Source organism: Serratia sp. CY82433 (assembly GCF_052166535.1).
Classification (GTDB): Bacteria; Pseudomonadota; Gammaproteobacteria; order Enterobacterales; family Enterobacteriaceae; genus Serratia; species Serratia sarumanii.
Genome location: NZ_JBJNOR010000001.1, coordinates 2,083,972 through 2,141,642, shown reverse-complemented (window position 1 = coordinate 2,141,642; position 57,671 = coordinate 2,083,972). Strand labels below are relative to the sequence as shown.

At 58.9% G+C, this 57,671-nt stretch carries 47 protein-coding genes (2 of these 47 only partly in view); 37 read left to right on the top strand and 10 right to left on the bottom strand.

All coding sequences use genetic code 11. The annotated features are described in order from the left end of the window. From ACJ8PI_RS10385 to fliD, 4 genes are all read right to left on the bottom strand, one after another. Window positions 1-581, bottom strand: partial view of a helix-turn-helix transcriptional regulator gene (locus tag ACJ8PI_RS10385; RefSeq protein WP_033653647.1) — the 5' portion only. 280 nt of this gene lie to the left of the window's left edge; 581 of the gene's 861 nt are visible here — the first part of the coding sequence; its start codon is at window positions 579-581; the stop codon falls past the left edge of the window. A 308-nt stretch (window positions 582-889) separates the two neighbouring features. After that, entirely contained in the window at window positions 890-1,258 is a 369-nt protein-coding gene (gene fliT / locus ACJ8PI_RS10380; protein WP_004934765.1) for a flagella biosynthesis regulatory protein FliT, read from the bottom strand. Continuing rightward, window positions 1,258-1,668: a flagellar export chaperone FliS gene (gene fliS / locus ACJ8PI_RS10375; RefSeq protein WP_033634970.1), complete on the bottom strand. Its 411-nt coding sequence runs from the start codon at window positions 1,666-1,668 to the stop codon at window positions 1,258-1,260. Before fliS ends, fliT begins: the two co-directional genes overlap by 1 nt. 33 nt (window positions 1,669-1,701) lie before the next feature. Continuing rightward, window positions 1,702-3,117 carry a flagellar filament capping protein FliD gene (fliD, locus tag ACJ8PI_RS10370; protein ID WP_033634969.1) on the bottom strand — a complete coding sequence of 472 codons (1,416 nt, stop codon included), beginning with the start codon at window positions 3,115-3,117 and terminating at the stop codon, window positions 1,702-1,704. Window positions 3,118-3,398: 281 nt separating this feature from the next. Between fliD and ACJ8PI_RS10365 the strand changes: the two genes are divergently transcribed. From ACJ8PI_RS10365 to tcyN, 7 genes are all read left to right on the top strand, one after another. Further along, window positions 3,399-4,640 (top strand): FliC/FljB family flagellin, encoded by a 1,242-nt coding sequence (locus tag ACJ8PI_RS10365; protein ID WP_164134348.1) that lies wholly within the window; start codon window positions 3,399-3,401, stop codon window positions 4,638-4,640. Window positions 4,641-4,822: 182 nt separating this feature from the next. Beyond that, entirely contained in the window at window positions 4,823-5,545 is a 723-nt protein-coding gene (locus tag ACJ8PI_RS10360; protein ID WP_004934752.1) for an RNA polymerase sigma factor FliA, read from the top strand. Window positions 5,546-5,600: 55 nt separating this feature from the next. Beyond that, a complete protein-coding gene (gene fliZ / locus ACJ8PI_RS10355; protein WP_033647756.1) occupies window positions 5,601-6,110 on the top strand; it encodes a flagella biosynthesis regulatory protein FliZ in 510 nt (169 codons plus the stop codon). A 123-nt stretch (window positions 6,111-6,233) separates the two neighbouring features. Beyond that, entirely contained in the window at window positions 6,234-7,226 is a 993-nt protein-coding gene (locus tag ACJ8PI_RS10350; protein ID WP_025303239.1) for a D-cysteine desulfhydrase, read from the top strand. 115 nt (window positions 7,227-7,341) lie between these two features. Further along, complete coding sequence (gene tcyJ, locus ACJ8PI_RS10345; RefSeq protein WP_060438552.1) at window positions 7,342-8,142, top strand: cystine ABC transporter substrate-binding protein; 801 nt, start codon at window positions 7,342-7,344, stop codon at window positions 8,140-8,142. After that, window positions 8,142-8,804, top strand: coding sequence for a cystine ABC transporter permease (gene tcyL / locus ACJ8PI_RS10340; RefSeq protein ID WP_033634963.1), 663 nt, complete (start codon window positions 8,142-8,144; stop codon window positions 8,802-8,804). The genes tcyJ and tcyL overlap by 1 nt, the downstream gene beginning before the upstream one ends. Before the next feature lie 3 nt (window positions 8,805-8,807). Next, the gene (gene tcyN, locus ACJ8PI_RS10335; protein WP_033647754.1) at window positions 8,808-9,560 is read left to right on the top strand and encodes an L-cystine ABC transporter ATP-binding protein TcyN; all 753 of its coding nucleotides are present in this window, start codon (window positions 8,808-8,810) and stop codon (window positions 9,558-9,560) included. Window positions 9,561-9,876: 316 nt separating this feature from the next. Here the strand turns inward: tcyN and putA are convergent, their stop codons facing one another. Beyond that, entirely contained in the window at window positions 9,877-13,848 is a 3,972-nt protein-coding gene (gene putA / locus ACJ8PI_RS10330; RefSeq protein WP_060418943.1) for a trifunctional transcriptional regulator/proline dehydrogenase/L-glutamate gamma-semialdehyde dehydrogenase, read from the bottom strand. Window positions 13,849-14,419: 571 nt separating this feature from the next. On the opposite strand from putA, the gene putP reads away from it, so the two are divergent. The 6 genes from putP to lpxO all read left to right on the top strand — a co-directional run bounded on the left by putP (window position 14,420) and on the right by lpxO (window position 22,100). Then, window positions 14,420-15,904: a sodium/proline symporter PutP gene (gene putP, locus ACJ8PI_RS10325; protein WP_033647752.1), complete on the top strand. Its 1,485-nt coding sequence runs from the start codon at window positions 14,420-14,422 to the stop codon at window positions 15,902-15,904. A 237-nt stretch (window positions 15,905-16,141) separates the two neighbouring features. Next, the gene (gene efeU / locus ACJ8PI_RS10320) at window positions 16,142-16,987 is read left to right on the top strand and encodes an iron uptake transporter permease EfeU (protein WP_033647751.1); all 846 of its coding nucleotides are present in this window, start codon (window positions 16,142-16,144) and stop codon (window positions 16,985-16,987) included. A gap of 20 nt (window positions 16,988-17,007) precedes the next feature. Beyond that, window positions 17,008-18,144 carry an iron uptake system protein EfeO gene (gene efeO / locus ACJ8PI_RS10315; RefSeq protein WP_041035588.1) on the top strand — a complete coding sequence of 379 codons (1,137 nt, stop codon included), beginning with the start codon at window positions 17,008-17,010 and terminating at the stop codon, window positions 18,142-18,144. Between the two features lie 11 nt (window positions 18,145-18,155). Beyond that, window positions 18,156-19,454, top strand: coding sequence for an iron uptake transporter deferrochelatase/peroxidase subunit (gene efeB / locus ACJ8PI_RS10310; RefSeq protein ID WP_164134349.1), 1,299 nt, complete (start codon window positions 18,156-18,158; stop codon window positions 19,452-19,454). Window positions 19,455-20,173: 719 nt separating this feature from the next. After that, the gene (gene phoH, locus ACJ8PI_RS10305; protein WP_015378226.1) at window positions 20,174-20,962 is read left to right on the top strand and encodes a phosphate starvation-inducible protein PhoH; all 789 of its coding nucleotides are present in this window, start codon (window positions 20,174-20,176) and stop codon (window positions 20,960-20,962) included. Window positions 20,963-21,197: 235 nt separating this feature from the next. Continuing rightward, entirely contained in the window at window positions 21,198-22,100 is a 903-nt protein-coding gene (gene lpxO, locus ACJ8PI_RS10300; protein WP_033634956.1) for a lipid A hydroxylase LpxO, read from the top strand. A gap of 37 nt (window positions 22,101-22,137) precedes the next feature. Here lpxO and chaA read toward each other — a convergent pair whose 3' ends face one another. Both chaA and ACJ8PI_RS10290 read right to left on the bottom strand, forming a co-directional pair. Then, entirely contained in the window at window positions 22,138-23,241 is a 1,104-nt protein-coding gene (chaA, locus tag ACJ8PI_RS10295) for a sodium-potassium/proton antiporter ChaA (RefSeq protein WP_033647747.1), read from the bottom strand. A gap of 294 nt (window positions 23,242-23,535) precedes the next feature. Beyond that, window positions 23,536-24,354, bottom strand: a complete 819-nt coding sequence (locus tag ACJ8PI_RS10290; protein WP_033634954.1) for a siderophore-interacting protein — start codon at window positions 24,352-24,354, stop codon at window positions 23,536-23,538. 130 nt (window positions 24,355-24,484) lie between these two features. Between ACJ8PI_RS10290 and chaB the strand changes: the two genes are divergently transcribed. The 9 genes from chaB (at window position 24,485) to ACJ8PI_RS10245 (ending at window position 33,788) form a co-directional block, all read left to right on the top strand. Then, on the top strand, window positions 24,485-24,712 hold the full coding sequence (gene chaB / locus ACJ8PI_RS10285) for a putative cation transport regulator ChaB (protein WP_033647745.1): 228 nt from the start codon (window positions 24,485-24,487) through the stop codon (window positions 24,710-24,712). Between the two features lie 252 nt (window positions 24,713-24,964). Next, entirely contained in the window at window positions 24,965-25,660 is a 696-nt protein-coding gene (locus tag ACJ8PI_RS10280) for a gamma-glutamylcyclotransferase (RefSeq protein WP_033647744.1), read from the top strand. Between the two features lie 302 nt (window positions 25,661-25,962). Further along, the gene (gene cbl / locus ACJ8PI_RS10275) at window positions 25,963-26,916 is read left to right on the top strand and encodes an HTH-type transcriptional regulator Cbl (protein ID WP_033634950.1); all 954 of its coding nucleotides are present in this window, start codon (window positions 25,963-25,965) and stop codon (window positions 26,914-26,916) included. Window positions 26,917-27,091: 175 nt separating this feature from the next. Then, the gene (locus ACJ8PI_RS10270; protein ID WP_033653659.1) at window positions 27,092-28,660 is read left to right on the top strand and encodes an ABC transporter substrate-binding protein; all 1,569 of its coding nucleotides are present in this window, start codon (window positions 27,092-27,094) and stop codon (window positions 28,658-28,660) included. Continuing rightward, the gene (locus tag ACJ8PI_RS10265) at window positions 28,660-29,715 is read left to right on the top strand and encodes an ABC transporter permease (protein WP_033647742.1); all 1,056 of its coding nucleotides are present in this window, start codon (window positions 28,660-28,662) and stop codon (window positions 29,713-29,715) included. Before ACJ8PI_RS10270 ends, ACJ8PI_RS10265 begins: the two co-directional genes overlap by 1 nt. Further along, window positions 29,712-30,581 (top strand): ABC transporter permease, encoded by an 870-nt coding sequence (locus tag ACJ8PI_RS10260; RefSeq protein ID WP_033647740.1) that lies wholly within the window; start codon window positions 29,712-29,714, stop codon window positions 30,579-30,581. The genes ACJ8PI_RS10265 and ACJ8PI_RS10260 overlap by 4 nt, the downstream gene beginning before the upstream one ends. Next, entirely contained in the window at window positions 30,571-31,413 is an 843-nt protein-coding gene (locus ACJ8PI_RS10255) for an ABC transporter ATP-binding protein (protein ID WP_164134350.1), read from the top strand. Before ACJ8PI_RS10260 ends, ACJ8PI_RS10255 begins: the two co-directional genes overlap by 11 nt. Next, window positions 31,410-32,081: an ABC transporter ATP-binding protein gene (locus ACJ8PI_RS10250; RefSeq protein ID WP_164134351.1), complete on the top strand. Its 672-nt coding sequence runs from the start codon at window positions 31,410-31,412 to the stop codon at window positions 32,079-32,081. The genes ACJ8PI_RS10255 and ACJ8PI_RS10250 overlap by 4 nt, the downstream gene beginning before the upstream one ends. Before the next feature lie 132 nt (window positions 32,082-32,213). Further along, window positions 32,214-33,788 (top strand): ABC transporter substrate-binding protein, encoded by a 1,575-nt coding sequence (locus tag ACJ8PI_RS10245; RefSeq protein ID WP_164134352.1) that lies wholly within the window; start codon window positions 32,214-32,216, stop codon window positions 33,786-33,788. Between the two features lie 311 nt (window positions 33,789-34,099). Here the strand turns inward: ACJ8PI_RS10245 and ACJ8PI_RS10240 are convergent, their stop codons facing one another. Continuing rightward, the gene (locus ACJ8PI_RS10240; RefSeq protein ID WP_164134353.1) at window positions 34,100-34,858 is read right to left on the bottom strand and encodes a prepilin peptidase; all 759 of its coding nucleotides are present in this window, start codon (window positions 34,856-34,858) and stop codon (window positions 34,100-34,102) included. Window positions 34,859-35,287: 429 nt separating this feature from the next. Between ACJ8PI_RS10240 and ACJ8PI_RS10235 the strand changes: the two genes are divergently transcribed. Continuing rightward, on the top strand, window positions 35,288-36,799 hold the full coding sequence (locus ACJ8PI_RS10235) for a YchO/YchP family invasin (protein ID WP_080377032.1): 1,512 nt from the start codon (window positions 35,288-35,290) through the stop codon (window positions 36,797-36,799). Here ACJ8PI_RS10235 and narL read toward each other — a convergent pair. Together narL and narX are read right to left on the bottom strand one after the other, a co-directional pair. Next, window positions 36,796-37,446: a two-component system response regulator NarL gene (gene narL / locus ACJ8PI_RS10230; protein WP_016927346.1), complete on the bottom strand. Its 651-nt coding sequence runs from the start codon at window positions 37,444-37,446 to the stop codon at window positions 36,796-36,798. The two genes, ACJ8PI_RS10235 and narL, sit on opposite strands and share 4 nt — an antisense overlap. Window positions 37,447-37,456: 10 nt before the next feature. Next, window positions 37,457-39,241 (bottom strand): nitrate/nitrite two-component system sensor histidine kinase NarX, encoded by a 1,785-nt coding sequence (narX, locus tag ACJ8PI_RS10225; RefSeq protein WP_033647735.1) that lies wholly within the window; start codon window positions 39,239-39,241, stop codon window positions 37,457-37,459. A gap of 351 nt (window positions 39,242-39,592) precedes the next feature. On the opposite strand from narX, the gene ACJ8PI_RS10220 reads away from it, so the two are divergent. From ACJ8PI_RS10220 to ACJ8PI_RS10155, 14 genes are all read left to right on the top strand, one after another. Next, entirely contained in the window at window positions 39,593-40,987 is a 1,395-nt protein-coding gene (locus ACJ8PI_RS10220; RefSeq protein WP_033653665.1) for a NarK family nitrate/nitrite MFS transporter, read from the top strand. A 771-nt stretch (window positions 40,988-41,758) separates the two neighbouring features. Next, on the top strand, window positions 41,759-42,658 hold the full coding sequence (locus tag ACJ8PI_RS10215) for a winged helix-turn-helix domain-containing protein (RefSeq protein WP_039565575.1): 900 nt from the start codon (window positions 41,759-41,761) through the stop codon (window positions 42,656-42,658). 180 nt (window positions 42,659-42,838) lie between these two features. Beyond that, on the top strand, window positions 42,839-43,801 hold the full coding sequence (locus ACJ8PI_RS10210; protein ID WP_033634936.1) for an NAD-dependent epimerase/dehydratase family protein: 963 nt from the start codon (window positions 42,839-42,841) through the stop codon (window positions 43,799-43,801). Between the two features lie 174 nt (window positions 43,802-43,975). Further along, on the top strand, window positions 43,976-45,025 hold the full coding sequence (gene wecA, locus ACJ8PI_RS10205) for a UDP-N-acetylglucosamine--undecaprenyl-phosphate N-acetylglucosaminephosphotransferase (protein WP_033647732.1): 1,050 nt from the start codon (window positions 43,976-43,978) through the stop codon (window positions 45,023-45,025). A 45-nt stretch (window positions 45,026-45,070) separates the two neighbouring features. Continuing rightward, window positions 45,071-46,204, top strand: coding sequence for a polysaccharide export protein (locus tag ACJ8PI_RS10200; protein ID WP_164134354.1), 1,134 nt, complete (start codon window positions 45,071-45,073; stop codon window positions 46,202-46,204). Between the two features lie 27 nt (window positions 46,205-46,231). Beyond that, on the top strand, window positions 46,232-48,412 hold the full coding sequence (locus ACJ8PI_RS10195) for a polysaccharide biosynthesis tyrosine autokinase (protein WP_164134355.1): 2,181 nt from the start codon (window positions 46,232-46,234) through the stop codon (window positions 48,410-48,412). Window positions 48,413-48,416: 4 nt separating this feature from the next. Next, window positions 48,417-49,715: a flippase gene (locus ACJ8PI_RS10190; RefSeq protein ID WP_164134356.1), complete on the top strand. Its 1,299-nt coding sequence runs from the start codon at window positions 48,417-48,419 to the stop codon at window positions 49,713-49,715. Further along, window positions 49,696-50,544, top strand: a complete 849-nt coding sequence (locus tag ACJ8PI_RS10185; protein WP_033647726.1) for an ATP-grasp fold amidoligase family protein — start codon at window positions 49,696-49,698, stop codon at window positions 50,542-50,544. The genes ACJ8PI_RS10190 and ACJ8PI_RS10185 overlap by 20 nt, the downstream gene beginning before the upstream one ends. 6 nt (window positions 50,545-50,550) lie before the next feature. Continuing rightward, complete coding sequence (locus tag ACJ8PI_RS10180) at window positions 50,551-51,705, top strand: hypothetical protein (RefSeq protein ID WP_033647724.1); 1,155 nt, start codon at window positions 50,551-50,553, stop codon at window positions 51,703-51,705. A 3-nt stretch (window positions 51,706-51,708) separates the two neighbouring features. Continuing rightward, complete coding sequence (locus tag ACJ8PI_RS10175) at window positions 51,709-52,614, top strand: glycosyltransferase family 2 protein (RefSeq protein ID WP_033647723.1); 906 nt, start codon at window positions 51,709-51,711, stop codon at window positions 52,612-52,614. A 1-nt stretch (window position 52,615) separates the two neighbouring features. Next, window positions 52,616-53,671: a glycosyltransferase family 4 protein gene (locus ACJ8PI_RS10170; RefSeq protein ID WP_049234807.1), complete on the top strand. Its 1,056-nt coding sequence runs from the start codon at window positions 52,616-52,618 to the stop codon at window positions 53,669-53,671. A 7-nt stretch (window positions 53,672-53,678) separates the two neighbouring features. Beyond that, window positions 53,679-54,422, top strand: a complete 744-nt coding sequence (locus tag ACJ8PI_RS10165; protein ID WP_033634927.1) for a glycosyltransferase family 2 protein — start codon at window positions 53,679-53,681, stop codon at window positions 54,420-54,422. 11 nt (window positions 54,423-54,433) lie between these two features. Further along, window positions 54,434-56,293, top strand: coding sequence for a carbohydrate-binding protein CenC (locus tag ACJ8PI_RS10160; RefSeq protein ID WP_053091962.1), 1,860 nt, complete (start codon window positions 54,434-54,436; stop codon window positions 56,291-56,293). Window positions 56,294-56,585: 292 nt separating this feature from the next. After that, window positions 56,586-57,671, top strand: the beginning of a protein-coding gene (locus ACJ8PI_RS10155; RefSeq protein WP_047571568.1) for a nitrate reductase subunit alpha. Its footprint extends 2,676 nt past the window's final position; 1,086 of the gene's 3,762 nt are visible here — the first part of the coding sequence; it begins with the start codon at window positions 56,586-56,588; the stop codon falls past the right edge of the window.

The window sequence follows — 57,671 nt, the reverse complement described above, 5'->3', positions numbered from 1 at the left end:
GACAGGCTTTCCGCCACTTTCGCCGCCGTCCAAATGCTGTGCGGGTCGGTCGCCAGGCAGCGGCGCACGCGCTGCGTCAGGTCTTTGGCTTCGTTGTGGATGAAGCGAATGCCAAATTGGGCCAGCCACAGCAGAATTTCCAGCATCTTGTGCCGCACGATGATGGTGGGAAAGCGCTGCCGGAGCGCCAGCGCCAGGCTGGTGGTCTCGAAACTGTGCTTCAGGGCGCAGGGCAGGCTGCGCAGCGCCAGGACGGCATCAAACGGCATCGGCGCCGGCGCGTCCTCGGCCGGAGGCTGAACGGTGAGCAGCAGTGGGTCGCAGGTCAGCAACTGGCAACTGAAAACGCCTTCTTCGGATGGGCCGTTAATAATATCCACCGTTTGCCCCCCGTCGATTATCAACAGCTCGCCGGCATGAGCCACCACCTCGCGTTGTTGCCAGCGTACGCGCTTATGGCCCTGTTGTATCAGATACAGATGTGGTTGCTCAAAATAGACTGAAGGGAATAGTAATTCAGTATGCTGAATGATGTGCGCTGAGGCGCCAATTCCTGGACAGAGATTAATTGTACGTTCCATCGATATTCATTTCGCAGCCATTATCTGAGAATATCTTTACGCTTTGATCCGCGTTGGAGCAACATTTTTCCATAGGCCGTGAAACACAGCGGCGTGTTTTATCTATCAAAAATCAATTTCCTGCTGAACAGAAAACGTCCGTGTCGGGATAATGTTTATCCATTAAAGTGAGAGCCAGGCTCGAAGCGCGCATTTTACCAATTACCCATAAACTGAATAATTCAAATGCCATAGATTAATATCCTAACGTAACCCGAGAGTAATAGCGCATAGTGCTATTTAATCCATTTTCGTCAGTATTGTCGATCTTATCGGACCTGTGGCTCCCCCAGCAACAGCGCACGGTCATGAAACTGGCCGTAGGTATTGTTGACCACGTTCTGGCGCGTGGACTGTTCGATCAGCATTTTCAGCTCATCCATGCGCTGCTGTAACAGACGTTTGAGCTCGGTTTCGTTGTCGAGGATCTGTTGCAGCTTATTGCGCAGCATCTCCTGCAACGCCATGGAAGGGCCGGCTTGCCCGGTAAAGGCGGCGGTTTTTTCCACCGCCGTCACGTAAGCGAATTCGAGCTCGACGAGCTCCTCCCAGCGCCCGGTTTGCGCCAGCGCGATCATCTGGCTGCTCAGGCTGTAAATTTGTTGATAAGCGGCTAACAGCTGCTGTTGACGTTCCATTACACGGCGTCCTGCGAAGGTTGGTAGTTGGGGCCGATCTGGCGCCAGGCATCGGCGATGTTTTCCAGCAGTTTGACCACTTCGGCGATCGCCGCTTCGTCGTTGTTCAGGTTGGCCTGCATCAGGCGCCGCTTCATATAGTCGTACAACGCCGCCAGGTTTTCGGCGATTTCGCCGCCCTGTTGCGGATCCAGGCCGCCTTTCAGGCCGTTGTCGATGATGTTGATGGCTTTGGACAGCGCCATACCTTTGCCGGCGATATCGCCCTGGTTCATCAGGATGCGTGCGCGAAGCAGGGCGCTGAGCGCCCCGTCGAACAACATCACGATTAACTGGTGCGGGCTGGCGCTCATGGCGCCGCTTTCCAGACTGACCTGTGCATAGGCCTGAGTGCCGCTTCTGTTATACATGTTGTTTCTTTTACCTGTTACCTGGTTAAGGGATCACTTTGTCGAGAATTGCTGTTGTAAATAGTTACCCGTGCTGCTCAATTTGGACATCATGGTATCCAACTGAACGAACTGCTGCTTATAGCGGTCGATGGTGTTCTGAATGCTGGCCGTGACCGTGGTGATCTGAATGTTCAGGCGATCGAGGTTGGTGTTGATGCTCTTGGTCGAGTTCTCGATGATGCCGCCGGATTTGACGTAGTTCTGGATCTCGTTGTGGATTTCGGTGGCCATGCCGGTGTCTTTACCGTTGCCGGCGAAGAAGTTGGCAACCTGATCCGGTTTTTCGTCGATGGCTTTGTTCAGCTTGGTGCTGTCGATTTCCAGCTTACCGGTTTTGACGTTGGTGGTGATGCCGAGGTTGCCCAGGCCTTTCAACTCCGGGTTGTCCTGTGCTGAACTGAGGGCGCTCTTGATCGAAGACTGGATGCCGCGCAGGGTGTTGTCGCCCAGCAGCGCGCCGTTTTTGGCATTCTGCGCTTCACCGCTTTTGACCGGCGTGTATTTGGTCAGCGAATTGAAGGTGTCCAGCAGCGAGTTGTAGTTATCTACCCACTCTTTAATCTTGTCGGCGCTGCCGCTCTTGTCGATGCCGATCACCAGGTTTTGCGGTTCGCCGGGCTTGGTGGTGGTTTTCAGATCGAGCGTTACGCCCTGCAGAGCATCGGCGATCGAGTTGGTGCTGCGCTTGATTTTCGTGCCGTTGACGACGATTTCCGCATCCTGGCCGGGCACGGTTTGCTTCATCGCGGTGCTGCCATCTTTAGGCGGATTTTTAGGATCGTAGTTGAGGATGGCGCCGAGCTTGTCGTCGTTATTGACCTGCACCGAAATGGTGTTTTTTTCGCCTGGCGTGGTGGAGCTTAATGCCAGTTGATAGTCATTGTCGCCGACGCGCATGATGCTGGCGGTGACGCCGGATTTCGATTTATTGATGGCGTCGCGCATCTCGACCAGTGAGGTCTGATCGTCGCCGAGCGGGATCTTGGTCTCTTTCGGCGGGTTGCCTGCCGTAATAGAGATGGAACGATCGCTGCTGCCCGGCGTGCCCAGTTTGGCCTGCTGGTCGGCAATCGGCGTCTGAGTGGTCAGCGTTTGCGGCTGCGCGAGCTTCAACACCTCGATCGAGTAGTTGCCCGGCACCGATTTGTCGGTGGTGGTCACGGTAAACTGATCGTGCTTGGTGGCGGTAGTGTTGTTGAAGAACTCTGGCTTGGCCAGGTCTTTGCTCAGATTGTCAAACTTCTCCAGCGAGCTTTTCAGCGTACCGTAAGCGGTCAACTGGGCGTTATAGCTGGTCTGCTGGGTGGTGTACGGCGTCAGACGCTGTTGTTCCGCTTTGGTCAGCTTGTCCAGCAAACCGTTAAGGTCGAGTCCTGAGCCGATGCCTAATGAACTGATCGATGCCATTCGTGCTTCTCCTTGATAATGACTTTATTCGCTTTACGCGTTATCGGCCCAGCGGTGAAAAAGTTTACTGAAAAAAACAAAAAAACGATGGCGCAATAGAAGAGGGAAAAACCGCGTTATTTCTGCCATTGCCGGCGGCGCAAAAAATTTTAAAAAATTGCTAAAGGTTGTTAGGGGAGGGCCGATACCTGAGGGGACGGTGGTTGACGCCGTGGGCAAACAAGCCCGAACCTTTTAACTGTGTTGCGAAGAACGCAACTGACTCGTAAGGAAAGCAAACAATGGCACAAGTAATCAACACTAACAGCCTGTCGCTGATGGCGCAGAACAACCTGAACAAATCTCAGTCTTCTCTGGGCACTGCGATTGAGCGTCTGTCTTCCGGTCTGCGTATCAACAGCGCGAAAGACGATGCTGCGGGTCAGGCTATCTCCAACCGTTTCACTGCAAACATCAAAGGCCTGACTCAGGCTTCTCGCAACGCCAACGACGGTATCTCCCTGGCGCAGACCACTGAAGGCGCACTGAACGAAGTTAACGACAACTTGCAGAACATCCGTCGTCTGACCGTACAGTCTCAGAACGGTTCCAACTCTGCCAGCGACCTGCAGTCCATTCAGGACGAGATCTCTCAGCGTCTGTCTGAAATCAACCGCATCTCCGAGCAGACCGATTTCAACGGCGTGAAAGTGCTGAGCTCAGATCAGAAACTGACCATCCAGGTTGGCGCGAACGACGGCGAAACCATCGATATCGAACTGAAAGACATCAACGCTAAAACGCTGGGTCTGGAAAAGTTCAGCGTGGCTGATGGCATTGATACGACTAAAGTTGGTGCAAAAGCGACTAACGTACAAACAGGCAAAGATCTCACCATCACCAACACCACGAACAAACAAGCAAATGGTGCTGCGCCAGCCAGCTTCCTGAAGGACAATGCTACCGGTGATATCTATGCTGTTGGTACCGATGGTAAGAACTATAAAGCAACCATCGACAAAACCTCTGGTGACATCACTGCAATTGCTGCTGCTGAAACCACTGGTCTGACCGATACCAGCGCGACAACAACTGTGAAGGAAGAAGTTGCTGCAAGCGGCCCAGATGCGGCTAACCTGCACTCTTACGACAACGGTAAATCTTACGTGATCCAGGAAGGTACCGGTGCCGATGCCAAATATTTCAAGGCGACCGTAGACGCTACCGGTAAAGTGACCAAGGGCGCTGAGCAGTCCACCGAGCCAAAAACTGCCGACCCGCTGGCGACCCTGGACAAAGCGCTGTCTCAGGTTGACTCCCTGCGTTCTTCCCTGGGTGCGGTACAGAACCGTTTCGATTCTGTTATCAACAACCTGAACAGCACCGTTAACAACCTGTCCGCTTCTCAGTCCCGTATTCAGGATGCCGACTACGCGACCGAAGTGTCCAACATGAGCCGCGCCAACATCCTGCAACAGGCTGGCACCTCTGTTCTGGCACAGGCTAACCAGTCTACTCAGAACGTTCTGTCCCTGCTGCGTTAATCGTCTCTCCCGATTAACTGTCGCAAAGAAACCCCGCCTCGGCGGGGTTTTTTTATGCTCGCGCACCGCACGGTTATTACATGGCGCAAATAAAGCCCGTTTTGTGCGACTGTTCAGCCGATTGGCATTCCGCCCCCTACGCATAATAGCGCTGACTCTCTTATCCGCAGGTTTAAGACATAGTGAGCGATCTGTATACCGCCGAAGGCGTGATGGACAAAAATTCTCTCTGGCTGCGCTACGTGCCGTTAGTGCGCCACGAGGCGTTGCGCCTGCAGGTCAGGTTGCCCGCCAGCGTGGAGCTTGACGACCTGCTGCAGGCCGGGGGAATCGGGCTACTGAACGCCGTTGAGCGTTATGACGCCCTACAGGGAACCGCCTTTACCACCTATGCGGTGCAGCGCATTCGCGGCGCGATGCTCGACGAGCTGCGCAGCCGCGACTGGGTGCCGCGCAGCGTGCGGCGCCATGCGCGCGAGGTCGCGCAGGTGATGCGGCAGCTGGAACAGCGTTACGGCCGCCCGGCGAGCGAGACGGAAGTGGCGCAGACGCTGAATATCTCGCTGGATGAGTACCGTCAAATTCTGTTGGACACCAATAACAGCCAGCTTTTCTCCTACGACGAATGGCGCGAGGAGCATGGCGAGAACGCGGAACCGATGCTGGAAGGGCATGAAGAGGCCAACCCGCTGCATCACCTGTTGGAAGGCAGCCTGCGCCAGCGAGTGATCGACGCCATCGAGGCGTTGCCGGAGCGCGAAAAAATGGTGCTGACGCTGTATTACCAGGAAGAGTTGAATCTCAAGGAGATCGGCGCCGTGCTGGACGTCGGGGAATCCCGCGTCAGCCAACTGCACAGTCAGGCGATCAAGCGCCTGCGCGCGCGGCTGGCGAACGATACCTGACGGCGGCCCGCCGCCCCTCAACTCGATGACTCATGCGACAATCGGACTGCCCCTTATGCCAGGAATACTGTTGAAGAAACGGCCGCTTAGCCGTTACCTGAAAGATTACAAGCACAGCCAGACGCATTGCTCCCAGTGCGGTAAGCTGTTGGACCGCATGGCGCTGGTGTTTCGCGGCAAAATCATCAATAAAGAAGCCATCGCGCGCATGGATCAGCCGATCGACGATGCGGTCTGGCAAAACGTGCAGCATGAGCTGACCGCACTGTGCCGTTTTTGCAGCGAGATTTCCTGCAACAGCCACCCGAGCTATTTCGACATCATGGCGTTCAAGCAATATCTGTTCGAACAGACCGAGATGAGCCACAGCACCATTCGCGAGTACGTGGTGCGGCTGCGCCGGCTGGATGAAATGCTGGTGGCGCGCAATTACCCGGCGGACAAATTCGCCAACTGCGCCAGCCATCAGCGCATCATTGACGATCTGCCTAGCGCGGCGCACAACAACTACCGCATTGCGCTGCGCAAATACGATCAGTATCTCGCCTGGCAGCGCAGCTACTGAGACTTTCCCCGGCCGCTGGCCGGGATCTGCGGCTCCCCCCGTGATAAAGGATGATTATTCAGTTCACATCTGCTAAATCTATCGGTTATCAGATGTCGATATTCGATTCCCTGGGGGGAAGTAGTGAACCTGCAACAACAACTGGCGCAATTTCCGCGTCTGGATCTGGTTGGCACCGCCACACCGCTGGAAAAACTGTCCCGTCTCTCCGATTACCTCGGCCGTGAAATTTACCTCAAACGTGACGATGTCACCCCTATGGCGATGGGCGGCAACAAGCTGAGAAAGCTGGAGTTTTTGGCCGCAGATGCGCTGCGTCAAGGCGCTGATACGCTGGTCACCGCCGGCGCCATTCAATCCAACCACGTGCGCCAGACGGCGGCGGTGGCGGCGAAACTGGGCCTGCACTGCGTCGCGCTGCTGGAAAATCCCATCGATACCCGTGCGGAAAACTACCTGACCAACGGCAACCGCCTGTTGCTCGGCCTGTTCAACGCCGAGGTGGTGATGTGCGAAGCGCTGCACGATCCGCAGCAGCAGTTGGCGGAACTGGCGACGCGCCTCGAGGCGCAGGGCTTCAGGCCTTACGTGGTGCCGGTGGGCGGCTCCAATGCCCTGGGCGCGTTGGGATACGTGCAGTGCGCATTGGAAATCGCCGAACAGAGCCAACGCAGCAACGTGGCGTTCAGTTCGGTGGTGGTGGCGTCCGGCAGCGCCGGCACCCATGCCGGGCTGGCGGTGGGGCTGCAACAGCTGCTGCCCGAAACCGAGTTGATCGGCGTGACGGTCTCGCGCACCGTGATCGATCAGCTGCCGAAGGTGGAGCAGATCCAGAAAGCCTTGGCCTGTTCGCTAAATATCGACGAACTGGCGCCGATCGCGCTGTGGGACGATTACTTCGCGCCGCAGTACGGCATGCCGAATGAAGAGGGCATGGCGGCGGTGCAGCTGCTGGCGCAGCAAGAAGGCGTGTTGCTGGATCCGGTATACACCGGCAAAGCGATGGCCGGTTTGATCGACGGCATCGCCCAGCGGCGTTTCCGCGACGAAGGGCCTATCCTGTTCGTTCACACCGGCGGTGCGCCGGCGCTGTTCGCCTACCATCCGCAGGTGTAAATACCGCTTGTTATTCCATTTTGAACTATATTTATAAGGTTATATTCCTTTATGCGGGCGGTCGCACTGTTAAAGTGCTGATATCAAAAAAGATAAATAACACACAGGGGTGTTTATGATGTTTGCGAAAGTTCGTCGTCAATGGCTGTTGGGCGTGGTGGGCGTCGCGTTGGCCGCCGGTTTGGCAACTCAAGCCTACGCCGCCGACAATCTGCTGCAGCAGGTGAAACAGCGCGGCACGCTGATCGTCGGTCTGGAAGGCACCTATCCGCCGTTCAGCTTCCAGGGTGAAGACGGCAAATTGACCGGTTTCGAAGTGGATTTCGCCAACGCGCTGGCGGAACATTTGGGCGTGAAGGCCAAGCTGAACCCGACCAAGTGGGACGGCATGCTGGCTTCGCTGGAATCAAAACGCATCGATGTGGTGATCAACCAGGTGACCATCTCTGATGAGCGCAAGAAGAAATATGATTTCTCCACCCCTTACACCGTTTCCGGTATTCAGGCGCTGGTGAAAAAAGGCAACGAAGGCACCGTCACCAAGCCGGAAGACCTGAAAGGCAAGAAGGTCGGCGTTGGCCTGGGCACCAACTATGAGCAATGGCTGCGCGCGAACGTGCAGGGTGTGGACGTGCGTACCTACGACGACGACCCGACCAAGTATCAGGATTTGCGCGTCGGCCGCATCAACGCCATTCTGGTGGATCGCCTGGCGGCGCTGGATCTGGTGAAGAAAACCGGCGATACGCTGGCGGTAGCCGGCCCGGCGTTCTCCCGCCAGGAGTCCGGCGTGGCGCTGCGCAAGAATAACCCGGAGCTGTTGGCCGCGATTGACCAGGCGATCGCCGAGATGCAAAAAGATGGCACGCTGGCGAAGATCTCCGAGAAATGGTTTGGCGCGGACGTAACTAAATAATGCACGAAAGTATTCAACTGGCGCTGGATTCAGCGCCATTTTTATTGAAGGGCGCAATACTGACGCTGCAGCTGAGTCTGGGCGGTATGGCGTTCGGCCTGTTGCTTGGTTTTCTGCTGGCGCTGATGCGCCTTTCGCCGCTTTGGCCGCTGGCGTGGCTGTCGCGCATTTACGTATCGCTGTTCCGCGGCACGCCGTTGATCGCCCAGCTGTTTATGATCTATTACGGTCTGCCGCAGTTCGGCATCGAGTTCGATCCTTTCCCGGCGGCGCTGATTGGCCTGTCGCTCAATACCGCCGCCTACACCTCGGAAACGCTGCGCGCGGCGATTTCGTCGATCGACAAAGGGCAGTGGGAAGCCGCCGCCAGCATCGGCATGACCCGTTGGCAAACCCTGCGCCGGGTGATCCTGCCGCAGGCGGCGCGCACCGCCTTGCCGCCGCTGGGCAACAGCTTCATCGGCCTGGTGAAAGACACCTCGCTGGCCGCCACCATTCAGGTGCCGGAGCTGTTCCGCCAGGCGCAGCTGATCACCTCGCGCACGCTGGAAGTGTTCACCATGTACCTGGCGGCATCGCTGATTTACTGGGTGATGGCGACCCTGCTTTCCGCACTGCAAAACCGCCTGGAAGCCCACGTTAATCGCCAGGATCAGGAGTAGCGCATGAGTGCCATTGAAGTTAAGCAATTGACCAAGCAGTTCAAGGGTCAGACGGTGCTGCATGGGATCGATCTGGCGGTGGACGCCGGCGAAGTGGTGGCGATCATCGGCCCGAGCGGTTCGGGGAAAACCACCTTGTTGCGCTGCATCAACCTGCTGGAGGAGCCGGATTCCGGCACCATTCGCGTCGGCGACATCCTGATCGACGGCAGCAAGCCGTTGAGCAAACAGAAAAATCAGGTGCGCGCGCTGCGTCAGCAGGTCGGTTTCGTGTTCCAGAGCTTCAACCTGTTCCCGCATCGTTCGGTGCTGGAAAACATCATCGAAGGGCCGGTGGTCGTCAAGGGCGAGGCGAAAGCCAGCGCGGAACAGCGCGCCCGCGCGTTGCTGGCCAAGGTGGGGCTGAGCGGCAAGGAGCAGGCTTATCCGCGGCGGCTGTCCGGCGGCCAACAGCAGCGAGTGGCTATTGCGCGCGCGCTGGCGATGCAGCCGGAGGTGATTTTGTTCGATGAGCCGACGTCGGCGCTCGATCCCGAGCTGGTAGGGGAAGTGCTCAATACCATGCGCTCACTGGCGGAAGAGAAACGCACCATGGTGATCGTTACCCATGAGATGAGTTTCGCCCGCGACGTGGCCGACCGGGTTATCTTTATGGATCACGGCCGCATCGTCGAACAAGGCCCGGCCAAAGCGCTGTTCGCCAACCCGCAGCACCAGCGCACTCAGCAATTCCTCGACAAGTTCCGGAATCAATAAGGCGGCGGGGGAGCTTCCCCCGCCCGCATTTACTCCGCTTTCAACAATTCGTTTCGCGCTGCGTCTGCCGTATCCCGGATGTTGCCGAACCCGAGAGTCAATGCGAATCGTAGCGGTCTGCTGTGGCTTTCAAGCAAACTAATCCGTTCTAAGCTCCCCCTATTGTTATCGCCCATGAGGCGACACATCCTCATGCAAGGATAACAAGACGCTAACGTCTGGCCGGGCTGCGGGTAATAAAAAACCCTGCACGAGTGCAGGGTTTGCGTAGCGGTGAGCCAATCAGGCGGCAATGTATGGCCGCCTTGACGATGCGTTAACCGATGGTCATCAGGCTGGCGTTACCGCCGGCGGCGGCGGTGTTGACGCTCAGCGAACGTTCGATCAGCAGGCGCTCCAACAGGATGTTGGTTTCACCGTGGGCGAAGCCTTGCACCGAGACGATGGCGCCGCCGCGCTGCGCGATCTGCTCGCACAGGGTGCGCAGCTGGTCGGCATCGCCGTGGTAGATGGCGGCGTCGAACTCGACCTTGTCCTGCTGCCAGTCTTTGCTGAAGGCGATGCGTGCCTGCACATCGTTCGGCAGGCGGCGGAACAGATTGCGCTGCAGTTCCGCTTCCGGCCACAGCGCGCTGCTGCCGACCGCCAGCACGGCGGCCAACTGGATCAGTGCGTCGGCTTCGTTATCCGCCAGGCACAGCACGCGTTCACGCGGCAGCAGGGCATAGGTATTGCGCTCGCCGGTCGGGCCCGGCAGCGGGCGTACGGTGCCGCCCTGGCCCAGTTCCGCATAGCGCTGCGCCAGTGCCGCCAGTTCGCCTTGTTGGCTGGTGACCGCCCATTTCTCCAGCGATTGCAGCGCGCCCAGCAGCTGCGGCCGCGCGGTGGCTTCCATCGGGCGCTCTTCGTCCTGACGGTGCAGCGTACGTTGCAGCGCGTCGTCCGGGCGGTTGGCCAGCAGACGGTACAGGTACAGCGGGCCGCCGGCTTTCGGGCCGGTGCCCGACAGACCTTCGCCGCCGAACGGCTGCACCCCGACCACCGCGCCAACCATGTTACGGTTGACGTACAGGTTGCCGACCTTGGCGCGTTCGGTCACCCGGGCGATGGTTTCATCGATACGGGTGTGAATGCCCAGCGTCAGGCCATAACCGGCGGCGTTGATCTGATCGACCAGCGCGTCCAGATTGTTGCGCTGGAAGCGCACCACGTGCAGCACCGGGCCGAAGATCTCTTTTTGCAGCTCGTCGAAGCTGTCGAGTTCGATCAGCGTCGGCTTGATGAAGGTGCCGCGCGCCCACTCTTTCTCATCCTGCGCGCTGCCTTTGGCGGCCTGGTACACCTTGCGGCCTTTGGCGCGCATCGCCTGGATGTGGCGTTCGATGCCGGTTTTGGCGTCGGCGTCGATCACTGGGCCCACGTCGGTGGACAGGCGCTCCGGATTGCCCATGCGGCATTCGGCCATCGCGCCGCGCAGCATTTGCAGCGTGTGCTCGGCCACGTCTTCCTGAATGCACAGGATACGCAGCGCGGAGCAGCGCTGGCCGGCGCTGTCGAAGGCGGAGGCCACCACGTCGGTCACCACCTGTTCGGTCAGGGCGGAAGAGTCGACGATCATGGCGTTCAGGCCACCGGTTTCGGCGATCAGCGGCGTCGGGCGGCCCTGCGGATCCAGACGACCGGCGATGCTGCGCTGCAGAATACCGGCGACGTCGGTGGAGCCGGTAAACATCACGCCGCGTACGCGGGCGTCGTTGACCAGCGTTGAGCCGACGGTTTCACCCTGGCCTGGCAGCAGCTGCAGCACGCCTTGCGGAATGCCGGCTTCCAGCAGAATACGCACCGCCTGCGCGGCCACCAGCGGCGTTTGCTCGGCCGGTTTGGCCAGCACGCTGTTGCCGGCCGCCAGCGCGGCGGCGATTTGGCCGGTGAAGATCGCCAGCGGGAAGTTCCACGGGCTGATGCAGACCACCGGGCCCAGCGGGCGGTGGCTGTCGTTGGCGAAATCGTCGCGCACCTGGCCGGCGTAGTAGTGCAGGAAGTCGACCGCTTCGCGCACTTCGGCGATGGCGTTGTTGAAGGTTTTACCCGCTTCGCGCACCAGAATGCCCAGCAGGCTTTGCAGCTGGCTTTCCATCAGCTCGGCGGCGCGTTCGAGGATCGCGGCGCGCTCCGTCGGCGGCGTAGCGAACCAGATTGGGCCGGCGGCCGCGGCGGCGTCGAGCGCGCGGCTGACTTCGCCTTCGGTGGCTTCACGCACGTAGCCGACCACATCGCCCGGTTCGGCCGGGTTGATCACCGGCTGCTCGACGCCCTGATCCAATTCGGCGTCGATGATAGGCTCCGCGCGCCACGGATGGCTGGCGCTGGTGAGCAGGGCGCTGGAGAGCGAAGCCAGACGCTGTTCGTTGGACAGATCCAGGCCGCTGGAGTTGGTGCGCTTCTCGCCGTACAGCTCGCGCGGCAGCGGAATGCGCGGGTGCGGCAGGCCAATCTGGCCTTCGCTGGCCGCCAGCGCTTCCACGGCGCTGACCGGATCGGCCACCAGCTCGTCGAGCGGCAGGGTGGCGTCGGCGATGCGGTTGACGAACGAGGTGTTGGCGCCGTTTTCCAGCAGGCGGCGCACCAGGTAAGCCAGCAGCGTTTCATGGGTGCCGACCGGCGCATAGATGCGGCAAGGGCGGTTCAGTTTGCCGTCGGCCACTTTACCCACCACCTGTTCGTACAGCGGTTCACCCATGCCGTGCAGGCACTGGAACTCATACTGGCCAGGGTAGTAGTTGTTGCCGGCCAGGTGATAGATGGCGCTCAGGGTATGGGCGTTGTGGGTGGCGAACTGCGGATAAATCAGGTTCGGCACCGACAGCAGCTTGCGGGCGCAGGCCAGGTAGGAAACGTCGGTATAGACCTTGCGGGTGTAGACCGGGTAGCCTTCCAGGCCGTCCATTTGGGCGCGTTTGATTTCGCTGTCCCAGTAGGCGCCCTTCACCAGACGGATCATCAGGCGACGGCGGCTGCGTTGCGCCATGTCGATCACCGCGTCGATGGCGAACGGACAACGTTTTTGGTAGGCCTGAATCACGAAGCCGATGCCGTTCCAGCCGGCCAGTTGCGGTTCGAAGCACAGCTTCTCCAGCAGATCGAGCGAGATCTCCAGGCGGTCGGCCTCTTCGGCGTCGATGTTGATGCCGATATCGTACTGGCGTGCCTGCAGGGTCAGCGACAGCAGGCGCGGGTAGAGCTCTTCCATGACGCGTTCGTACTGCGCGCGGCTGTAGCGCGGGTGCAGGGCGGACAGCTTGATGGAGATGCCGGGGCCTTCATAGATGCCGCGGCCGTTGGAGGCTTTGCCGATGGCGTGGATCGCCTGCTGGTAGGAAACCAGGTAGGCCTGGGCGTCGGCCTCGGTCAGGGCGGCTTCGCCCAGCATGTCGTAGGAGTAGCGGAAGCCTTTATCTTCGAGCTTGCGCGCGTTGGCCAGCGCTTCGGCGATGGTTTCGCCGGTCACGAACTGTTCGCCCATCAGGCGCATCGCCATGTCCACGCCTTTGCGGATCAGCGGTTCGCCGCTCTTGCCGATAATGCGGTTCAGCGAACGGGACAGATTGGCTTCGTTATGCGTGGACACCAGTTTGCCGGTGAACAGCAGGCCCCAGGTAGCGGCGTTGACGAACAGCGACGGGCTGCGCCCGAGGTGCGAGTGCCAGTTGCCGTTGCTGATCTTGTCGCGGATCAGGGCATCGCGGGTCGGTTTGTCCGGAATGCGCAGCAGCGCTTCCGCCAGGCACATCAGCGCCACGCCTTCCTGCGAGGAGAGGGAGAACTCTTGCAGCAGGCCTTGCACCATGCCGGCGCGGCCGTTTGCACTTTTTTGGTTACGCAACTTCTCGGCGATGCCATAGGCCATTTTGTGAGTGGCCTGTGCAAGATCGGCGGGTAATCGCGCCTGTTCGAGCAACATCGGCACCGCTTCGGTCTCCGGGCGACGATAGGCGGCGGTGATGGCGGCGCGGGTGACCGACTGCGGCAGAATTTGTTCGGCGAAATCGAGGAATGGCTGGTGTGACTCTTCCTGCGCTTGCGGCATAATGTCGTCCGCTTCAGGCTGGCCCGCAGCGGCCAGCGCTGGAATTTCAGGAATATCGGTACCGCTCTCGAGACGCTCGAGGTAATTAAAGATGGCCTGCTTGATGAGCCAGTGCGGCGTGCGATCGATGCGCTGCGCGGCGCTCTTGATCCGGTCGCGTGTTGCCTCGTCGAGTTTCACGCCCATTGTGGTAGTGCCCATGCCAATCCAACTCCTGTGTTTAGAACCTATCCCATCAGGCTAGACAAACAGCAGGCCGGAAAGCCTGTTGGGATAGGTTCGTGAGATGTGTGGGGTTAAGAATGCAGACAATATCCTGCATGTTGCAACTTTGTGCAACCTTGTTAAATCAGGCTGATGAGCGAAGTGTGAGTTTCATCGATTTTTTAACATCGGCAGTTGGCATGAATGTTGCGTTATTGAGCGAACGCGGCGGGGTTTATGCGGCCGCAGGCGTTTTACCTTGCGGTATATAAGGGTAATGACCGGGTGCAACTCATTTTACTTGTCGTGAGTGCAACCTTTGAGCCCGGTAAATGTGACGCAGGGTAAACTTTGTGTAACTTTGTTGTTAAATATCTTGTTGGTTGATGAAAGGCTCATCTAGGATAGCCGACGGTCAACAATTACGGGCAGAAACTATTTTACCTGCACTCGCTCGCAGGCTGCGCCACGTTCCGGCGCGGCGGCCAGTGAAATGCATTGCGCGTGGGTTTACCGGCGCCGGCGTGGCCGGAGCGAAACGCGAATAATAATGAAAGTGGAGAATTAAATGACAATGAGCACACCTATGCTGGTGACCTTCCTGGTGTACATTTTCGGGATGGTGCTGATCGGCCTGCTTGCCTACCGGGCAACCAACAACTTTGATGACTATATTCTCGGCGGCCGCAGTTTGGGCAGCGTGGTGACCGCGCTGTCCGCCGGCGCTTCCGACATGAGCGGCTGGCTGCTGATGGGCCTGCCGGGCGCCATCTTCCTCTCCGGCATCTCCGAAAGCTGGATCGCCATCGGCCTGACCATCGGCGCTTACCTGAACTGGAAGCTGGTGGCAGGAAGGCTGCGCGTGCATACCGAAGCCAACAACAACGCCCTGACGCTGCCGGACTATTTCACCAGCCGCTTTGAAGACAACAGCAAGCTGCTGCGGGTGATCTCGGCCATCGTCATCCTGGTGTTCTTCACCATTTACTGCGCCTCCGGCATCGTGGCCGGCGCGCGCCTGTTCGAAAGCACCTTCGGCATGAGCTACGAAACCGCCCTGTGGGCCGGCGCCGCGGCGACCATCCTGTATACCTTTATCGGCGGTTTCCTGGCGGTGAGCTGGACTGACACCGTGCAGGCCAGCCTGATGATTTTCGCGCTGATCCTGACGCCGGTGATCGTGATCTTCGCCGTCGGCGGCATCGATACCTCGATGCTGGTGATCCAGGCGCAGAACCCGGCCAACCTCGACATGCTGAAGGGGCTGAACTTCGTCGCCATCCTGTCGCTGCTGGGTTGGGGCCTGGGCTACTTCGGCCAGCCGCACATCCTGGCGCGTTTCATGGCGGCGGATTCTCACCGCACCATCCGCAGCGCGCGCCGCATCAGCATGACCTGGATGATCCTGTGCCTCGCCGGCACCATCGCCGTCGGTTTCTTCGGCATCGCTTACTTCGCCAATAACCCGGATCAAGCCGGCAACGTGTCGCAGAACGGCGAACGCGTGTTCATCGAGCTGGCGATGCTGCTGTTCAACCCATGGGTGGCGGGCGTGCTGCTGTCGGCGATCCTGGCTGCGGTCATGAGTACGCTGAGCTGCCAGCTGCTGGTGTGCTCCAGCGCGATCACCGAAGACCTGTATAAGGCGTTCCTGCGCAAAGGCGCCAGCCAGCGTGAGCTGGTGTGGGTCGGCCGCGTGATGGTGCTGGTGGTGGCGTTGATCGCCATCGCGCTGGCGGCCAACCCGGAGAACCGCGTGCTGGGCCTGGTGAGCTACGCCTGGGCAGGTTTCGGCGCCGCCTTCGGCCCGGTCGTGCTGATCTCGGTGCTGTGGTCGCGCATGACCCGCAACGGCGCGCTGGCCGGCATGCTGGTCGGCGCGGTGACGGTTATCGTCTGGAAACAGTACGAATGGCTGGGCCTGTATGAAATCATCCCGGGCTTTATTCTGGGCTGCCTCGCTATCGTGGTAGTGAGCCTGATGGGCCGCCGGCCATCCGCCACCATGACCGAGCGTTTCGATCAGGCGGAAGCCGAGTATAAAACGGTGTAACGCCGTTCGATGTCAGTCAGCAAGGGGCGCGTAACGCGCCCTTTTTTTCGCCTGCCGATCGCCGTCATCCAACACCTGGTGACATTTGATTAGAAAAAATCACGCTGGCGCCTCTTGTATTTCTTCTTGGCAGAATGATAATCACTCTCGTTGCATTTTACGTTTCTTTACAGAGTTGCGCAGCGCATGTCGAGCCAGCTTTCTCTGCCGCCGCGGTCTTTTCAGGGGTGATTATTTATGTTCGTTCCCTTTCTTATCATGTTCCGTGAAGGGCTGGAGGCCGCGCTGATCGTCAGCCTGATCGCCAGCTACCTGAAACGCACGCAGCGCAGCCAATGGCTGGGCGCGGTGTGGGTCGGCGTGATTGTCGCCGCGGCGCTGTGTCTGGCGCTCGGCATCTTCATCAATGAAACCACCGGCGAGTTCCCGCAGAAGCAGCAGGAGCTGTTCGAAGGCATCGTCGCGGTGGTGGCGGTGGTGATCCTCACCTATATGGTGTTCTGGATGCGCAAAGTGTCCAAGTCGGTCAAGGTGCATCTGGAAGGGGCGATCGATCAGGCGCTCAGCGCCGGTAAAGGGCAGGGTTGGGCGCTGGTGGCGATGGTGTTCTTCGCCGTGGCGCGCGAAGGGCTGGAGTCGGTGTTCTTCCTGCTGGCGGCGTTCCAGCAAGACGTGGGCGCCGCGGCGCCGATCGGCGCGGTGCTCGGCCTGGCGGCCGCCATCGTGCTGGGCATGATGATTTACTGGGGCGGGGTGAAGCTGCACCTGGCCAAATTCTTCAAATGGACCAGCCTGTTCATTTTGTTCGTCGCCGCCGGGCTGGCCGCGGGGGCGATCCGCGCCTTCCATGAGGCCGGTCTGTGGAACCACTTCCAGGACATCGCCTTCGATTTCAGCAGCACCCTGTCGACCCATTCGCTGTTCGGCACCCTGCTGGAAGGCATTCTCGGTTATCAGGAAGCGCCGACGGTCAGCGAAGTGGCGGTCTACTTCCTGTATCTGATCCCGGCGCTGATTTTCTTTTTCCTGCCGCAGCGCGCGGAGCCGGCAGCGGCCCCGGCGCAACGTAAAATCAATCATTAATGTTTAATAGGGAATCTCGTATGTCTACTCCGTTATTTCGCCGCAAGGCGTTGCACGCAGCATTACTGGCTATCCCGGCGTTTGCGCTGAGCATCGATGCGCTGGCGGCGGACGTGCCGCAGGTCAAGGTCACGGTCAACGACAAGCAGTGCGAACCGATGCAACTGACCGTGTCGGCCGGCAAGACGCAGTTTGTGGTGCATAACACCAGCCAGAAAAACGTCGAATGGGAAATCCTGAAAGGGGTGATGGTGGTAGAAGAGCGCGAGAACATCGCGCCGGGCTTCACCCAGAAAATGACCGCCACGCTGGAAGCGGGCGAATATGATATGACCTGCGGGCTGCTGAGCAATCCAAAAGGCAAACTGACCGTCACTGCGGCGGCCAACGGCGCCACCGACGGCAAGCCGAGCGCGCTGGATCTGGTTGGCCCGATCGCCGAATACAAAGTCTACGTCACCAAAGAAGTCGATGGGCTGGTGAAACAGACCAAGCTGTTCACCGACGCGGTGAAGGCCGGCAACGTGGAGCAAGCGCGCAAGCTGTATGCGCCGACCCGTCAGCACTATGAGCGCATCGAGCCGATCGCCGAGCTGTTCTCCGATCTGGACGGCAGCATCGACGCCCGTGAAGACGACTACGAGAAGAAATCGGCGGACCCTAACTTCACCGGTTTCCACCGTCTGGAGAAGGCGCTGTTTGCCGACAACTCGACCAAAGACATGGATAAATACGCCGATCGGCTGTATCAGGACACCGTTGAGCTGCAAAAACGCGTGGGTGAACTGACCTTCCCGCCGAGCAAGGTGGTGGGCGGCGCAGCCGGGCTGATCGAAGAAGTGGCGGCCAGCAAGATCAGCGGTGAAGAAGACCGCTATAGCCGCACCGACCTGTGGGATTTCCAGGCCAACGTCGACGGCGCGCAGAAGATCGTCAACCTGCTGCGTCCGCTGCTGGTCAAGGCCAACAAGCCGCTGCTGGACAAGATTGACGCCAACTTCAAAACCGTGGACACCATTTTGGCGAAGTACAAAACCAAAGAGGGCTATGAGTCCTACGAGAAGCTGAGCGAAGCCGATCGCAACGCGTTGAAAGGGCCGATCACCACGCTGGCGGAAGACCTTTCTCAACTGCGCGGCGTGTTGGGCCTGGACTGAGGCATAGGATTATGAGCAACAAGGCAGGCCTGAACAACGGGCCGCATCCGCAATCGCAGGGGGCGGCCTCGCCTTCGCGGCGCCGTTTGCTGCAAGGGCTGGGGCTGGGCGCACTGGCGCTGGGCGGCAGCCGCCTGGCGCAGGCGGCGGGCAACGCGGCGGAGCCGTTGGCGACGCCGCAGGATGAGCGTTGGCAGAAACAGCCGTTTTATGGTTGCCATCAGGCTGGGGTGCTGACGCCGCAACAGGCGGCGATGATGCTGGTAGCGTTCGACGTGCTGGCGACCAGCAAAGCGGATCTGGAGCGTCTGTTCCGGCTGCTGACCGATCGCATCGCGTTCCTGACCCACGGCGGCAAGGCGCCGGAAGTGGATGCCAAGCTGCCGCCGCTCGATTCGGGCATCATGGGGCCGGAGATTTACCCGGACAACCTGACCATCACCGTTTCGGTCGGCGCATCGCTGTTCGACGAACGCTTTGGCCTGCAGGCGCAAAAACCGCTGCGGTTGCAGAAGATGACGCGCTTCCCCAACGATGCGCTGGACGCCGCGCTGTGCCACGGCGACCTGCTGCTGCAGATCTGCGCCAACACCAATGAAACCGCTCTCCACGCGCTGCGCGATATCATCAAGCATTCGCCGGATCTGCTCAGCGTGCGCTGGAAGCGGGAAGGGTTCATCTCGGCGCATGCGGCGCGCAGCAAAGGCAAAGAAACGCCGATTAACCTGCTGGGCTTCAAAGACGGCACCGCCAACCCGAAAACCGACGACAAACCGCTGATGGATAAGGTGGTGTGGGTTGGCGACGGCGCCGGCGAGCCGGCGTGGACGGCGGGCGGCAGCTACCAGGCGGCGCGCATTATTCGCTTCCGCGTCGAGTTTTGGGATCGCACGCCGCTGCAGGAGCAGGAAACCATCTTTGGCCGCGAAAAGCACAGCGGCGCGCCGCTCGGTATGAAGCATGAACATGACGAGCCGAACTACGCGAACGATCCCGACGGCAAGGTGATACCGATGGACGCGCACATTCGGTTGGCGAACCCCCGCACGCCGGAAAGCCAAAGCAACCTGATGCTGCGGCGCGGCTACAGCTATTCCCTTGGCGTTTCCAATGCCGGGCAGCTGGAAATGGGGCTGCTGTTCGTCTGCTATCAGGCCGATCTGGAAAAAGGATTCCTGACGGTGCAAAAAAGGCTCAACGGCGAAGCGCTGGAGGAATACATCAAGCCGATCGGCGGCGGGTATTTCTTCGTATTGCCGGGCGTTAAAGAGGGCGGCGACTATCTGGCCAGCGGCTTGCTCAAGGCCTGAGGGCGCAATGACGAGGCGCGAACTTCCGCCTCGTTTTACTTTGTATTGCCTATTGCGCGGGACATTGCGCGACGAAGTTCAATTCGATGCTTTGCCTGCGGATTAAAAAAATCTGCACGGCTCACTGGCTTTGGATTGCGCAAAATTTAATCGAGAAACCAAAGTGTCATTTGTGGTTTTTAATTGCAATTCATTGATATTGTTGATGTAAAAATTTTTCTGGAATGACGTGTAGAGCGTGATATAGTGTTTTAGCGCTGACTGAAAACAAAAGATATTAAATTTTTTTACATTTTAGTAACGCGACGAGATTGAATGTCATTATACTGTAATCATCTGGCGGTAGTTTTCACACGGTGCACAGCTTGAAGCTGTAAATATCACTGCGGGGATCGCTAATGGTAAAGTCCTTGGTTGGGCTGGAAAGAAAAAATAACACATCTCACCTGATTTCTCGTTGTAACGAGGGTTATCTCTCCGACTCTCTTTTACCGGCAACTCCGCACTCTTATCGCTACCGAATTTCATCACTTTTTACTCCACGTTTATTGATGCAGTCCGCGTTGTCCCGTGAAGACACGGCGCTTAAGCGTTGCCGTCAATTCACCTTGTCCCTTGGCTCTTATTGGCTCGGAGGAGGCCAAAACCTAATACGTGTGTGAAACATAATCGCGCGGCCAGGCCGTTGCGGTAGGTGAAACAAACTGTAAGGTGCCACTATGGGTAGACAGAAAGCAGTGATCAAAGCACGTCGTGAAGCGAAACGCGTTATTCGTCGTGACGCTCGTAGTCATCGCCAGCTGGAAGAAGAGTCTGTGACCTCGCTGGTGCAAATGGGGGGAGTCGAGTCTATCGGCATGGCGCGAGACAAGCGCGATAGCTCACCCATCGAGGCTAGAACCGAAGCTCAGGGTCATTACTTATCAGCCATAGAGAATAAGCAGCTGATCTTCGCCACCGGCGAAGCCGGCTGTGGCAAAACATTCATCAGCGCCGCCAAGGCGGCGGAGGCGCTGATTCATAAAGAGGTGGATCGGATTATCGTTACCCGTCCTGTTTTGCAGGCGGATGAAGACCTCGGTTTCTTGCCGGGGGATATCTCCGAGAAGTTCGCCCCTTATTTCCGCCCGGTGTATGACATTCTGGTACGTCGTTTAGGATCTTCCTTTATGCAGTACTGCCTGCGCCCGGAAATCGGCAAGGTAGAGATTGCGCCGTTCGCTTATATGCGCGGGCGCACCTTCGAAAATGCGGTCGTTATCCTGGATGAAGCCCAGAACGTGACCGCCAGCCAAATGAAAATGTTCCTGACCCGCCTGGGAGAAAACGTGACGGTTATCGTTAACGGCGACGTGACCCAGTGCGACTTGCCGCGCGGCGTGAAATCCGGCCTCAGCGATGCTCTGGAGCGCTTTGAAGAGGACGAGATGATCGGCGTTATCCGCTTTGAAAAACAGGACTGCGTGCGTTCCGCTTTGTGCCAGCGCACGCTCAACGCTTACAGTTAACCTATCCGCTAATGGAAAGGCCGCTTCGGCGGCCTTTTTTATCGCCCCTCATTTATCATTTCGTTTAACCTTTGTGTAAATTATTGTGGTTTTTTGTATAGATTTTCGTTGAGTTAGCGTCAATGATTAGTGAGTGCCAGATTGGCGCGCAATTTGCCTGTGCTGCCAAAAGGACATTATCTGGGGTGTGCGCCGCGCGGCGCATAGCGTGTAGGTTCCTTGATGCGATTCAAACATGAAATACATCGTTCTGATTTTGCTTATTTTATGCGTCGTCTATGTGCATTACCGCGGACGGGTGCGCTACAACGTGTGGCGGCAGCTGTCTGACCATTCCACCTTTACCGCACCATTGAACGTCTTCATGTATCTGTTTTCCCGCGTGCCGACCACGCCGTACCTGAAGCCGGAGCAGTTTCCTGAGCTGGCGGTGTTGAGAGATAACTGGGAAACCATCCGCGACGAAGGACAGAAGCTGATGGAGATCCAGCAGATCAAGGCGTCCGATCAATTCAACGACGCCGGTTTCAACTCGTTTTTCAAGACCGGTTGGAAGCGCTTTTATCTGAAATGGTATGAAGACAGCCATCCTTCGGCCATGACCCTGTGCCCGCAGACCACGGAACTGCTGCGCAGCCTGCCTTCGGTCAAGGCGGCGATGTTCGCCGAACTGCCGGACGGCAGCCGTTTGCCGCGCCACCGCGACCCTTACGCCGGTTCGCTGCGTTATCACCTGGGGCTGATTACCCCCAACGATGACCGCTGCTTCATTGAGGTGGACGGCGAGCGCTACAGCTGGCGCGACGGGGAAGGCGTGATGTTCGATGAAACCTATCTGCACTACGCGGAAAACCAGAGCGGGCAGAACCGTCTGATCCTGTTCTGCGACATCGAACGGCCGATGCGCTACCGCTGGGCGCAGGCGGTGAACCACTGGCTGGGGCGCAATCTGATGAGCGCCGCCACCGCGCCGAATGAAGAGGGCGATCGCACCGGCGGCGTCAACAAGATGTTCAAATACATCTATGCGATACGCCGGGTGGGGAAACGCCTGAAGGCCTGGAATCGCACCGGTTACTACATCATCAAGTGGATTTTGTTCGGGGGGATCGCCGCGGCGATATTCTTCTCGGTATAAACGAAGGCGGGGGCGCACGGTGTGCGCCCCTTTTTGATCAGGCGAAGATAGTCATCATGTAGGCGGCGAACAGCGCCAGGTGGGCGGTGCCGTTCAGCACGTTGGTGCGGCCGGTCGAGAACGACAGCTGGCACAGCAGCAACACCGTCAGCATCACCACGATATGCGGCGTTTGCAGGCCGAAGATCAGCGTCTGCCCGGTCAGGGTGGCGATGATGGTGACCGCCGGCACGGTCAGGGAGATGGTCGCCAGCACCGAGCCGAAGAACAGGTTCATGGCGCGTTGCACCTGATTGTTCAACACGGCGCGCAGCGCGCCCAGCCCTTCAGGCGACAGGATCAGCAGCGCCACCAGGAAACCGGTGAACTGCGCCGGCGCGTTCATTTTGGTCAACAGACCTTCCAGCGGATTGGCGTTGAACTTGGTGACGGCGATAACCGCGATCAGGTGCACGATGAGCCAGGCGGCATGCCAGGCGCTGCTGTGGGAAGAAGGCTTGCCGTGATGCGGGTCGCCGTCGTCGTCTTCATGCTCGTACACGAACAGGCTCTGGTGGGTTTTGGTCTGGATCACCAGGAACACGCCATACATGGCGGCGGAGATCAGCGCTACCAACAGCGCTTGCCCGGTGCTGAAGTTGCCGCCCGGCAGCGCGCTCGGGAATACCAGCACAATCACCGCCAGCGGGAAAATCGCCATCAGGTACTGTTTGATGCCGCCCAGATTGACGTACTGGGTGGCGAATTTGCGCCCGCCGAGCAGCAGCGCGAAGCCGACCAGGCCGGCGGAAACGATCATGATGATGGAGTACAGCGTGTCGCGCATCAGCGCCGGCGCGGCGTCGCCGGTGGCCATCAGCGCCGAGATCAGGCTGACCTCGAGGATCACCACCGACAGGCTGAGGATCAGCGAGCCGTAGGGTTCGCCCAACCGGTGAGCCAGCACGTCGGCGTGGCGCACCACGCTGAAGGCGCTGCTGAGGATCCCCACCAGCGCGAGAATATTGATGCCGACGATCAGCGGAAAGTTAGCGGTGCTGCTCCACAGGTTCAACACCACCAGCGCGGCGATGGGAAAGATCAGCGAGTATTCGGTGTGGCGAGATTTGGTGGATCGGCCAGGATCGTGTTGCGACTTCATGAGGGTGGCACTCCTTCTCAAACAGCGTAGCCCGTCGGCGCCGGTCGCCGTGGCACGGCAACTCTGCGTTTCCAGTAGGTATTTTATATTAGGATACACCCGCGGCGCCGGTGTGATGTTGTTTTTATCTGAGAAAGCAATTGCTTGCTTTATGTGATCAGGGTAGCAAAAAAACCGCACGGGGTGCGGTTTTATTTACTTACTTTTACGCAGTAACGCCAATTTTTAACGTTAGATTTGAGAAAAGTCGTGTTTACTCATTTACCGCTTGGTTAATCAAGGAAAATGAGACCGTCAGTCATCAATATTATCCATGATTTCATGCCGTTTATTGTGGTAACCCTCTTCATTTAGCCCCTCACGCCAGTAAGGTACGGCATAAAGACGATTGCGATCGCATTGGCGTTCACGGCGCAGGTAGCGGCGCAACCCCACCACCAGGCGATCTTCACCGGCGAGCCAGAAGTGCGCTTCGCCCTGCGGCAGGGACTGTGCGCGGAACTGAGCGATCAGTTCGTCGGTTTTCTCCGTGCCGCCGACGATCCAATTGACTTCAACATCAGCGGGTTTTTTCAGGTCAATCATGTCAGCGGTGCTGTCGACGCGGACGAAAGCGCGCCCGGCGCTGTGCGGCGGCAGGTTTTCCAGCAGCGCGGCCAGCGCAGGCAGCGAGGAAGGATCGCCCGCCAGGCAGTAGAAATCGGCCGCCGGCAGCATCGGTTTGGGGCCGCCCGGGTTGCTGATACCGATTTTATCGCCGATTTTCGCCTGGCGCGCAAAGTCGACCGCTGGGCCTCGGTGATCGTGAATCGCAAATTCGATGTCCACTTCCGCCTGTTCCGGGCGCACGGCGCGAATGGAATAGGTGCGCACGATCGGGCGCACGGCGTCCGCGGCCCAGCGCGGGCCGTTTTCGGTCAGCGTCGGCAGATCCGGCTGAGTTTGGTCGGCGAGCGGCAAAAAGACTTTGATGTGCGCAGCGGCGGCGTTGGCCGGGTAGTAGCGCAGATCGGGCGCGGTAAAGGTGATGCGGCGCAGGTGCGGCGTAATGTCCTGTACGGCGCTGACGGCGATCAGGTAGGGGGCGCGTGAGCGAGGGGCTTCGGTAGTCACGGGGATCTCCTTATAGTTCGTTTGGCGGTGAGTATACCATGCCGTTTGATAATGAGAATTGTTTGCTCATTGAGGCGCAACTGCGTGTGAGCTAGGCTTAAGGCTCACGCAATACGCACGGGAGGACGTGATGCCATACCAAGACACGAACGACTTGCCGGACAATGTGAAGCATGTGCTGCCGGCCCATGCGCAGGCGATCTATAAAGAAGCGTTCAACAGCGCCTGGCAACAATATCGGGATCCTGAAGATCGACGCGGTGACGCCGGCCGGGAAGAGACGGCGCACAAGGTGGCCTGGGCAGCGGTCAAACAAAGCTATCGCAAGGGCGACGATGAGCGCTGGCACAAAAAGTAACGCCTTTCATGCCCGGTAAAAATCGCGCAGACGTTATGCTGACCTCGGCAATTAATATTATTGCTGCTCAGTACAAATACTTTTCCACGTTAACGCCGCTTTGCAACTTGATTGCGCGGCGGGAAAAGAATATGGTCATTATTAATCGGAGCGGTTATTGAATTAATAAAATTCCGCACCAAAAAATAAAATTGCAAAGGTTCAGTAGTGGCGAGGGAGGACGAGAAATCGTATTCCCGGGAGGTTGTAACAGTGTTAACGCGAGATTTTCTGCAAAAAGCGGATTGCAAAACCGCCTTTGGCGCTATTGAGGAGTCGCTGTTGCTGACGCCTGAACAGCGCGCAGCCTCGTTGGCGTGCACATTATCGCGCCGGCCGGATCACAGCCCGGTATGGGTATTCGGTTACGGTTCGCTGATGTGGAATCCGGTTTTCGAATCGGAAGAAGTGCGGCCAGCCATACTGCAGGGCTGGCATCGGGCGTTCTGCATGCGTTTGACCGCCGGGCGCGGCACGCTGCATCAGCCGGGGCGCATGCTGGCGCTGAAAGAGGGCGGCCAGACCACCGGATTGGCCTTCCGTCTGCCGGAAAGCACGCTGCGCGAAGAGCTGGAGTTGCTGTGGAAGCGCGAGATGATCACCGATTGCTACGTGCCGACCTGGTGTGAGCTGCAGCTGGAGGGCGGTGAGGCCGTCACGGCGCTGGTGTTCGTGATGAACCCGCAGCATCCGTTGTTTGAAGCAGACACCAGCCACCAGGTGATCGCGCCATTGATCGCCAGCGCCAGCGGCCCGCTGGGCACCAACGCGCAATACCTGTTTGCGCTGGATAACGAGCTGAAGCACCACGGCATGCAGGATGATTGCATCGGCGATCTGGTGCGTTACGTGCAGCAATGGTTGCAGCAGAACCGCCCCGGCGCTTTCGGGGCCGAGGCCACGGCCTGAGGCGTTGGCGGGGCGGCAGACAGTAAAGGGCTCAGCGTGCGGAGCCCTTTTTCATATATCTAATACCTCTATTTAATAACTTTATTCTGCATGATTATTTAAGCCTGTCTCTTTGTATGGTTATTTATCTCGTTATTTTTAAAGCCATTCATCATTTTCCTCCGTCTTCACACCCCGAGAGTCACGATAAATAATTCACTTAGTATTAAATTGCATAACTAAAGGCTATTTCTTATTTGTTCAGCCCCGCAGGACTCCGTATCAATATGGCAGACGCTACCGCAAGAAACAGGGAGACGGGGATGAACTTTCAACAATTAAAAATTATTCGCGAATCGGCGCGCTGCAACTACAACCTGACCGAGGTCGCCAATACCTTATTTACTTCGCAGTCCGGCGTCAGCCGGCATATTCGCGAGCTGGAAGAAGAGCTGGGCATTGAAATATTCATTCGCCGCGGCAAACGGCTGCTGGGCATGACCGAGCCCGGCAAAGAGCTGCTGGTGGTGGCGGAACGCATTCTCAACGACGCCAACAACATCCGTCGCCTGGCGGACGTCTTCAGCAGCAACGATTCGGGGCAGCTGCATATCGCGACGACGCACACCCAGGCGCGCTACAGCCTGCCGGGAGTGATCAAAGAGTTTCGCGCGCTTTATCCACGGGTGCGGGTGGTGCTCAATCAGGGCAGCCCCGAAGAGATCGTCTCGATGCTGGCCGCCGGCGAAGCCGATATCGGCATCGCCAGCGAGCGGCTGATGAGCGACGAGTCGCTGGCGGCATTCCCGTACTACCGCTGGCATCACACCATTTTGGTGCCGGAAGGGCACGAGTTGACGCGCCAGCCGCAGGTGACGCTGGAGATGCTCAGCACCTTGCCGCTGATCACTTACCGCCAGGGCATTACCGGGCGTGCGAAGCTGGATGCGGCGTTCAAAGCGGCGGGCCTGACGCCGGACATCGCGCTCAGCGCGCAGGATTCCGACGTAATTAAAACCTACGTCGAATTGGGATTGGGCGTGGGCGTGCTGGCGGACATGTCGTATGAAAAAGAGCGTGATCGCGGGTTGGTGAGCCTCAACGCCGAGCACCTGTTTGAACCCAATACGGTATGGCTGGGCCTCAAGCGCAGCCAGCTGCAGCGCAACTATGCCTGGCGCTTTATCCAACTGTGCAACCCGACGCTGTCGCTGACCGAAATCAAGGACAAGGTCTTCTCGTCGCAGCTGGATGCGGTGATTGACTACCAGATTTAATCGATAAGCGGCAGGCAACCCCTGCCGCGCATTCCGCATCGCTCCCCTAATAATCAAAATCCCATCTATATACATAAAAAGAATATCTATAGTGATTTAAGTACCTTCAGCTGCCGATCGTGCTCGCATACACTCGCGAAATTATTATAAATTCCATCCGCTTGGAGAGTTTCAGATGAAAGCGCTCGTTCCTTCTTTGCTGTTTTTAGCCGTGGCGGCCAGCGTTAACGCGCAGGCGGCGACGCCGGCCAACACGCTGGTGATCGCGCAGTCTATCGATGACGTGGTCAGCTTTGACCCGGCCCAGGGATTTGAGTTAACCACGGTGCAGTCGTTCAACAGCCTGTATCAGCGTCTGATCCAGTCCGATCCGCACAACCCTATCGATCTCAAGCCAACCCTGGCCAGCAGCTGGCAGGCCGGCGCCGACAATCGCAGCCTGACTTTCAGCCTGCGCCCGGACGCCAGGTTCGCCAGCGGCAATCCGCTGCGGCCGGAAGACGTGATCTTCTCGCTTTCACGGGTGGTAAAACTCAATCTGGAGCCGTCGTTTATCCTGACGCAGCTGGGTTGGAACGCGAAGAACGTGGAGCAACACCTGAGCAAGGTGGATGACCACCAGGTAAAAATCAGCTGGAGTGAAAACGTCAGCCCGGCCTTCGTGCTCAGCCTGCTGTCGGCGCCGGTATCGTCGATCGTCGACGCCAAAGAGGCGCTGGCGCACCAGCAGGGCGACGATCTGGGGCACCAATGGTTGAACAGCCACTCCGCCGGCAGCGGCCCTTACAAAATCCGCACCTATGTGCCACACGAGGTGGTGGTGCTGGACGCCAACCCAGGCTCGCCGGAAGGGGCGCCGACGCTGAAAACCATCCTGATCAAAAACGTGCCCGATCCGGCCGCGCGCCGTTTGCTGATCGAGCAGGGCGATGCCGATATCGCGCGCAACCTGGGGGCAGACCAGATGGCGGCCCTGAAGGGCAAGCCGGGCGTCAAACCCTTGGCCATTCCTTACGCCTCGCTTTATTTCCTGCAGTTCAACGCCAAGGCGTCGTCGGCGCTCGGCAATCCGGCGTTCTGGGAGGCGGCGCGCTGGCTGTTCGATTACCAAGGCATCGCCGACGATCTGCTGAAAGGGCAGTTCCAGAGCCATCAGGCATTCCTGCCGGACGGTTATCTGGGTGCGCTCAAGGATCAGCCGTACAGCTTCAATCCGCAAAAAGCCAAAGAAATACTGGCCAAAGCGGGGCTCAGCAACGTCAGTTTCCGTCTGGACGTCAACAACCAGCCGCCGTACCTGGATATCGCCCAGGCGTTGCAGGCCAGTTTTGCCCAGGGCGGCGTGAAGGTGGAACTGGTGCCGGGCATCAGCTCGCAGGTCTCCACCAAGGTGAAAACGCTTAACTACGATGCGACGCTGACTTCCTGGGGGCCGGATTATTTCGACCCTAACACCAACGCCGCAGCCTTCGCCTACAACCCGGAAGACGGCAGCAAGACGCTGGCCTGGCGCGCCAACTGGCAGATCCCGGCGCTGAGCAAGCTGACGCTGGCCGCCACCGCGGAAAACGACACCGCCAAACGGGTGGCCGACTACCAGCAACTGCAAAAACAGGTGCAGCAAAGCTCGCCGTTCGTCATCGGCCTGCAGGCGCGCAGCCTGATTGCGGTGCGTGACAACCTCAAGGGCTATGTGCAGGGCATCAACCCTGACATGGTGTTCTACAGCAAGGTCAGCAAGTAATGGCCGCTGAACTGTCCGCCTCCGCCGGGGCGGCCCGGCGGTATTGGCGCTGGGGCGGGCGGCTGCTCGGCGGCGCGCTGTCGCTGGCGTTGACGTTGCTTGGCCTGCTGCTGTTCACCTTCATGCTGTCGCATCTGGCGCCGATCGATCCGGCGCTGCAGGTGGCGGGCGATCATGCCAGCGAAGCCACCTACGCACAGGTGCGGCATGAGTTGGGGTTGGATCAGCCGTTGCCGGTGCAGTTTTGGCGTTATCTGGTGCACCTGGCGCACGGCGATTTGGGTATTTCGCGCATCACCGCCCAGCCGGTGTTGAGCGATTTGCTGCGTACCTTCCCGGCGACGGTGGAGCTGGCCACCTGCGCCATTATCCTCGGCGCCCTCGGCGGCATTACGCTGGCGTTTCTGGCGGTGCTCAAACCGGGCAGTTGGCTGGATAACGCGGCGCGTTTGCTGTCGCTGATCGGTTATTCGGTGCCGATTTTCTGGCTGAGCCTGCTCGGACTGCTGCTGTTCTACGCCACGCTGCACTGGTCGGCGGGGCCGGGGCGACTGGACGACATCTACCTGTACAGCATGGAGCCGCGCAGCGGTTTCGTGTTGATCGACAGCTGGCTGTCCGGCGATCGCGACATGTTCTACAACGCCATCGGCCACCTGTGGTTGCCGGTAGTGGCGTTGGCGCTGTTGTCGATGGCGGGCATTACTCGGTTGCTGCGGGCGGCGATGTTGGAAGAGTGCAACAAGGAATACGTGACGCTGGCGCGTTCCAAGGGGGCCGGCCGCCTGCGCATTCTGCTGCGCCATGTGTTTCCCAACGTGCTGGGCACGCTGATCACCGTACTGTCTCTCTCTTACGCCAGCCTGCTGGAGGGGGCGGTATTGACCGAAACGGTGTTCGCCTGGCCCGGCGTCGGGCGTTACCTGACCTCGGCGCTGTTTGCCGCCGATACGCCGGCGATCCTCGGTGCCACGCTGCTGATCGGCACCTGTTTCGTGCTGTTGAATGCGCTGGCCGACGCCTTGACCTATTTAGTGGATCCGCGAACCCGATGAGCCAATATCTCTCTGAACACGAACCGCAAAGCGAGCCGGCCGTCGGTTACCGCCGTGGCCGGCGCCTGACCACGCTGACGCTGGGCGCGGCGCTGGTGGCGATTCTGATCGTCACCGCGCTGTTGGCCCCGTGGCTGGCGCCTTTCGATCCCAATCTGCAGCATATCGAGCTGCGGTTACTGCCGCCTTCCGCCGCACATTGGCTGGGCACCGACGGTTTTGGCCGCGACTTGCTCTCCCGCGTGATTTACGGCGCGCGGCCGACGCTGATTCTGGTGTCGCTGATTCTGGTGTTGACCATTCCCATCGGCCTGCTGGTCGGCATTGGCGCCGGTTACCTCGGCGGCTGGGTAGAGCGCATTTTGATGCGCCTGACCGACATTTTTCTGTCGCTGCCGAGCCTGGTGATCGCGCTGGCGTTTGTGGCGGTCATGGGGCCGGGGCTGATGAACGGCGCGCTGGCGCTGGCATTGACCAGCTGGCCGGCCTTTGCCCGCCAGGCGCGGGCCGAAACCCTGGCGCTGCGCCGCAGCGATTACCTGGCGGCGGCGCGCATGCAGGGCATCAACGGGCTGCGGCTGATGGTCGGCCATATTTTGCCTTTATGCCTGCCGAGCGCGGTGGTGCGCGCGGCGCTCAGCCTGGGCGGCATCATCCTGTCCGCCGCCGGTCTGGGGTTCCTCGGCATGGGCGTCGCGCCGCCGACCGCCGAATGGGGCTCGATGGTGGCCGAAGGCAGTAAAGTGATTTTCGACCAATGGTGGGTCGCCGCCGCGCCGGGCGGGGCGATCCTGTTCGCCAGCCTGGCGTTTAACCTGCTGGGCGATGGCCTGCGCGACAAAATGGATCCTCGTCATGGGCACTGATAACACCTTATTGACCGTCGAACGGTTGGCGATCGGCGTGCCGGGGCCACAGCCGGTGGCGCTGGTGAAGCATATTTCGTTCAGCATGGGGCGGGAGCGGCTGGCGCTGGTCGGTGAGTCCGGCTCCGGCAAATCGTTGACCGCGCGTGCGCTGATGGGGCTATTGCCGCCGCCGTTGCAGCTGCAGGCGCAGCGCCTGACGCTGGGCGATGAAGACTTGACGCGCCTGAGCGAGCGCCAGTGGAGCCGGCTGCGCGGCGACCGGGTGGCGATGGTGATGCAAGATCCCAAGCATGCGCTGAATCCCAATCAGCCGATCGGCCGTCAGGTGGAGGAGCCGCTGATGCTGCATGCGAAGCTGAGCCGCGCCGAGCGGCGTGAAAAAGTGCTGGAAATGCTGGCGGCGGTGGGCTTGCCCGATCCGGCTGCGCTGTGCCGCCGCTATCCGCATCAGCTCTCCGGCGGCATGGGGCAGCGGGTGATGCTGGCCATTGCGTTGATCAACGATCCGCAGCTGTTGATTGCCGACGAACCGACTTCGGCGCTGGATCACCAGATGCGCGATCAGGTGCTGCAGCTGATAGAAAACCTGGTGGCGCAACGCAATATGGGGCTGATCCTGATCAGCCACGATTTGCAGCAGGTGGCGCACCACTGCGAGCGGGTGCTGGTGATGTACAAAGGCGAGCTGTTGGATCAGCTGCCGGCAGCAGAGCTGGCGCAGGCCACGCATCCTTATACCCGCACGCTGTGGGCGTGCCGGCCGAGCCGCGAGACGCGCGGCAAACCGCTGCCGGTGCTGGATCGCGCGCTGTTGGAGACGTTGAAATGAGCGTGATCGCACTGGAGAACCTGAGCGTCAGTCACCGCCAGGGCTACGAACTGCGCACCGTGGTGCATGAGGTTAACCTGCGCATCGAGCCGGGCGAGTGTTTCGGGCTGGTGGGGCCTTCCGGCTGCGGCAAGTCCTCGTTGCTGTGGGTGCTGGCCGGGCTGAATGGCAGCTGGCAGGGCGGCTTTGAGTTGCTGGGGCGGCACCTGCAGCCGGGCCAGGCGTTTACCGGCGAACTGCGGCGCGAGGTGCAGATGGTGTTTCAGGATCCCTATGCTTCGCTACACCCCAAGCACCGGCTTTTGCGTACGCTGTCGGAGCCGCTCAAACTGCTGCAGGAAAGCGACATCGAACGTAAAATCAGCGCGGGCTTTCGCCAGGTGGGGTTGGATCCGCGCCTGCTGGAGCGCTACCCGCATCAGCTGTCGGGCGGCCAGCGTCAGCGTGTGGCGATCGTGCGCGCATTGTTGCTGCGGCCGAAGCTGCTGTTGCTGGATGAACCGACCTCGGCGTTGGACATGTCGGTGCAGGCGGAGATCCTCAACCTGCTCAACGAGCTGAAACAGGCGAGCGATCTGACGATGGTGCTGGTCAGCCACGATGCGGACGTGATTGACCACATGTGCGATCGTTCGGTGGCGATGGCGCACGGCCGCATCATCGTTTGACCCTATGCCCGCCAACGCGGCGGGCATATCCATCCTGGTAATAAATAAAGCAATTTATCGTCGTTCTTCCGTTAATTCTTACCCCCTACACTCGAAAAACAGCGCAATTGCGTGATAGTGGAGAGTGTATCGATGAAACGGTTAATCCCAACCTTATTGTATGGCGCGCTGGCGACCGCGTTCGGTGTACAGGCCGCCACCCCGCAGGACACCTTGGTGGTGGTCAGTTCGCTGGAGGGCATTATCAGCCTCGATCCGGCTGAGAGTTTTGAAACCGTCAGCTCGGCCAATCTGGTCAATCTCTATCAGCGCCTGGTGGCGCCGGATCGCGGTGCGCCGCAAACGCTGGCGCCGGACGCCGCCGCCAGTTGGCAAGCGGGCGCCGATGGCCACAGCCTGATCTTTACCCTGAAAACGCAGCAGCGCTTCGCTTCCGGCAATCCCCTGCGGCCCGAAGACGTGATTTTCTCGCTGGTTCGCGCGGTGAAGCTGAACAAGGCGCCGTCGTTTATTCTCGGTGAGTTTGGCTGGACGCCGGATAACGTTGAGCAGCATTTGAAGAAGGTGGGGGATAACCAGGTGCAACTCAGTTGGCCTGCCAACATCGGCAGCGAGCTGGCGTTGCGGCTGCTGACGGCGAATGTGGCCTCGATCGTGGATGAAAAGCTGCTGAACGAGCACGCGCAGCAGGGGGATTACGGCAATGCCTGGCTGCGCGGCCATTCCGCCGGCGGCGGCCCGTATCGGGTGAACAACTATGTGCCGCACGAAGCGCTGCTGTTTGGCCGCAACGACTATGCGCCGTCGCCGGCCCGGCTGAAAACGGTGTTGTTCAAGAACGTCAGCGACGCCGGCACCCGCCGTTTGCTGTTGCTGAAAGGAGATGCCGACGTGGCCTACGATCTGGGCGCCGACCAGTTCGACTCGCTGCGCAACGCGTCTGGCGTGCGCATCGAGCAGGCCGATGCGCCCCGGGTCTATTACCTCGGTTTCAACACCGGAAGCAAAGACAACCCGGCGCTGGGCAATCCGGCGCTGTGGCGGGCGGCGCGCTGGCTGGTGGATTATCAAAGCATCGCCGAGCAGCTGCTGAAAGGGCAATATCGCGTGCATCAGGCCTTCTTGCCGCAGGGATTGGACGGGGCGCTCGACGATCGGCCGTTTACGCTCGACGTGGGCAAAGCCAAACAGATCCTGCGCGATGCCGGTATTGCCGAAGGTACGCGCCTCGATCTTATCGTCATCAATCAGCCGCCGTACACTGACATCGCGCAGGCGCTGCAGGCCAGCTTTGCGCAGGCCGGGCTGCGGCTGGATATCCATCCGGTGGTGGAGAGCGACCTGTGGGGCAAAATGCGCGGCCGCGATTTTCAGGCGATCTTCACCTACTGGGGCGCCGACTACCTGGATCCGAACACCAACGCCAGCGCCTTTGCCTACAACGTGCCCGGTGGGCCGAAAACCCTGGCCTGGCGCACCCAGTGGGGCATTCCCGCCATTAGCGCGGAAACGCGCGCCGCGGCCGCAGAGGGCAACAGCGCCGCGCGCCGCGCACGTTATGCCGCGCTGCAACGGGAACTGCAGGCCAGCTCGCCCTATGTAGTGGCGCTGCAGGGGCAAACGCTGGTGGCATTGCGCGACAACGTCAAAGGTGCCCGGTTGGATATCGCCAACAGCATGCTGTATCTGGATCGGGTCAGCAAGTAGCGCCAACGCCGCGCGCCTGGCCGAGCTTTCTATCGCACCAAAGGCCGCCCGTGCGTGAAATCGCTTGTTGCTGCAACCTGGAATCGTGAGAGGTTTTGTCAGGGTGAAATAAAATGAAATTTCATAACGTGCTCACATGGCGCTGATAAATTGGCGCTGCAAGGCGGCGTTGTTTACGTCTTTCACCTCGGTCGTCCGCAATGAGGCGGACACATCACCTCAGGAGATATTATGGACAAAACGGAAACACGTCAGTGGAGCGCGCGGCAACCTGGCTCGCCGTCGGTGGGGTTGTGACGCCGGAACAGTTTTTACGGTCTCCAGCCACTGGCCAATCCGGCAACGGCCAGCACGGCAGAAGTGGCCGGATTGCTCAATCGGCTGATCGAGACGCTGAAGAACTCACCGAACAACGCCGGCGCGTTCTGGCCTGTGTCCAGCAAGAGCAACAGCCAGCCGGCGGCCGCCAAGGCGATGCCGAAAGGTTGCGGCGTTCGCCAGGCGCGACGGTTGCGCAGGCCGCGCGCCAAGGCCATGCCTAATCCGAACATTGCCGCCAGGCAGACCAGCAGCGGCAGCATCGTCCAACCGAGCCAGGCGCCCAGCGCCGCCAGCAGTTTGAAGTCGCCCTGGCCGATACCGTTACGCCGCCGCAGCTGTCGATAAAGCGCGTTGAGCAGCCACAACGCCCCGTAGCCGGCGGCGGCGCCGATAACCGCATCGTCCAGCGGCGCCCACCGAGCGTCGAGATTGCACAGCAGCCCGCCCCACAGCAGCGGCTGGGTCAGCCGGTCCGGCAGCCAGCGGTGGCGCCAGTCCAGCCAGGCCAGGGCGATCAGCAGCGCCGCGGCCGGCGGTAACCACAACCGGTGTGCTGCCGGCGGGTCGAAAGGCAGCGTCGCCAACGCCACACCCAAGGCCGTCAGCAGCAGGCTGCGGCGGCGCAATCTCGGCGGGCTGGCGCGCACGGCCGCCGTTCGCTCCAGCAGGGTGATGAGCCCGAAGGCGACCATTCCTGCCGACAGCAGCGCGGTAAAAAACAGCGCGTGCCACAGTGAGAAAAGAAACATCAAGGCTCCGTCAGTCGTGAAACAGATGTTTAAAATAACGGCAAAATGCGTATTTCATCGGAGTGAAATGCGGTGGATTGTGAGAAATGCGCAGTCGTGCGCATCGCCACTTTAGGTATTGCAGAGTGATACAATGCCATGCGCGGTGGCGCGCAGCAGTGGGTTGCTGCGCTTTTTATCGGCAAAATCGGCGCTAAAAGGGTGTGAATTCACCTGGCGGCCGGAATGGAGCGGCCAATGGCGTAAGTGACGGCGTCACTGAGAGGTGATTGGGGTTTATCCTATTGTTTCTGCTCGTCAAGCCGTTAGGCTTTAAGGGAGAGGCGCCCCGACAGGCCGGGACGTAAGGTTTTTCAGATCTGCCGCGGGAAAGGCGGCAGCAAAGCAGTGGGTTGGCATGCTCCAGGAGGGAGGGAGGCCAACGGTGTCATGAAAGACGAAATTCAGGCAGGACTCATCAAAATCAAAAAACGACTCTGGCGCCGCCGCCGGGCGGCCTGGCTGGCCGGGCCGCTGGTGTGGCTGGCCGGCGCGGCGCCCGTGTGCGCTGAATCCCCGCCGGCGCCGGACGCCGTTATTTCTTCCGAACGGCAAGCCGCGGATCCGGCCGAGAGTTTGCCGGAGCTGGGCGGTGCGCCCGACGATGCCGCGCGCGAGAAGCAGTGGGCCGAGATGGCCAAGCAGTTTGGCGAAAAAGATCTGAATAACGTTTCCCGTCAGCAGATGCGCAGCCGCGCCGAGGATTACCTGCTCGGCCAGGCGGCCGACACGCTGCAGCAACAGGCGCAGGAGCTGTTGTCGCCGCTGGGCACCGCCCGGCTATCGCTGAAGATGACCGGTGAGGGGGACTTTACCGGCAGCAACGGGCAGTTATTCAGCCCGCTGTACGACGTCGACGGATTGCTGACCTACAGCCAGATCGGCTGGCTGCAGCAAAGCGCCGGGGCGCTCGGCAATTTTGCGCTGGGGCAGCGCTGGATCGTCGGCGACTGGCTGCTGGGTTACAACACGGCGCTCGACAGCGATTTCGCCCGGCAGCGCAATCGCGGCAGCGTCGGCGCGGAAGCCTGGGGAGACTACCTGCGTTTCTCCACCAACTATTACTACCCGCTGTCGGCGCTGGCGCAACAGCCCGGCGATGGCGTGTTTTTCAGCCGTCCGGCGCGCGGTTACGACATCACGACGCAAGGCTATCTGCCGTTTTATCGCCAGATCGGCGGTTCGCTCAGCTATGAGCAGTATCTGGGCGATAATGTCGATCTGTTTGGCAGCGGCAAAAAACAAAACGATCCGCGCGCGATGCAGCTGGGGCTCAATTACACGCCGGTGCCGCTGGTGACGATGAAGGCGCTGCATAAGATTGGCGCGGGCGGGCAGAGCCAGGATCAGGTCGAACTGGCGCTGAGCTATCGGCTCGGGGTACCGCTGGCGAAGCAGATTTCGCCGGAGTATGTGGCGCAGGCCAAGTCGCTGCGCGGCAGCCGCTACGATCCCATCGAACGCAAGAACGTGCCGGTGCTGGAATTCCGCCAGCGCAAAACGCTGCAGGTGTTCCTGGCCACGCCGCCGTGGAGCCTGCAGGCAGGGGAAACCGTGCCGCTGGTGCTGGAAATCAAGGCGTTGAACGGCATCGCTCACGTCAGTTGGCAGGGGGATACGCAGGCGCTGAGCCTGACGCCGCCGCACAACGCCAACGATCCGCAGGGCTGGACGGCGATCGTGCCGCCGTGGGACGACGCGCCGGGCGCCGCCAACAGCTACCGGCTGTCGGTCACGCTGGAGGACGAAAAGCAGCAGCGCGTGACCTCCAACTGGATAGAGCTGAAAGTGGCGCCGCCGCTGACGGCGACCGCCGGCGATGACGCGGGCCTGCTGCCGATCAAAACCCTGACGCCGCCGCCGATCCCGGCGCAAACCGGGCCGCTGTACGGCGGCGATTAACCGTTTTTACCCTGCAGCACCCACACCGCGGCCTCGACGCGGGATTTTAGCTTCATCTTTTTCAGCAGGTGTTTGACGTGCACCTTGACGGTGCTCTCGGTGATGGTCAGGCGGCGGGCGATCAGCTTGTTCGGCAGCCCCTGGGCGATCAGCTTCAGGATATCCCGCTCGCGCGGCGTCAATTGCTGAATATCGCGATCGGCGCTGGGGCGGTTTTCCCGCAGGCTGGCGGCGAGGATCGGCGTCAGCGTTTCGCTCAGCACCATCTGCCCGGCCGCCGCCTGATGCAGCGCCTTCAGCAGATCCTCCGGCTCCATGTCTTTCAACAGATAGCCGTCGGCGCCGCGTTTGAGCGCGCTGACGACGTCGTCTTCATGGTTGGACACGCTGAACACCACGACGCGCCCCGACAGGTCGGTCTGGCGCAGGCGATCCAGCGTTTCCAGCCCGTTGATGCCGGGCATGTTCAGGTCGAGCAGGATCAGATCCGGATCGTGCTGCTCCGCCAGCGTGACCCCTTGTTCACCGTTGCTGGCTTCGGCGATGACCTGCAGGCGGGCGTCCATGCCAATCAGCTGTTTTACGCCGTTGCGCAGCATCGGGTGGTCGTCTATCAGTAAGATTGTGGCGGCGGTTTCTGTCGTCATGGTGTCTCCGTTAGTCGATGGCGTGGTTATCCGGCGTGAAGCTGACCCGCACCTCGGTGCCGCCGCCGCTGCGCGGTAAAATATCGCAGCGGCCATGCAGGCTCTTGGCGCGATCTCGCATGATGATCAAGCCGTAATGGTCGGGGCGAGACGTCTCGGCCGGCAGGCCGCGTCCGTTGTCGCATACGCTCAGGGTCACTTCGCCCCGCTTGTTGATGACCTGAATGCTCACCTCGCTGGCGGCGGCATGCTTAAGGATGTTGCTGAGCGCCTCGCGGGCGATCTGCAGCAGGTGAATGGCCTGGTAAGCCGGCACCGTGCGTGGCCCCAGTTGGTAATCGAGGCTGATGGTCAGGCCCAGTTTGGGATTGAACTCCGCCACCGTCGATTGCAGCGCCGCCAGCAGGCCCGGTTCGGTCAATTGCAGGCGGAAGGTGGTCAGCAGCTCGCGCAGCTGGCGATAAGCGCCGTTCAGCTCTTCGCGCATCTGCTGCACCAGCGCCTGGCTGGCGGAAGAGAGCGTTTCGCCCTGCATCTGCAGGCAGGCGATTTGCATTTTCAGACAAGAAAGCGATTGGGCGATGGAGTCGTGCAGCTCGCGGGCGATCGCTGCCCGTTCTTCCATCAGCATCAGCTGCTGCTGATGGTCGACCTGACGCTCGATGGCCAGCACGCTGGTCAGCTGCTCCACCAGGGTGTTGATCAGCTGGCGGTGCTCATCGTTCAGCGGCTGTTGCGGCGCATGCTGCGCCACGATCACGCCGTAGTCGCCGAGCTTGTCGCTCAGGCTCCAGCTCAGCGACGGATTGTCGGGATGCTGGCGGTCGCTGTCGTTCAGGCAGGCGCTGCACACCGGGTTATGGCAATGCTCCGGCCGCAGCGGCTGGTTGCCGCTCAGCTGCAGCAGCGGTTCCCGGCTGTCGTTTTCATACAGTCGCACCTGAATGGCGCGCAGCGGCGTCAGGGTTTGCAGCTGGTTGAGCAGCGGCGTCAGGCGGCTGCACAGCGGCTCGCTGGCGTGCAGCAGGCGGCTGGCGCGATAAAGGAAGCTCAGCACCTGATTCTTTTGCTGCAGGTCCGCGGTCTTCTCGGCCACGCGCTGCTCCAGCCCGCTGTAGGTGGCCGACAGTTCGTCGGACATGGTGTTCAACGCGCCGCCGAGCGACGCCATTTCATCCTGGTGGCCGCGCTGCGCGAAGCGGCGGCTAAAATCGCCGCGGCCCACCGCCAACGCCATTTCCACCAGCTGTCGCCACGGATGCAGCAACCGGCGGCGCAGGTAGCAGGTGGTGCCGATCAGCAGCAGCAGGGTCAGCGCGATGAAGCCGGCCTGCACCAGCGTCACCATCAGCAGGCGGCGCTCGGTTTGCCTGTCGATATCCGACACCAGCTTATCCAGCAGCTGCACGAAGTGCGCCACCTGCGGCGCGGCGTCGGCTGGCCGCTGCGCGCTGCGCAGGCGTGGTTGCAGGGTCTGTTGCCAGTAGTCGCGCAAGGCGTCGAAAGGTTGCGTCAACCCTTCCTGCTCCACCGAGCGCTGCAGGTCGGGGCTGTTTTCGTCGCGCTCCAGTTCGCGAATCAACGCTTCATGCCGTTCATCCAGCGGCACCTGCGCCAGCAGACGGTAGCTTTGCATACGCAGTGAGCCGGCCTTGTTGATGGCGTGCGCATTGCCCTGAATGCTTTGCGACATCCAGGCGGAAATCCCCATGCCGGCCACGCCCAGAATGCCCGACAGCAACATCAGCAGGGCGACCTGATTCACGATCGAAAGCGGGGCCAACAGGCGTTTCATAAGCGCGGGTTCCTGGCATTTGGCGCCGCTGAAACTCAGGGGGAGAAGGCGGCGACGGGGTAAACAAGTAACGATTCAGCCGTATTTTTGATTATCCCTGAGCATAACCCCATACCTCGAATGAAGTACCCATTAGTTTCCGGCGGGACGGCGCAGCGGTGAGCGTAGCGGCGTGATGTTTTATAATGCGTTGATTTAAAGTGATTTAATTTTTATTCGGGGCGTACCCCTAAGGGGATGAAGGCGCTATTTGCGCCGCCAACTACTTGCATTCGGGTTGATATACATCAACTTTGCCGCCGGGGCCGCCCCCTAGGGTGTGCAGAATGATCCCCCGTGTCTGAGGTTTTTATGTCGCAACTTGCAACGCCTTCATCAAAGAAAACCGGTGCGCTGATTCAGGACTGGCGTCCTGAAGACAGCGCCTTTTGGCAGCAGCGTGGCCATCGCATCGCCACCCGCAACCTGTGGATTTCCATTCCCTGCCTGCTGCTGGCCTTCTGCGTCTGGATGCTGTTCAGCGCCGTCGCGGTCAACCTGAACAAGGTGGGCTTCAACTTCACCACCGACCAGCTGTTCCTCCTGACGGCGCTGCCGTCGGTGTCGGGCGCTATTTTACGCGTGCCGTATTCATTCGTGATCCCGCTGTTTGGCGGCCGTCGCTGGACCGCCATCAGCACCTGCTTCCTGCTGGTGCCGTGCTTGTGGCTGGGGTTCGCGGTGCAAGACAGCAGCACGCCGTACAGCGTGTTCGTCATCATTTCCCTGCTGTGCGGCTTCGCCGGCGCCAACTTTGCCTCCAGCATGGCCAACATCAGCTTCTTCTTCCCGAAAGCGCGCCAGGGCGGCGCGTTAGGGCTCAACGGCGGGTTGGGAAATCTGGGCGTCAGCGTCATGCAGCTGGTCGCGCCGCTGGCGATTTCTTTCAGCCTGTTCGGCCTGTTTGGCGGCACGGCGCAAAATCAGGCGGAGGGGGGGCAGCTGTGGCTGGAAAACGCCGCCTGGGTCTGGGTGCCTTTCCTGCTGATTGCCACCCTGGCGGCTTGGTTCGGCATGAACGATCTGGCGGCGGCCAAGGCCTCGCTGCGCCAGCAACTGCCGGTGCTCAAGCGTGGGCATTTGTGGATGCTGAGTTTGCTGTATCTCGCGACCTTCGGTTCTTTCATCGGTTTCTCCGCCGGTTTTGCCATGCTGTCGAAGACGCAATTCCCGGACATCGTGATCCTGCATTACGCATTCTTCGGGCCGTTCCTCGGTGCGCTGGCGCGGCCGGTCGGCGGCGCGCTGTCTGACCGTTTCGGCGGCGTGCGGGTGACGCTGATCAACTTTGTGGTGATGGCCGTATTCGCCGCGCTGCTGTTCCTGACCTTGCCGACGGCGGGTGAGGGCGGTTCGTTCATCGCCTTCTACGGCATCTTTATGGTGCTGTTCCTCACTGCGGGGCTGGGCAGCGGGTCGACTTTCCAAATGATCGCCGTCATTTTCCGTAAAATCACTGTCGATCGCGTGAAAGCGGCCGGCGGCAGCGACGAGAGCGCGCAGCGTGAAGCGGTGACTGACTCCGCCGCCGCATTGGGCTTTATCTCGGCGATCGGGGCCGCCGGCGGCTTCTTCATTCCCCAGGCATTCGGCACCTCGCTGGCGTTGACCGGTTCGCCGGCGGGGGCTATGAAAGTATTCCTGGTGTTCTATATCTTGTGCGTGGTGATCACCTGGGCGGTGTATGGCCGCAAGAAAAAAGCCTGAGTATCAAACGTCTTTCTCAATCCCTCCCGGCAGGGGAGGGATATTTCGCTCATTCCGAGTCATCTCTCCTCACCTCCTCAGTGAAATTTTCTGTCTTTAGGTAAAATTCTCATCTCCGCTTGCCGTTTTTTTCTTTTTTTATAGCACTATCTCTCAATGTGGGAATATTTTCGCCAAAACGGATTATATTATTTGTACGTTTTTTCCGTTTTATTGAGAGTATTCTTACATTAAGGCGTTAATATCTTTCCGCAGATTAAATGAAATTTTCGGGACGGTAAGGCATAATTAGTGCGATTGTTATAAAATCAGTAATAGGGTTTTGTCATAGATGCTGCACGCACTGAGTGGAATGTGTAACGGGGTTAAATCAGATAACTCTCATTCTGTTTTTTCCGGCTTTTTGTAGTCTATCTGACAATCAGATTAGGTGGAAAAACACAATGAATTCACGGATAAGAATGAAATTTCACAATTTTATTCGATTAACAATCTAACAACACCGCTAGTTTTTCCTTTTTAAATCAATGAGGTGACCATTTGAATTTTACGGTAGCCATGAAAGAAATCCATGTTGCCAGCAGGGAAAAAGAGTCATTTGGGTAAACGGAACATCCTTAATAAGGCCTAATGTAAAAAATGAAATCAGAAAATTTTTATAAAGGCCAATATCCGATGAATGCAACCTGTTGAGTTTACATTTAATTTCTTGAACATTTTTTGATATTTCTATACAAAGTGTGCAGGACAGGCACGCTAAGGAAACTAAAAGTGAATCTTGATAAAAGAATAAAGATTAGGAATCTCGATGTTCTGACTCCTGCCGGGGAGAAATTTCGTCTGCGTTGGAAGGAGTATCAAATTCTTTCGCTGCTTGTCGCCAGATCGCCAGAGCTGGTTACCCGAACGGAAATTATAGAAAATATCTGGAAAGGAACTTACTGCTCAGATTCAACGATAAATCAAACAATTAAATCTATTCGCCAAAAAATTAGCGACACGGAACATACGCTTATCAGAACCATTCCCCGTTTGGGTTACAAGGTGGAAAATCAAGCGGCTTTTCACTTTATATCCGAGGATGAGGGCTACGCTGATGATGATATATTAAATGGCGATGAAAATATTGGCGTTGATATTCAAGCGGAACTTTCTGAAAATGAAAGTGAGTCGTCTGAAATAAACGATGAAAAAATAGATAAGCCGCGTAAATCGACGCTGGTTGCTGCGCCTGTTGCAACGGTAGAGTCAGCCCACGAACCCACGCGTGAAAAAAAGTCGACGACGGTGCGGCGCTTTTTCAGCATGCCCGCCAGCCGCGTAGTGAAATACCTGACGGTATTCGCTTCGTTGCTGGTTATTTCACATTTTTCATATGTGCTCGGCAACCAAACTCGTCCACCGGTGATCAATGATATTCAGAACAACACGCGCGTGGTGTTGACGCTGACGCTGAATAATCCCCATACCAACAGCCCGCAAACCCTGCTCTGCCTGTACCAGGGCGAGAGCATGGAGCAGGCGACCATCGAATGTGTCGACCCCAAGCAAGGGCAGCTTAAGTTGCCGGTAAAATATGAGACTTCTTCTACGCCGGGTAAAGGTCGGATTAATCTCATATTGCCGAACAAAACCTTGCAATATCAAGTTGCTTACGATGTTAAAAATTAGCGCTGAATGAGGTTTTATCTTTAGCGATAATTTTACATTTGATGAAATCTTTTATTTCATTATTTGTTATTTGAAAGCCAGGTTCGATTTGTCCAGTCTGGAACTCATTACCTAACGCATATTAGCGTCCTGTTTCCATCGAGGTGACAGGAATAATGAGAACCTGCTGAGTGACAAATTATGGATAAGCGTAAAGTAGCTATTATCGGGGGTTCCGGTTTTATCGGAACACGCCTGGCAAAACGTCTCAGTGCGCGCGATGATCTGACGTTGGTCATCGTTGACAAGCAACCCAGCGCGCATTTTCCGGCGCTCTATCAATATGGCGACGTGACACAGCCCCAGACCCTGCAAGAACCGCTGGCGGGCTGTGACGCCATCATTAATCTGGCGGCGGAGCATCAGGACAACGTCGATCCTATTTCGCTCTATTATCAGGTCAATGTCGAAGGCGCACGCCATGTCTGCATGACCGCCTCCGCCTTGAATATCCGCCAAATCATTTTCACTTCCTCGGTGGCCGTTTACGGGTTCGTCGAGCAGGAAACCGATGAAGGGGGACGTTTCGATCCCTTCAACCATTACGGCAAGTCCAAGCTCGAAGCGGAATACGTTTATGAAGCGTGGCGCAAGGCGGATAGCGCAAACAAATTGACCATCATCCGCCCGACGGTGGTATTCGGTGAAGGCAATCGCGGCAATGTGTATAACCTGTTCCGCCAGATCGCCAGCGGCCGATTCGTGATGATTGGCAGCGGCAATAATATGAAGTCGATGGCTTACGTTGAGAATATTGCCGCGCGGCTGGAACATGCGTTGGACCAGCAATCAAGTTATCAGGTCAGCAACTACGTCGATAAACCGGACTTTACGATGAATCAATTGGTCGACGTTATTTCCTCCTCGCTGGGCAGAGAAAATAAGACGATTCGCATTCCTTATGTGGTGGGCATATGCGGGGCGACCGCATTGGATGTCGTGAGTAAAATAAGTCGTAAAAAATTCCCAATCAGCCGCGTCAGAGTGCAGAAATTCTGCGCCAGAACGCAATTTAAAAGTAATGTGCAAAATAATTTCGTGGCGCCGGTTGAACTTGATTCGGCAATCGAAAGAACCATTAAACATGAGTTTTCTGATAGATAACTTAACCGCACGCTGACGTTATTTACGTATTTCCGCCGACAAGCGGATAAATCTGTATTTTTCAGGATTAACTCATGCTGACTTATATCCTGGCCGGATCAATTTTGTTTTTGTTAATAGCGCATTGGGAGCTGTAACTCAAGGGCGGTAGCGTGCTTATTCGCTGGAGGAACGATGTTATATCAACTGAGCGTGATATTTGTGCTGGCGGTCGCCTGGGTGCTTATTGCCCGCCGGGCCGCCTTGACGGTGGGATTGGTGGATAAGCCCAATGCGCGCAAGCAACATCTGGGACATATTCCGCTGGTCGGCGGCATCGCCGTATACCTGACGCTGATGCTGATGACGCTGTGGCAACCCGCCTGGCTGCCCGACAGCACCGTCTATCTGCTGTGCATTACGGCGCTGGTGGTATTGGGCGTGCTGGATGACCGCTTTGATCTGCCCGTGGCGCCGCGCGTCATGGTGCAGGGAGGGATCGCGCTGGCGATGATGCTGGCGGCAGGGATGCAGCTTTCCTCATTGGGCTATGTCTGGGGGCATCAGGAAGTGATGCTCGGCTATGGCGCGTTGCTGCTCACGCCGCTGGCGGTATGGGGAGCGATCAACGCCTACAACATGGTGGATGGCATCGACGGGCAACTGGGCGCCTTGTCCTGCGTTACCTTCGTTGCATTGGCCATCGTGTTCGGATTGGGCGGCCGGGAAGATCTGGCGCTGTGGTGCCTGGGCCTGATCGCCGCGCTGGCGGCTTATCTGCTGTTCAACCTGAGCCTGTTCGGCGCGCGCAACAAGATCTTTATGGGGGACGCCGGCAGCATGGTGATCGGCTTCAGCGTGCTGTGGCTGGTGTTGCTGGCGACTCAGGGGCCGCAGGCGGTAATGCGCCCGGTCACCGCGCTGTGGCTGATCGCCATTCCGCTGATGGACATGGTGACCGTGATGGTGCGCCGCCTGTTGCGCCGCCAAAGCCCCTTCAAAGCGGGCCGCGATCATTTGCACCACATTCTGATGCGTCGCGGGCTCAATGCGCGCCAGGCGCTGGCGATGAGCACCATGCTGGCGGTGACGCTGGCCTGCGTCGGCATTTGCAGCGAAGTGCTGCAGCTGCAGGAAAGCCTGATGCTGGTGGCGTTTCTGTTTTGTTTCTGCGGTTATTTCGCCATGTTGCGCGAACCGCGTCAGGCGACGGTGTTCAGCGATAATCCGACCGTCGGCCGTTAATCCCCTCACGGGCTGCGGCAGCAGCCCGCTTATCACGGTACTTCCATGAATTTTCATTTGCCTCTTTTGATGCCGTTGGCCTTCACCTCCGCGTTGTTGAGCGGGTGTACGGTGGTCCCCGGCTCACATTTACCGACCAGCGGAAAAGCCATCGTCGTGCAGCAGGATGACGATTTCGATTTGAATGACCAGGTGCAGGTTTACCGCATGTCGCCGATGCTGCTGCAGAAAATGCGGCGCGTAGAACCGGTCGCCCGGCCGAATCCGGCGCTGGATCAGCGGTTGCAGAACTATCAATACCGCATCGGCGTCGGCGACGTGTTGAACGTCACCGTCTGGGATCACCCCGAGTTGACCACGCCGGCCGGGCAGTACCGCAGCGCCAGCGATACCGGCAACTGGGTGCATGCAGATGGCACGATCTTTTATCCCTATATCGGGCGAGTGGCGGTGGTGGGCAAGACCGTCACCGAAGTGCGCAGCCTGATCGCCGGCCGTCTGGCGCAGTACGTGGAAAGCCCGCAGGTGGACGTCAGCATCGCCGCTTTTCGTTCGCAGAAGGCCTACGTGACCGGCGAAGTGAAAACCTCCGGCCAACAGGCGATCACCAACGTGCCGTTGACCATTCTGGACGCGATCAACGCCGCCGGCGGCCTGACGGACAACGCCGACTGGCGCAACGTGGTGCTGACCCATCAGGGCAAAGAGCGGGCTATTTCGCTGCAGGCGCTGATGCAGCGTGGCGACATCAGCCAGAACGCGCTGCTGCAGCCGGGCGACATCCTCTACATCCCGCGCAATGACGAATTGAAAGTGTTCGTGATGGGCGAGGTGGGCAAGCAAGCGACGCTGAAGATGGATCGCAGCGGCATGACCCTGACCGAAGCCCTCGGATCTTCCGAAGGGATCAGCCAGACGGTGGCGGATGCGACCGGGGTGTTCGTGATCCGGCCGAACGGCGGTAAAACGCCGCAGCGGCTGGCGACGCTGTATCAGTTCGATCTCTCCGACGCCAGCGCGCTGGCGATGGGCGCTGAATTTCAGCTGCAACCTTACGACGTCGTGTACGTCACTGCGGCGCCGATCGCGCGCTGGAACCGTTTGATCAGCCAGCTGGTGCCGACCATCAGCAGCTTTAACGATCTCAGCGAGGCTACCTTGCGCGTGCGCAACTGGTAACTCCGCAGGGTGAATAAGGAACAGAAGATGAAAAACAATGCGCTGTCCGTGATGGTGGCCGAACAAGATGAAAAGCTGGAGTGGGAGCGACTGATCGGGCCGCTGTGGGATAACCGTTGGCGGATCGCCGTCGTGACCGGTTTGGCCGGCGTGCTGGGCGTCGCCTACGCCCTGTTGGCCACCCCGGTGTATCAGGCCACGGCGGTGGTGCAGGTGGAGAAGCAGCTGTCCGGCGATTCGCTGCTGCGTGAAACGCTGGACAGCACGATGGGGCAAAGCTCGGCGACGCAGGATGAGGTGACGCTGGCCAAGTCACGCTACGTGCTCGGCAAAACGGTGGACGCCCTCGGCCTGACGGTGCGCGTCAGCCCGGACTATTTCCCGGTGTTCGGCAAAGGCCTTGCCCGGTTGAGCGGTGAAAAGCCGCCGGTGCTGAACATCACCACGCTGACGACGCCGGCGGACATGCAGGGCGAAGCGCTGACGCTGACGGTGCGCGACGGGCAGCATTACGAATTGAGCCATGACGGCGACAAACTGTTCAGCGGCGTGGTCGGGCAGCCGGTGGCGCAGGGCGGTTGGAACATGACCGTCTCGGCGCTGGACGCGGCGCCGGGCACCAGCTTTACCGTGGTCAAAGTCGCGCGTCAAGAAGCGGTGGACGATCTGCGCAAATACCTGGACGTGGTACCGGGCGGCAAGGACAGCGGCATCATGGCCTTTACGCTGCCGAGCGAAGATCCGCAGAGCGCCGAGGCGATGCTGAAGAACATCACCGACAACTACCTGCAACAGAACGTGGACCGCAAAACGGAAGAGGCGCAGCGCATGCTGGCGTTCCTGCAAGAGCAATTGCCGCAAACGCAAACCTCGTTGAACAATGCCGAAACCCAGCTCAATCAGTTCCGCCAGCAAAACGACTCGGTGGATCTGTCGCTGGAAGCCAAATCGGTGCTGGATACTCAGGTGCAGCTCGAAGCCCAGCTCAATGAGCTGACCTTCAAGGAAGCGGAGATCTCCAAACTCTATACCCGCGCGCACCCGGCTTACCGGGCGCTGCTGGAAAAGCGCGCCACGCTGGAGGCGGAAAAGGCGCGGCTGGGTAAACAGGTGCAGACGCTGCCGAAAATGCAGCAGGAGATCCTGCGCCTCACCCGAGACGTGCAGGTGGATCAGCAGGTTTACATGCAGCTGATGAACAAGCAGCAGGAGCTGAGCATCAGCAAGGCCGGCACGGTGGGCAACGTTCGCATCATCGACGAAGCGGAAACCGCTATCCGGCCGATTAAGCCGCAGAAGATGCTGATCGTCTTGTTGGCGCTGCTGCTGGGGGCGGGAGGCGCCGCCTCGGTGGTGCTGCTGCGCGCGGCTTTCCATCGCGGCATCAATGATATCGATACCCTGGAGAAGCGGGGCATCAACGTCTACGCCACGGTGCCGCTGTCGCCGTGGCAGGTCAAGCGCAACCGCGAGCAGCGTCATTTGCTGCCCAAATCCGGCGGCCGGCGCTTGCCGATCCTGGCGGTGGCCGAACCGACGGATCTGTCGGTGGAAGCGATCCGCAGCCTGCGCACCAGCCTGCATTTCGCCATGATGGAGGCCAAAAACAACATTCTGATGGTCTCCGGCGCCAGCCCGGAAAGCGGCAAGAGCTTTACCAGCACCAACCTGGCGGTGGTGGTGGCGCAGGCCGGGCAGCGGGTGCTGTTGATCGACGCCGATATGCGCAAAGGCTTCCTGCACCGCTGGTTGGCGGATGATGGGCATCAGGGCCTGTCCGACATGCTGGTGGGCAACGTGACGGCGGAACAGGCGGTGCGGAAAACCGCCATCGCCAACCTGGACTTCGTGCCGCGCGGCCAGGTGCCGCCGAACCCGTCCGAACTGCTGATGCACCGTCGTTTCGCCGATTTTCTGCGCTGGGCCGGGCAAAACTACGATCTGGTGCTGATCGACACGCCGCCGATTCTGGCGGTGACGGACGCGGCGATCGTCGGCAATCACGCGGGCACCTCGCTGCTGGTGGTGCGCTTTGAGGTGAATACCGTCAAGCAGATCGAAACCAGCATGCGCCGCTTCGAACAGAATGGGGTGACGATCAAGGGCGTGATCCTCAACGGCATGGTGAAGAAGGCGGCAACCGACATGAGCTATTACAACTTCGCCTACCCAAGCCATCGGGAAGAACGCCCGCAGGCAGGGGAGTAAGCGGGTGAAGGCCATTATCACCAATGCCCTGTGGCTGATGCTCGAACGCGTTTCGCTCAGCCTGTCCGGCATCTTCGTCTCCATTTACGTTGCGCGCTATCTGGGGCCCGCGCAGTTTGGCGCGCTCAACTATCTGTTGGCGACGATCGCCATCGTGGTGCCACTGGTGCAGTTGGGCGCCGACAGCATCATTTTCAACCGCGTCGCCCGCCGACAGCCGAGCGGCATTCGCCTGATGCTGGCGTCAATACGCCTGCGCCGCCGGCTGTTCCTGGTGGTGGCGCTGCCGATACTGATATGGAGCTATTTCAGCCAAACGCCCGCCAGCCAACTGATGACGCTGTTGCTGCTTGTCAGCGCCTATTTCTCGATTCAGGACGTGTACAAGATTTATTACGATGCCCGCCTGCAGTCGAAACGCAATACGCTGATCAACAACCTGGCGCTGCTGCTGTCTATCGGGCTGCGGCTGGCGCTGGTGAGCGCCGCGCTGCCGCTGGTGTGGTTCGCGGTACCCTACATCCTCAGCAGCGCCGTGCCTTACCTGGTGCGCCTCTGGTTATTCCGTGGGGAAGCTGCGGCCTCGCCGCGGGTTACGCCGCGCCAGGCCAGGCGCTACGGCCGTTACTTGCTAAAGGTGGGGCTGCCGTTGGCCATCTCCAGCCTGTCGATAGTGATCTATACCCGCATCGATCAAATCATGCTGGGCAATCTGGTCGGCGAGCAGGCGGTAGGCTGGTTCAGCGCCGCCACCACCCTTAGCCAAGGCTGGGTTTTCGTGCCGATGGCGCTGATCACCTCGTTGATGCCGGGCATTGCCAGCTGCCGCGATCCGTTGGAGCAGGAGTACCGTATCCGGGTGCTTTATCTGGTGGTCCTGGGCCTGTCGTTGCCGGTGTTGCTGGGCCTGTGGTGGTTCGCCCACCCGGCCATTGCGCTGCTGTACGGCGCCGCTTTCCAACCGGCCGCCAGCATCCTGGCTATTTGTACGCTGACCTCGCTGTTTTCGGTCATGGGGACGGTTTCGTACCGCAGCATCGTGCTGTTCGCCGGCTATCGCTTTATCGCCATCAAGATGCCGTTGGTGGCTATGGCGAACGTGGTGATGAATCTGCTGCTGATCCCGCGCTATGGCCTGATCGGCGCGGCGGTGTCTACGCTGCTGGCGGAATTCATTTCGTTCTTCGTGCTGAACAGTTTATTCCGTGGCGGAAAAATTACCCGACTGCAGCTGACCTGTTTTTACTGCCTGCCGCGTCTTGTCAGCAAATTAAGGAGAGAGCATGTTAAACATCCTGGTTAAAAACATTTCCAAGCGCCTGCCCGATGCCTGGCACCATCAGGTTAAATACGCGCTCTATTTCAAGAAGCTGCCGCACCTGTCAAAACCGACCGGCTTCAGCGAAAAGATCATGCGCCGCAAAATTTACCCGCGCAGCATCTACACCACCTTGTCGGACAAGTTCAAGGTACGTGAATTTATCGCCGGTCTGTGGGGCGAGGAGTACCTGGTGGAGCTGTATGCGCATGGCACTGAACTCAGCTACGACATGTTCAGGCAATTGCCCAACGCCTTTGTGCTGAAGGCCAACCACGGCAGCGGTTATAACCGGTTGGTGTTCGACAAGCGGCAGGTTAGCTACGCGGAGTTGTACGATCTCAGCAACGCGTGGATGCGCAGCAACTTTTATGAGCAGAGTCGCGAAAAGCATTATCTGGATATCGAACCCTGCATCATGGTGGAGCGCATGTTGCTGGATGGCGAACAGGTGCCGAACGATATCAAGTTTCATTGTTTCAACGACAATCATGAAATTCGCATGTTCATCCAGGTGGATTATCAGCGCTTCGGCACCCATCGGCGCGATATTTTTGATGTCGACTGGAACCGCACCGAAATCCGCATCAGCTTGCCCAATGCCGACGAACCGATGCCGCGCCCTACGCGGCTGGATGAAATGATACGTTTGGCTCGCCAGACGGCGCAGCAGTTCTCTTATGTGCGCGTGGATTTCTACCAGGTCGGCGAGAAGGTGTATTTCGGTGAGTTGACGTTTACGCCTGGCGCGGGGCTAAGCAAGCTGATGCCGAAAAACATTGAGCAGGAATGGGGCAGTTATTTTACTGAGTAAACGCTTATGCAAAGAGTCGCCTCCAATTTTCAAATGCATGCCAATGCCGGTTATAATCAGTCGCGGGATTTGATCAATCAATCCATCGTATTGACCTTCCTGCTGATGTTTTTCGTGAAAACCTTCCTGACCTCGGGATCGTTCAACAGCGAGCTGATTAATAAAGCCGTGCTGGGGCTGAATGGCCTGATGTTGCTCTATGTCGGTTATGCATTTTTTATCGCTACGCTGGCGGAAAAGGCGGTTGCGGGTTTTTTGGTTCTGCTGTTTCTTATGAATATTGCCACCGGGCATGGTGATTATCTGTTTGGTGCGGTATTCAGCACGGCGGTGATAATTTTATTTCGTCGTATCGAAATGGGGCGTGGCGCTGAAATGTTTGCCATCACCTTTGTGGTGGCAGGGTTGCTGGTGGTTATTCCCTATACCTTTTACACTGATGGGTTTGTTTACCTTGATGAACGTTATGGCAACAGATTAACGCTGGGGTTCGATAACCCGAATACCCTGGCGTATTATTCTTTTGCCTTGTTCGCCACACTGCTGTGCCTGATCGACCATGCGAAATTAACGCGTGGAATGAAAAATATCGCTTCGTTGGCGGTATCGGCGTTAATTCTCCCGGTGCTGATGTATTCCTATTCTCGCACCTGTTTTATGCTGGCGTTGTTGATGCTGCTGCTGTTTTGGCTGGCGCCGCTGCTGCGTGTCGCCCCCAACAGAAAAGTCTGCATCGCGCTGACGTTGGTCATTGTAGGCTTTCAATTCGCCAGCGTTATACGCTGGGGGAACAATCCGGCATTGGACGTGCTCTTGAACCAGGCGCTGACCGGCCGGATCTGGTTCTCCTGGCAGATGTTTCAGGCGGTGGGGCTACCCAATCCGCTGTTCGGCATGAATATAGAGCCGTATAAGCCAGTCGATTTCTTCTTCATCGCCATGTTTTATTCGGCCGGTGGCATCGCCTCTGTCGTCATGCTTTTTTGTTATTTTCACTTGTTGGGCAATATGCGCAGGCTGAGTCGATTCATGCGCTGGGTGGTGGTGGTTTTCCTGTTAACAACCTTGACGGAAACCTATTTTTTGGTCCCGGTATTTAACGTGTCGTTATTGTTGCTTTGCCGTGGAAAAGAAATAATAAATTCTAAGCTGGAGGGTTAAGAAATGGATTTCTCTATCGTGATCCCTATTTATAATAGTTCGCGCTACCTGCCTAAAACGCTGAAGCGAATTTTCAACGCTTGCCAAGGGTTCGACTATCAGGTGATTTTGGTTGATGATTGCTCTGACGAGGATGATATCAAATCTATCCGCCAGATAGCGGCGACCAATAGCAATGTGATGCTGCATGAGAAAAAACAGAAGAGCAATGCGGCGGTATCGCGCAACTTAGGCACCAAGTTAGCGCAATCGGAGATCGTGTTTTTCCTCGACTCCGATGATTACTTCACGACCAACTATATTATTCGCCGTATGAAGAAGCATGAAGATCGCCAGATTGACATTATCTTCGGCAACTATGCGGAGGTGAGCGGCGATTCGGTACGCGACTTCAACTTCCACTACAAATCCGGTTCTTCCGGCGAAGATTTTCTTTTTCTGGAAATGGGCGATATTCGGTCATCCACCATCAGCATGCGTAAAAAAAGCGATCGCCGCTTTTTATTTCCCGAGTTTCTCAACAAGCATCAGGATTGGGGTTTTCTGGTCAACGCCACCAATTTGGGCGCGCAAGTGGCGCATGACGCCGGCGGCGGGGTGTTTCTCGACGTGGGGCGCTATGGGCGCATGACGGCGAAGCTTAATCTGGAGGCCAGCGACCGCTTTATCAATACCTTCCTCAGCCCCAGCGATCGCCATATCAGCGGATTCGCCTGTAAGCATCTGCTGGCCTCGCTGTATTCGGAAAACGCCCAGGCGTTCAATTATTACTCGTCGCGCATCGTGCGGCACAGCCTGAGCGGCAAGTTCAAGATGATCAAATGGTATGGCGATTGTCTGGCGCGGTTGGGGTTGTTCTCGGTTGGCGGCCGGCTGCTGCGCAACGTGCGCCAGGGATTCAGGAGATGACATGCAACCACGCAAGATAATCATCGTTATCGAAAATATGGCGGGCAAGGGCGGTACTGAACGGGTCGCCAGCGGTTTGGCCAATGCGCTGGCACGTTTGCCGGGTTACGAGGTCGCGGTGTTTTCGCTGTTTGGCGAGCGGAGCTTCTTTCCGCTGGCGAGCGACGTCCGGTTGCGCTGCGGCGGTGGCGATTCGCTGTTCTGGCCGTGGCGGCTGGCGTTCGCGCTGCGGCGTGAACGCGCGGACGTGATCATTACCGTTTCCATGGGGAAACTGTCGGTGGTGATGACGCCTTTCCTGCGTTTGTTCTGTGCCCGCAGCCGGCTGCTGTTGAGTGAGCACGTCAGCTTTCACCAGTATCCGCGCGTATTTAAGTGGCTGAAGTTGCTGGTTTACCGGCTGAGCGATCGCGTGATTTTCCTGACGCGGCAAGATAGCGACGCCATCGCTCGCTGGGTGGGGGCCGGGAAATGTCGGGTGATCGAGAACGTTTCGCCGTTCCGCGCACAGGCGCCGGCGCCGGCGCTGCAGCAAAAGGTGGCGCTGGCGGTGGGGCGCTTGAGCAATCAGAAGGGCTTCGATCGTCTGATCGCGCTGTGGCGAGGGGTGGCGGCGCAGGTGCCGGATTGGCGGCTGCTGATTATTGGCGACGGCCCGGAGCGCGATGCGCTGCGGCGGCAGATTGAAGACGCCGGGCTGGCGCGGCAGGTGAGTCTGCTGCCGGCCACCGCCGACGTGGCGGACTATTATCGCCAGGCCAGCCTGTATTTGATGACCTCTCGCTATGAGGGATTGCCGATGGTGCTGATCGAAGCCATGAGTTTCGGCCTGCCGCTGGTGGCCTACGACTGCAAGACCGGCCCGGCCGAGTTGATAGACGACGGCGTCAACGGCTATCTGGTGCCCGATGACGACGCCGCCGCCTTCAGCGAAGGGGTGATCAAACTGATGCTCGATCCGGGTTTGCGCGAGCACTTTTCTGTCGCCGCGTTAGAGAAGTCTCGCCGTTTTTCTCCCGAACGTATTTATCCCCAGTGGCAACAGCTCACCGAGTGAGGACAAAATGGAAAAGATATCCGTAATCATGCCGGCCTACAATGCCGCGAACTCTATCAAAGAGTCGATTCTAGGCGTGCTGAACCAGCGATTTACCGATTATCACCTGTATGTGATCGATGATGCGTCCACCGACGATACTGCCGAGGTGGTGCGGCCGTTTATCCACGATCGCCTCACCTATATACGCAATGAGCATAATCAGGGCGTGGCGGAAACGCGCAACATCGGCATTGAGGCGGCGAACGGCGACTATATCGCCTTCTGCGACAGCGATGACGTATGGCTCCCCAACAAGCTGTCGCGCCAGGCGAGCATTTTGCAAACCCGCCGCTACGACGTGGTGTGTTCCCATTACTACACCTTCGAAGACGACCTGAAATTGATCAAAAACACCCGTGGCGCGGAAGAGCTTATCGGCTATCAGGACATGTTGAAAAGCAACTGGATCGGCAATCTCACCGGCATCTACAACCAAAAGCGCATCGGCAAGGTGTATCAGCAAAAAGTGGGTCATGAGGACTATTTGATGTGGCTGGCGGTGCTGCAGAAGGCGCGTAACGGCCTGGCCTACTGCATTCCTGAACCGCTGGCCTGTTACCGATTGTCTACCCATTCGCTGTCGGGCAACAAAATCCGCGCCGCTGACTGGCAATGGCGGATTTACCGTCAGCATTTGGGGCTGTCTTATCAGAAATCCTGTTATCTGTTCGCCACCTATCTGTTCAATGCCGTGGTGAAAAGGAAATGACCATGAGGGGGATGTATCAGAGGGTGGTTCTGGGCTGTTGCGCCTTGTGGGGCGCTTCGGCTCTGGCGCAGAGCTGCCAACCCAATCTGTTGGCCAACCCCGGCTTTGAGCAGGGTCTCGGCGGCTGGCGAGCGCAGGGCGCGCAGGCCGACGGCGATACGCACAGCGGCAATGGCAGTTTGCGCTATGACAATGCAGATGCCGCGCAGTACCGCACCTTCAACCAGGCGCTGCAGGTTGCGCCCGGACAGACGATCGATTTTGGCGTCTGGCTCAAGACCCGCGGCGTACGCGGGCAAAGCCGCGACGGCGGCGCCGGGGTTTATCTGCAGAGCTTTGATGCGCAGGGGCGCTTTCTGGAGGGCAGCTATCCGGCTGGGGTGACCGGCGACAGCGGCTGGCGGCAGGTGAACGCCAGCTATACCGTGCCGCCGCAGGCGGCGCGAATCACGTTTGGCGTTTATCTGCGCAAGGGGAGCACCGGTACCGCCTGGTTTGACGACGCCTATGCGTGTGCTCGAGCGCCTACGCCCGCGTTGTATCAGCTCGGCGCGTCGGCACAGGGGAAGGTCGACACGCTGGTCGTCACTTCGCAGCCGCAGCGTTTGCAAGTCGACAGCGAATTGCTCAATGCCGAGGGGCAGGTTGTTCACCGTAGCCGCGACCGTTATCAGGTTGAAGGGCAGCGCCGTATCGAATACCAACCGCCGACCGGCCTGGCCCAGGGCGAATACCGCCTGCGTCAGCAGGTCACCGGGCAGCAATCCCGGCCGGCACCGGACAGCGAGCTGTCTTTTCGCGTCGGGCAGCCTGCGGCCAAAGTGGCGATCGACAGCGAAGGCTTTACCCTGCGCGACGGTCAACGGCTTTTCCCGTTGGGCATTTACGCCAACGTGGCTACCGATGAGCATTTGGCGCGCATCGCATCGGCGGGATTCAACACGGTGCTGAATTATGATTATGGGGAGAAGAAAGACCCTTATGCCTTTTTCCGCAACGCACGCCAGCGCGGGCTGCTGGTCATTTACTCCGTCAAAGATCAGTACCGCGGCAGCCGTTTCGCTCCGGCCGTGCGCGGCGGCGATTATGCGGCGATGACGGCCTGGTACGTGCAGCGCTTGCGCTCTCAGCCCAACCTGCTCGCCTGGTACATCAACGATGAGCTGGGGCCGGAATATCTCGATAAGATCGAGGAAAAAAACCTGCAAATAAAGCGGCTTGACGGCGATCATCCTACCTTCCAGGTGTTGAACAAAACCGGGGAGTTGGACGCTCACTTCAACAGCAGCGACATTTTGGCGACCGACCCTTACCCGGTGGGGAACGATCGCGATCTGACGCGCACCACGCGTTATACCGAACTGACGGTGCAGGCCGCCCGCCAGGCGCGCGGAGCCTGGGTGGTGATGCAAATCATGGATCATGCCGCTTATGACGCCCGCCGCAAGCCACATCCGCCGTCAGAGGCGGAAATCCGCAATCAGGCCTGGCAGGCGCTGATCGGCGGCGCCAAGGGGCTGTTGTTTTATTCTTATACCGATCTGTTTTACAAGCGCAAAACCGGCCGCTTCGACCAACGGGAGTTTGACGCCACCTGGCGCGGTGTGGCCGCCGTGTCGCAGCAAATCGCCGCCTTCACCCCTTATCTGCTGACGGGAAAATCGACGCCGCTGGCGGGAAGCAACCCTCAAATGCCGGCGCGGATGTTTGTTCTGGGCGATCGCGCCTTGCTGCTGGTAGCCAACCCTTACTATCGAGAGGGAAGCACCCGATTGCGCCTTCCGGCGGGCTGGCGGCAGCAGGAAGGGGGGGCGGAGATCCAGCTGGCGTTGCCCGCCGTGGGCACCGCGACGCTGTGGCTCCAACGCTGAAAGCGTCGAGTTAGCGTTACGCGGGAGGTTTCTCCCGCGTCCTACCCCCAAATACCCCATCTTGCCTCCCGCCCGTCAGCCTCTGTCTTCCACTCCTGATTTATTCATTTAAATTCAACATATTAATCTCGTTTATCGCACCTATACTTTGGTGGTATTTCTCACCCGGCGCGTGTATCGCCTCCCGCTTTCTCTTGATCGCAATCAATTTGCCGCCGGTTGGCCGTCAGTAGGCTGGCGGCAGATTGAGCATGTCTTCTTATAACGACAAGAGCCTTCAGGAGCATTCCGGATGAGCAAATTTTTAGACCGTTTCCGCTATTTCAAGCAGTTGGCGGAGCCTTTTTCTGGCGATCACGGCCAGACCTTGAACACCAACCGCGACTGGGAAGACGGCTACCGCAGCCGTTGGCAGCACGACAAAGTGGTGCGTTCCACCCACGGCGTGAACTGCACCGGTTCCTGCAGTTGGAAGATCTACGTGAAGAATGGCCTGGTGACCTGGGAAACCCAGCAAACCGACTACCCGCGCACCCGCCCCGATCTGCCCAACCATGAACCGCGCGGCTGCCCGCGCGGCGCCAGCTACTCCTGGTACCTGTACAGCGCCAACCGGCTGAAATACCCGCTGATGCGCAAGCGTCTGCTCAAGCTGTGGCGCGAGGCGAAAGCGCAGCACAGCGATCCGGTCGCGGCCTGGGGCTCTATCGTCGGCGATGCGGAAAAAGCCAAAAGCTACAAGGTGGCGCGCGGCCGCGGCGGTTTCGTCCGCTCCAGCTGGCAGGAGGTCAATGAACTGATCGCCGCCGCCAACGTCTATACCGCCAAAACCTTCGGCCCGGACCGTATCATCGGCTTCTCGCCGATCCCGGCGATGTCGATGGTGTCCTACGCCGCCGGCGCCCGCTACCTGTCGCTGATCGGCGGCGCCTGCCTGAGCTTCTACGACTGGTATTGCGATCTGCCGCCGGCCTCGCCGATGACCTGGGGCGAGCAGACCGACGTGCCGGAATCCGCCGATTGGTACAACTCCTCTTACATTATCGCCTGGGGCTCCAACGTGCCGCAGACGCGCACCCCGGACGCCCACTTCTTTACCGAAGTACGTTACAAGGGCACCAAAACCGTGGCGGTGACGCCGGACTATGCCGAAGTCGCCAAGCTGTGCGACCACTGGCTGAATCCGAAGCAGGGCACCGACAGCGCGATGGCGCTGGCGATGGGCCACGTAATGCTGAAAGAGTTCCATCTCGATCGCGAAGTCGGCTACTTCCGCGACTACGTGCGCCGCTATACCGACATGCCGATGCTGGTGCTGCTGGAAGCGCGTGAAGGCGGCCATTACGCCGCCGGCCGCCTGCTGCGCGCCGCCGATCTG

Excerpts from the sequence above, each read along its gene's own strand:
- fliT (WP_004934765.1), bottom strand. The coding sequence starts at position 1,258 with ATGGAACGTCAACAGCAGCTGTTAGCCGCTTATCAACAAATTTACAGC.
- cbl (WP_033634950.1), top strand. The coding sequence starts at position 25,963 with ATGAACTTTCAACAATTAAAAATTATTCGCGAATCGGCGCGCTGCAAC.
- tcyN (WP_033647754.1), top strand. The coding sequence starts at position 8,808 with ATGAGTGCCATTGAAGTTAAGCAATTGACCAAGCAGTTCAAGGGTCAG.
- tcyJ (WP_060438552.1), top strand. The coding sequence starts at position 7,342 with ATGATGTTTGCGAAAGTTCGTCGTCAATGGCTGTTGGGCGTGGTGGGC.
- ACJ8PI_RS10170 (WP_049234807.1), top strand. The coding sequence starts at position 52,616 with ATGCAACCACGCAAGATAATCATCGTTATCGAAAATATGGCGGGCAAG.
- narL (WP_016927346.1), bottom strand. The coding sequence starts at position 37,446 with ATGACGACAGAAACCGCCGCCACAATCTTACTGATAGACGACCACCCG.
- ACJ8PI_RS10260 (WP_033647740.1), top strand. The coding sequence starts at position 29,712 with ATGAGCCAATATCTCTCTGAACACGAACCGCAAAGCGAGCCGGCCGTC.
- phoH (WP_015378226.1), top strand. The coding sequence starts at position 20,174 with ATGGGTAGACAGAAAGCAGTGATCAAAGCACGTCGTGAAGCGAAACGC.
- ACJ8PI_RS10210 (WP_033634936.1), top strand. The coding sequence starts at position 42,839 with ATGGATAAGCGTAAAGTAGCTATTATCGGGGGTTCCGGTTTTATCGGA.
- ACJ8PI_RS10270 (WP_033653659.1), top strand. The coding sequence starts at position 27,092 with ATGAAAGCGCTCGTTCCTTCTTTGCTGTTTTTAGCCGTGGCGGCCAGC.
- ACJ8PI_RS10180 (WP_033647724.1), top strand. The coding sequence starts at position 50,551 with ATGCAAAGAGTCGCCTCCAATTTTCAAATGCATGCCAATGCCGGTTAT.
- chaB (WP_033647745.1), top strand. The coding sequence starts at position 24,485 with ATGCCATACCAAGACACGAACGACTTGCCGGACAATGTGAAGCATGTG.
- wecA (WP_033647732.1), top strand. The coding sequence starts at position 43,976 with ATGTTATATCAACTGAGCGTGATATTTGTGCTGGCGGTCGCCTGGGTG.
- ACJ8PI_RS10365 (WP_164134348.1), top strand. The coding sequence starts at position 3,399 with ATGGCACAAGTAATCAACACTAACAGCCTGTCGCTGATGGCGCAGAAC.
- narX (WP_033647735.1), bottom strand. The coding sequence starts at position 39,241 with ATGAAACGCCTGTTGGCCCCGCTTTCGATCGTGAATCAGGTCGCCCTG.
- ACJ8PI_RS10245 (WP_164134352.1), top strand. The coding sequence starts at position 32,214 with ATGAAACGGTTAATCCCAACCTTATTGTATGGCGCGCTGGCGACCGCG.
- chaA (WP_033647747.1), bottom strand. The coding sequence starts at position 23,241 with ATGAAGTCGCAACACGATCCTGGCCGATCCACCAAATCTCGCCACACC.
- fliD (WP_033634969.1), bottom strand. The coding sequence starts at position 3,117 with ATGGCATCGATCAGTTCATTAGGCATCGGCTCAGGACTCGACCTTAAC.
- ACJ8PI_RS10200 (WP_164134354.1), top strand. The coding sequence starts at position 45,071 with ATGAATTTTCATTTGCCTCTTTTGATGCCGTTGGCCTTCACCTCCGCG.
- ACJ8PI_RS10220 (WP_033653665.1), top strand. The coding sequence starts at position 39,593 with ATGTCGCAACTTGCAACGCCTTCATCAAAGAAAACCGGTGCGCTGATT.
- ACJ8PI_RS10165 (WP_033634927.1), top strand. The coding sequence starts at position 53,679 with ATGGAAAAGATATCCGTAATCATGCCGGCCTACAATGCCGCGAACTCT.
- ACJ8PI_RS10160 (WP_053091962.1), top strand. The coding sequence starts at position 54,434 with ATGTATCAGAGGGTGGTTCTGGGCTGTTGCGCCTTGTGGGGCGCTTCG.
- ACJ8PI_RS10265 (WP_033647742.1), top strand. The coding sequence starts at position 28,660 with ATGGCCGCTGAACTGTCCGCCTCCGCCGGGGCGGCCCGGCGGTATTGG.
- ACJ8PI_RS10255 (WP_164134350.1), top strand. The coding sequence starts at position 30,571 with ATGGGCACTGATAACACCTTATTGACCGTCGAACGGTTGGCGATCGGC.
- fliS (WP_033634970.1), bottom strand. The coding sequence starts at position 1,668 with ATGTATAACAGAAGCGGCACTCAGGCCTATGCACAGGTCAGTCTGGAA.
- putA (WP_060418943.1), bottom strand. The coding sequence starts at position 13,848 with ATGGGCACTACCACAATGGGCGTGAAACTCGACGAGGCAACACGCGAC.
- efeU (WP_033647751.1), top strand. The coding sequence starts at position 16,142 with ATGTTCGTTCCCTTTCTTATCATGTTCCGTGAAGGGCTGGAGGCCGCG.
- ACJ8PI_RS10235 (WP_080377032.1), top strand. The coding sequence starts at position 35,288 with ATGAAAGACGAAATTCAGGCAGGACTCATCAAAATCAAAAAACGACTC.
- efeO (WP_041035588.1), top strand. The coding sequence starts at position 17,008 with ATGTCTACTCCGTTATTTCGCCGCAAGGCGTTGCACGCAGCATTACTG.
- ACJ8PI_RS10175 (WP_033647723.1), top strand. The coding sequence starts at position 51,709 with ATGGATTTCTCTATCGTGATCCCTATTTATAATAGTTCGCGCTACCTG.
- fliZ (WP_033647756.1), top strand. The coding sequence starts at position 5,601 with ATGCCAGGAATACTGTTGAAGAAACGGCCGCTTAGCCGTTACCTGAAA.
- ACJ8PI_RS10195 (WP_164134355.1), top strand. The coding sequence starts at position 46,232 with ATGAAAAACAATGCGCTGTCCGTGATGGTGGCCGAACAAGATGAAAAG.
- ACJ8PI_RS10185 (WP_033647726.1), top strand. The coding sequence starts at position 49,696 with ATGTTAAACATCCTGGTTAAAAACATTTCCAAGCGCCTGCCCGATGCC.
- ACJ8PI_RS10250 (WP_164134351.1), top strand. The coding sequence starts at position 31,410 with ATGAGCGTGATCGCACTGGAGAACCTGAGCGTCAGTCACCGCCAGGGC.
- putP (WP_033647752.1), top strand. The coding sequence starts at position 14,420 with ATGACAATGAGCACACCTATGCTGGTGACCTTCCTGGTGTACATTTTC.
- tcyL (WP_033634963.1), top strand. The coding sequence starts at position 8,142 with ATGCACGAAAGTATTCAACTGGCGCTGGATTCAGCGCCATTTTTATTG.
- lpxO (WP_033634956.1), top strand. The coding sequence starts at position 21,198 with ATGAAATACATCGTTCTGATTTTGCTTATTTTATGCGTCGTCTATGTG.
- ACJ8PI_RS10240 (WP_164134353.1), bottom strand. The coding sequence starts at position 34,858 with ATGTTTCTTTTCTCACTGTGGCACGCGCTGTTTTTTACCGCGCTGCTG.
- efeB (WP_164134349.1), top strand. The coding sequence starts at position 18,156 with ATGAGCAACAAGGCAGGCCTGAACAACGGGCCGCATCCGCAATCGCAG.